Source organism: Spiribacter roseus (genome assembly GCF_002813635.1).
GTDB lineage: Bacteria > Pseudomonadota > Gammaproteobacteria > Nitrococcales > Nitrococcaceae > Spiribacter > Spiribacter roseus.
Genome location: NZ_CP016382.1, coordinates 1,811,637 through 1,866,325, shown reverse-complemented (window position 1 = coordinate 1,866,325; position 54,689 = coordinate 1,811,637). Strand labels below are relative to the sequence as shown.

The following is a 54,689-nucleotide window of genomic DNA, read 5'->3' as shown; positions in this document are numbered from 1 at the left end:
GAACCGGGACTGCCTTGTTAGCACTCCCAATCGTTGAGTGCTAATGATAGTGACGAAACTCGGCTCGTCAAGATCCATTGGAGATTTGGAGGCAGCGGTGCTAAGATTCAAGGCATACCGCCGATCGGCTCGCACAGGATCTGCATGAGTAATACCCGGACCCGACAACTCGCCCTGGCCATGGGCCTGTGGCTGCTCGCGGCTATGACGCCCGCCACGGCCCAGTCGAGCCTTGGCGATCTGTTTGGTGATGGCGGATCATCCGGGTCGACCCTGCCGGTGCAGGAGGCGTTCGCGATCGATGTGCAGGCCGACGGGGACGGCCCGGCATCGATCCGCATCGACATCGCCGATGGCTATTACCTGTACCGCGACAGCGTCAGCGCGACGCACCTCGGCGCCGATGGCGACGGCGGCGCCGCCAGGGACAACGGCGAGTCCCTGGCCCTGGCCTTTCCCGACGGACCGATCCACGAGGACGAGTTCTTCGGCCGTCAGCCGATCTACCGCCAGCCCGTAGAGATCCCGCTGACCGGTGACGCGCCGGTCAGTGCTGGCACATCCATCGCGATCACCTTCCAGGGCTGTTCCGACGCCGGCGTCTGCTATCCGCCCTATCGCGCAACCGGTCAGGTCGGCGATGCGGCGCTGGACTACACCATCAATCCTCAGGCCGTGCGTCTGGAAGCCGGGTCATCGAGCACCGCATCGGGCGAGACACCCACGGCCAGCTCCCGCGAGGCGCCGGCCGGTGCCGGCGGCGGCGAGGCGGGCCGACTCGAGGGGCTGCTCAACACCGCCAGCCTGCCCGCCATCCTTGCCGGCTTTTTCGCCGCCGGGCTGCTGCTCGCCTTTACCGCCTGCCTGTACCCGATGATCCCGATCCTCTCGGGACTGATCGCCGGCGACCCCCATCGCAGCGGCAGCCTGCGCGCGCTGACACTGTCCCTGGTGTATGTCGAGTCCACCGCGATCACCTACGCCCTGGCGGGAATGGCCGCCGGCATGACCGGCGCCGCGGTCCAGGCCGACCTGCAGTCGCCCTGGGTGCTGGGCAGCTTTGCCGCCGTGTTTGTCGTGCTGGCGCTGGGCATGTTCGGGGCCTTCGAGCTGCGCCTGCCCACGGCCCTGCAGACCCGCCTGACGGCACTGTCCAATCGCCAGCGTGGCGGCACCGTTCTGGGCGTCGCGCTCATGGGCGTGCTCTCGACCCTGATCGTCGGCGCCTGCTCGGGCCCGGCGCTGATCGCGGCGCTGGTGTTCATCGGCAGCACCGGCGACGCCTGGCTGGGTGGGCTGGCCCTGTTCACCCTGGCCAACGGCATGGGACTGCCGCTGCTGCTGATCGGCACGGCGGCCGGCCGCTGGCTGCCCAGGAGCGGGCCGTGGATGAACGTCGTCCGCGCGATCTTTGGGGTGGGCTTTCTGGCCGTGGCGCTGTGGACACTCGAGCGCTTCCTGCCCGGCACCGTCACCCTGGCGCTGTGGGGGCTGCTGCTGATTGGCTGCGGTGTCTGGCTGGGCGGACTCGAGCGCAGCGATGGCACCGCGGGCAACCGCCAGCGTGCGGCCCGCACGCTGGGACTGGCGGCATTGATCTGGGGGACGGTCAGCCTGATCGGTGCCGCCTCGGGCGGCGACAATGTCATGCGTCCACTGGCGGGCCTTGCCCTGTCCGGCGGCGCCAGCGAACAGTCGCAGGCCATGACGTTCCGCGACATCGACAGCGTCGATGATCTGGAATCGGCGCTGGCGGAGGCGCGCGCCGCCGACCGACCGGTCATGATCGACATCTACGCCGACTGGTGCGTCTACTGCGTCCAGCTCGAGGAGCGCACATTCACCGACCCCGCGGTCCAGGACGCGGTGGCCGACGCCGTGCGGCTGCGCGCCGATGTCACCGACATGGCGCCGCGCCATCGCCGGCTGATGGACCGCCTGGATGTCTATCTGCCGCCGGCGATCATCTTCTACGGCCCCGAGGGCAATGAACGCCGCGACGCACGGGTGGTGGGCTTTCTGCGCCCGCAACCGTTCATCGAGCGGGCGCGCAGCGGTCTTGCCGGGCTGAGCGGATGAGCGCCGGCGTGCGCACGGCATTGACGGTGCTGATGGCGGCACTGATCGGCGCCGGCGGCGGTATTCTGGCGGTGCTGTGGCTACAGGGCTCGGGCGAGTCCGAGACCACCCGCCCGGCCTTCAGCCTGGAAATGCTCGACGACGGACCGCGTAGCATCGAGGAATGGGACGGCGAGGTGATCGTCCTCAACTTCTGGGCGACCTGGTGCGCGCCCTGCCGCGAGGAAATCCCCCTGTTCTCGCGCCTCGACCAGGCCTTCTCGGCCCGGGGCGTGCAGTTTCTGGGCGTGGCCATCGACGACCCCGAAGCCATCCGCGGGTTTCTTGCCAACGTCGAAATGGGCTATCCCAGCTTCTACGGCATGGAGTCGGCGATCGACGTGGCGGCCGACTACGGCAACCCGCGCGGCACGCTGCCCTACACCGTGGTCATCGATCGTGACGGCACCATCGTCGAGCGCTTCAGCGGCCAGATTCACGAGCCGGATCTGCGCCCGGTCCTGAACGATCTCACGGACACACAGGGGTGATCTGCGCCGATCCCGACGCCATCGGCGCCGACGATGGACAAAAAACGGCGGCTGGGCGAAAATTGCGGTATATGGTCAATGGTGAGTCTCGGTCATGACGCGGTTACTGGTGCTCCACGGCCCCAACCTGAACATGCTGGGGGTGCGTGAACCGGGGCTTTATGGCTCATCCAGCCTCGAGGCCATCAACACCCGGCTGGAGGCCGTCGCCCACGCCGCGGGGGCCACCGTCGAGTGCCGCCAGAGCAATGCCGAGCATGACCTTGTCGACGCGATCCAACAGGCCCCAGCCCACGGCGTCGACGGCATCATCATCAACCCGGCCGCCTTCACGCATACCAGCGTGGCGCTGCGCGATGCGCTGCTGGCGGTGGGACTGCCTTTCATCGAGGTGCACCTGTCCAACATCCACGCCCGTGAGGCGTTCCGCCAGCACTCGTATCTGTCGGACATCGCCACCGGCGTGATCGCCGGGCTGGGCCCCATGGGTTATGAGCTCGCCCTCACCGCCCTGCTTGAAACCATCGAACGGAACTGACCCACCATGGACATTCGCAAGATTAAACGCCTGATCGAGCTGCTGGACGAGTCCGGCGTCAACGAGATCGAGATCCACGAGGGCGAGGAAAGCGTGCGCATCAACCGTGGTGTCACCCAGGTGGCGGCGCCGGCGGCCGCGGCCCCACCGCCCGCGCCGGCGGCACCCACCGCGCCGGAACCGGCCGCGGCCGAACCCGCCGCCCCCGAACCCAGCGGGCATGCCGTGCGCTCGCCGATGGTGGGCACCTTCTACCGGGCCTCCTCCCCCGACGCCAGTGCGTTTGTCGAGGAAGGCCAGGCGGTGGGCGCCGGCGACACGCTCTGCATCATCGAGGCCATGAAGATGCTCAATCAGATCGAATCCGACCGCGCCGGCGTTGTCCGGAGCATTCTGGTCGAGAATGGGCAGCCGGTGGAGTTTGACCAGCCGCTGTTCATCATCGAGTAGGGGCGCGGCATGATCGACAAGGTCCTCATCGCCAACCGCGGGGAAATCGCCCTGCGCATCCTGCGCGCCTGCCGGGCACTCGGCATTGGCACAGTCGCGGTCCACTCCACCGCCGACCGCGATCTCAAGCACGTGCGCCTGGCCGACGAGTCGGTGTGCATCGGCGCGGCCAGCTCGGCGGAGAGCTATCTGAACATCCCCGCCATCATCAGCGCCGCAGAGCTCACCGACGCGGTGGCCATCCACCCCGGCTACGGCTTTCTGTCGGAGAACGCCGACTTTGCCGAGCGTGTCGAGCAGTCCGGGTTCCGGTTCATCGGCCCGCGCCCCGAGACCATTCGCCTGATGGGCGACAAGGTCTCGGCCATTGAATCCATGAAGGCCGCGGGCGTGCCCTGCGTGCCCGGCTCGGATGGCGAACTGGGCGACGACGACGCCGAGAACCTGCGCCTGGCCCACGACATCGGCTTTCCGGTAATCATCAAGGCCGCGGCCGGCGGTGGCGGTCGGGGCATGCGCGTGGTCCACAGTGAAGGCGGGCTGCTGCATGCCATCGCCATGACCCGTACCGAGGCCAGCAACGCCTTTGGCAGCAGCACGGTGTACATGGAGAAATACCTGGACAATCCCCGCCATATCGAAATCCAGGTCATGGCGGATGAGTCCGGTCATGCGGTGCACCTGGGCGAGCGCGACTGCTCGATGCAGCGCCGCCATCAGAAGGTCATCGAGGAAAGCCCCGCGCCGGGCATCAGTGACGACGAGCGGGCCGCCATTGGCGAGCGCTGCGCCCGCGCCTGCGAGCGTCTGGGCTATCGCGGCGCGGGGACGTTCGAGTTCCTCTACCAGGACGGCGAGTTCTACTTCATCGAGATGAACACCCGCATCCAGGTCGAGCACCCCGTGACGGAAATGGTGACCGGCCGCGACCTGGTGGCCGAGCAGATCCTGATCGCCGGAGGCGCGCCGCTGTCCTTCGCCCAGTCCGACATCGAGTTCCGCGGCCACGCCATCGAGTGCCGGATCAATGCCGAGGACCCGGTGCGGTTCGTCCCCTCACCGGGTCAGATCACCGTCTACCACGCCCCCGGCGGCCCCGGCGTGCGGGTGGACTCGCATGTCTACAGTGGCTATCACGTGCCCCCCCACTACGACTCCATGATCGGCAAGGTCATCACCTGGGGGGCCGATCGACCGAGCGCCATCGCCCGCATGCGCACGGCGCTGAGCGAGCTGGTGATTGAGGGCATCACCGATAACACCGCCCTGCACGAGGACCTGCTCACCGACCGCGGCTTCGAGGAAGGGGGCACCAACATCCACTACCTCGAGCACAAGCTCGGGCTGTCATAAGGGCTCAGCCCGACAGCAGCAGCCGCAGCCCGACGATCACCAGAAAGCCGGCAAAGATCCGCCGCAGCCAGACCGCCGGGATGCGGCTCGCGACCCGCGCGCCCACGGGGGCGAGGAACACGCTGGCCACGGTGATCCCGCCCACCGCCGGCCAGTAGATATAACCGGTGCTCAGCGCTGGCAGGCGATCCTCGCCGGTGCCGGCGACAATGAAGCCGATGCTGCCGGCCAGCGCGATGCTCACCCCCGCCGCCGCCGATGTGCCCACCGCCTGACGCATGGCCACCCCCGACCAGACCAGAAACGGCACCACCAGTGTCCCACCGCCGATCCCCACCAGGCTCGACAGGGTGCCGATCACGCCCCCCACCGCCGCCACCGCGGCCGGCCGTGGCATGATCCGGCCCGGCGGAGGTTCCAGCGCAAACGCCATGCGCGCCGCCAGGGCGAGCACGAACAGCGCAAAGATGATCCGCAGGATATCGCCGGACAGGGCCGCCGCCAGCTGGGCGCCGATCAATGCCCCGGTGACCAGGCCCGCCACCAGCCACGGCAGCGCCGAGACCACCAGGTTGCCCAGCCGCCAGTGGGCGCGGGCCGAGGACAGGCCGGTGATGACGATGGTCGCCAGCGAGCTGCCCACCGCCATGTGCATGGCCACATCCATGCTCAGCCCCTGGGCCTGGAAGATCGGCAGGAGCATGGGCACCACAATCACGCCGCCGCCGATGCCGAACAGGCCCGAGACAAACCCGACCACCGCACCAGCGGCGACGTAGATGAGCAGCGACAGCACCATGACCTCATTCCAGCGCGTGCAAACCGACAGTATGTCATTTGCTCTACAATGGGTGCATCGACAAGCCAATCAGGGAGAGCGCGGCAATCATGCGCATCCAGACTGTCTGCATCCTCGGCGGCACCGGATTCGTCGGTCGCCAGATCGCCAACCGCCTCGCCAACACCCCCATTCACATCAAGGTGCTGACGCGCCGCCGCGAGCGCAATCGCCACCTGCTGCCCATCCCCAATCTCGAGCTGGTGGAGACCGATATCCACGACGCGCAGCAGCTCGCCGCACAGCTCGAGGGGGTGGATGCCGTCATCAACCTGGTGGCGATCCTCAACGAGTCGAAAAAGCCCGGTCGCGATTTCGAGACCGTGCACGTCCGGCTGGTCGAAAAGCTGCTCGAGGCCTGCCACACGGCCGGCGTCAAGCGCCTGCTGCACATGAGCGCGCTGGGCGCCGACATCGATGGGCCCAGCCGCTATCAGCAGACCAAGGGCGAGGGCGAGCGCCTGGCGCTGGCCGCCAATGGCGATGAACTGGCGGTGACGGTGTTCAAGCCCTCGGTGGTCTTCGGCCCCGCCGACAGCTTTCTCAACACCTTCGCCGGTCTGCTCAGGATGGCGCCGGTGATGCCGCTGCCCACGCCCGAGGCCAAATTCCAGCCGGTCTACGTTGATGATGTGGCGGCGGCTTTTGAGACCGCCCTCAGCGACCGCCGGACCTTTGGCAGGACCTACGAGCTGGGCGGCCCGACGGTGTACTCGCTGAAAACGCTGGTCCGTTATGTGGCCGAGCTGCTGGGCGTCCGGCGCGCCATCGTCGGGCTGCCCGACGGGCTGTCACGGCTGCAGGGCCGGATCATGCAGCGGGTGCCCGGCCAGCCCTACACCTACGACAACTACCTGTCCGCCCAGGTGGACAACGTCTGCAGTCACAACGCCCTGCCCGATCTGGGCATCCACCCGACCGCCCTCGAGGCGGTGGCGCCGGGCTATCTGGGCGGTCAGAAATCCCGGGACCGCTACGACGAGTGGCGCCGCGATGCGGGGCGTCACTCCGAGTGACCACGGCCGGCCTCGAAGTCTACGAAGTGGGCGGGGCCGTTCGCGACCGCCTGCTCGGCCTGCCGGTGCACGAACATGACTGGGTGGTGGTCGGGGCCAGCCCCGAGGCCATGACCGAACGCGGCTTCGAGCCGGTGGGCCGCGAGTTTCCGGTGTTCCTGCACCCGCACACCCACGAGGAATACGCCCTGGCGCGCACCGAGCGCAAGACCGGCCCCGGCTATCACGGGTTCACCTTTCATGCCGATCCCGACGTCAGTCTGGCCGCGGATCTGGGGCGCCGCGACCTGACCATCAACGCCATGGCCCGGGCGCCGGACGGCAGCCTGATCGATCCCTTCCATGGCTACGACGACCTCAAGGCCCGACGGATGCGGCATGTCTCGCCGGCGTTTCGCGAGGACCCGGTGCGGATCCTGCGGCTGGCCCGGTTTGCCGCCCGCCTGGCGCCGCTGGGTTTCGAGGTGGCCGACGAAACGCTGAGCCTGTGCCGCGGGATGGTCGCCAATGGCGAAGTCGAGGCGCTGGTCCCCGAGCGGGTCTGGCAGGAAACCGCCAAGGCGCTGATGGCCCCGGCACCGGATGAGTACATCCGCCTTCTGCGCGACTGCGGGGCGCTGGCGGTGCTGATGCCCGAGGTGGACTGCCTGTTCGGCATCCCCCAACCGGCCCGGCATCACCCGGAAATCGACACCGGCGACCATATCCTGCGGGTGCTGGCCCAGGCGGTGCGGCTGGATGCCGACCTGGCCACGCGCTTCTCGGCGCTGGTCCACGATCTGGGTAAGGGCGTGACCCCGGCCGAACAGCTGCCCGGGCACCGTGGTCACGAGGCGCGCGGCGTCCCACTGGTCAAGACACTCTGCGAACGACTCCGGGTGCCGTCGGCGTGCCGTGATCTCGCCCTCGGCGTCACCCGCCATCACCTGGACTGCCACCGGGTACAGGCGCTGGCGGCCGATGACGTGCTGGCGCTGATGGAGGGGCTGGACCTGTTCCGACGGCCCGAGCGGCTGGATCCGTTCCTGCTCGCCTGCGAGGCGGACTACCGCGGCCGCAAGGGGCTTGAGGACCGGCCCTATCCGCAGGCCGAGTGGCTGCGCACCGCATTCGCCCGCTGCCGCGAGGTGGATGCCTCGACGTTCGTGGAGGCGGGACTCAGCGGACCGGCCATCGGCCGCGCCATCCGCGGCGCCCGCATCGAGGTCATTACCCGGCTGCAGGCCCAGCGCCGCTGAACATCACCAGCAGCACCCCACCCAGCACCAGCCGGTAGATGACGAATGGCGTCATGCCAAGCCGCGCGACCAGCGCCAGAAACACCCGAATGCACAGATAGGCCGAGACCCCCGAAACCAGGGCGCCAAAACCGAACACCCCCCAGTTCACCGGCCCGTCGGCGGCGCCCAGCTGCAGCGCCTTCCACGCGCCCGCCAGGGCGATGGCCGGCATCGACAGCAGGAATGAGAAGCGCGCCGCCGCCGTCGCCTCCAGCCCCAGCCACAGTCCCGCGGTCATGGTGATGCCGGAGCGTGACGTCCCCGGAATGATCGCGAGGACCTGGGCGGCGCCGATGAACAGTGCGGCCCCCGGACCGATGCTGTGCTCATCGCGCGGACCGGCACGACGCGCGGCGACCCACAGCAGGACGCCGAAGCCGATGGTCGCGGTGGCGATCACCCGCGGGTCGCGGAATACGCCCTCGGCGGCGTCCGCCAGGATCAGCGCACCGGCCACCAGCGGCAGCGTGCCGATGATCAGCGCCCAGCCCAGACGGCTTTCCCCCACCGGCTGGCGGCGCCAGACCGAGACCAGCGTATCCCCCACCAGCGGTCCCACCTGGCGGCGGAAATGCAGCATCACCGCCAGCAGCGTGCCGACATGGACGGCCACATCAAACGCCAGCCCCTGGTCGGGCCAGCCCAGGAGTCGCGGCACGAGAATCAGATGCGCCGAACTGGAAATGGGCAGAAATTCGGTCAGGCCCTGGATCAGGCCCAGCCAGAGTGCCTGGACAAGGTCCATTCAGGCGCGCCTCGATCGATAGACCGGCGCCACCGGATCCATGTCCCGCCGCAGCCGACTGACCGGCACCGGCGCGAAATGCCGGGCGATGTCGGCGCTGACCCCTTCTCGGATGCGATTGCTGATCATCAGCTCCCTTCCCCACGCAAATCCCGCCAGCCGCGCCGCGCGGTTGACCGTATCGCCAATCGACGTATAGGTGCGCCGCGTCTCCGCCCCCAGAGTACCCATGGCCACATGCCCCCGGTGCAGACCGGCACCGATGGGCATGACCGTCGCCTCGGGGCAGCGTAGAACCGGCAGGGCCCGTGCCACCACCTCGAGGGCGCAGCGGCAGGCGTTTTCCTCCATCCCGCTGCCGTCGAAAACCGCCATCAGTCCGTCGCCGGTAAAGTTATCGACATAGCCGTTGTAGTATTCGATCAATCGGATCTGGCGGCCGATACAGGCATCAACGGTGCGAAACAGGGCATCCAGATCGATGGTCGGCGAGAGATCGGTAAACCCCCGGATATCGGTGAAAAGGATACACACATCGGCACTGTGGGGGGACTGGAGGCGGCGCTGGGCGGCAGGACCGGCATCAAGCAGTTCGCGGACCGGGCGCGAGAGATACGACGAGAACCAGGCATTGCCCCGGGGGCCCGGGAGATCTACAAGTCGGTATCGATAGGGGCCGGGGGAGTCCATTCCGTTCTCCGGTATCTAATTGTGATTGACCGCCGTTTATTTAGTACTAAATTAATTTCCTTTTGGTGACAAGCGCGCCCGATGGTCGGCAAAGGAAAAGCCCGGCAGTGGCGCCGCCATGCCACGCCCCAGGCCCAGCACCTTGAAGCGCTCGCCGAGCTCGTCGGGAAAGATCAGCGGCTTGGCGCTCTGCGCCAGCTCGGCCGCCCGGTCAGAGTCTTCGCCGGCCTGCGCCTGAAGCACCTCGGTCAATCCGGCCCCGGTCAGGAAGTTGCCCTGGGTGGCGAAGCCCAGCAGGTCCAGCCCCGCATCGAGGCCGGCGTCCGCCACGGCGGTGAAATCCACCGAGGCGGTGATGTCCTGCAGCCCCGGCCAGAAAAACGGATCGTCGTGGGCGCGATGGCGGTAGTGACATAGCAGCGTGCCGGTGGCGCGCTGGGGGTGATAGTACTCGGCCCGGGGGTAGCCATAGTCGATGAGGAACGCCGCGCCGGCCGCCAGCAGCTCGCCCAGTTCGGCCACCCAGGGGGCCAGCGACGGGCACCATTCCGAGCAGTAGCCCGCCGGCAGCCGCTCGCCAATGGCCGCCTCAATGCCGGCGACGGCGGCCTGCAGCTCGTCGTCGGCGGGACGGGTCTGCCACGCCAGCGCGCCGTCCCCGTCATGCCCCACCGCCAGGCAGTCCACCCCCGTGGCGGTGCGCTGGAAGCGCCGCACCGGCAGGGCATCCATCACTTCGTTGGCCAGCACCACACCCCGGATCGGCGTCGCCGGCAGTCGCTCGAGCCAGGTCACCCGATCACGCAGATCCGGATCAAGGGCCTCCAGCGTGCGGGCCTGTTCGGCACGGAGGTCGGCGCTGACCTCGATGATCAGATACCGCGCCGGCCGTGCGTCGGCCGCCGCCAGCGCCTCGAGCAGATCCGCCGCCATGCGGCCGGTTCCGGCGCCGAACTCGAGCACGGTATCGCCGTCGACCGCCTCGAGGGTGCGCTGGACCTCGCGCGCCAGCGTCCAGGCGAACAGCGGCGACATGAGCGGTGCGGTGGTGAAGTCGCCCCCCGGCCCGAAACGGGTCTGCCCGGCGCTGTAATAGCCCAGACCCGGCGCGTACAGGGCCAGCGCCATATACTCGGCAAAGTCCATCCGCCCGCCGGCCATGGCAATCGCGGCATCGATCCGCTCGCGCAGTTCGGCGCTGTGCCGCGCCGCGGCCGCATCCGGCGCCGGCGGTGCCTCGGGGCCATCACGCCGGGCCATGATCAGCCGCCGTTTTCGGTGGAAAGGTCGAGCGCGATCGGCTTCAACCCATCGTCATCCTCGAACGACGCCCAGATATCGGCGTAGCGCCGGCCATCCAGCGGGTGGCGTTCATCCGGTGCGATATCCACCAGGGGCTTGAGCACGAACGCATATTTGAGGATTTCGTCACGCGGCAGGATCGGGACATCGTCGCGGATGATGTTGCCCAGCGTAAGCAGGTCGATGTCCAGCGTCCGGGCACTGAAGCGCCGGTCGGTCCGCTGCCGGCCTTGCTCGGTCTCGATCTCGCGGCAGGCCGCGGCCAGCTGATCGACGGCGGTATCGGTGTCGAGCCCCACCACCAGGTTGTAGAAGTCGTCGCCGTCAAAGCCGACGGCACGGGTCTGGTAGACCGGCGAGAGCGTCAGCGGCCCGAAGCGCTCGTTCAGTGCGGCGACCGCGGCGCGGACATGGCGCTCGGGTTCGATGTTGCTGCCGATGCTCAGATAGGCACGATTCATGGGACCTCTGATTGGCTTCGGGTGATACGGACACCCACGTTCCGAGCCGCCGGGACCGCCCCGGGCTTGCGCAGGGTCAGCTCAACCCGGGCGATCCGGCCGTCTTCGAGCACCACACCGGCCAGCCGATCCGCCAGGGTCTCGATGAGCTGGCAGTCGGAGGCCGCCGCGGACTGGGTCAGCCGGTCGCTGAGGGCGGCGTAATCCACCGCCGCATCGATGGCATCGGTGGCAGCGGCCTGCGTGGTGTCCACCGCCAGGTCCAGATCCAGCTCAAGGCGCTGGGCGAAGGCCCGCTCCCAGGCATGGACGCCGATCACGGCGCGCAGCGAGAGTGCCTCGAGGAACACAGTATCCATAACGGCCGGAGCATTTCATGTCGCCGCGGCCAGCACAAGGCCCGCTTGACCCGGCCCCCGGCAGCCGATGGAATACCGCCATGATCGACGCTGCCCTTGTCATCCTCGGCTATCTGGCCGGCTCCGTGTCCACCGGCGTGCTGGTGGCCCGACTGCTTGGCCTGGGCGATCCACGCCACGACGGCAGCGGCAATCCGGGGGCCACCAACGTGCTGCGTCTGGGCGGCCGCCCCGCGGCGCTGGCCACGCTGCTTGGCGATGCGTTGAAGGGCGTGGTGCCGGTGCTCATCGCACAGGCGCTGGAACTGCCCGGCATCACCGTGGCGAGCGTCGGCGGCGCGGCCTTCCTGGGGCATCTGTACCCGGTGTTCTTCGGGTTTCAGGGCGGCAAGGGCATTGCCACGGGCCTGGGCATTTTCATCGCCGCCGCGTGGCCGGCGGGCCTGGCAGTGGCACTGACCTGGGCGGTCGTGGCGGGGCTTGCCCGGATGTCGTCACTGGCGGCGCTGGTCAGCTTTGCACTGGCGCCGGCCTATTTCCTGCTCATCACCCCGGCACCCGCGCTGGCCGTAATGGCCGCGGGGATGGCGCTGCTCACCGCCTGGCGGCATCGGGGCAATATCCGGCGCATCGCCAACGGCACCGAACCGCGCATCGGCCAGCGCTAGTCGGCGGCCGCCGGCGGGCGCAGCTCGTCAAGCGGCCACCGCGGGCGCACATCGGCCCCGTCACCGCTGCGCTCGCCGGCGGCGAGCCGGCAGTGCCCGGCGTAGGCGATCATCGCGCCGTTGTCGGTGCAGAACGCCAGCCGCGGGAAGGCCACCGCCGCGCCCTCGGCGGCGGCCACCGAACGCAGCCGCCCGCGCAGCGCCTGGTTGGCACCCACACCGCCGGCCACCACCAGATGGCCGGCACCGGTCGCCTGAAGCGCCCGCCGCACCTTGATGGCGAACGTCTCCACCACGGCATCCTGGAAGGCCCGGGCGACGGTCTCGCGCGGGATCGGCGGATCGGCGTCGCGCACGGCATTGAGCACGGCGGTCTTCAGTCCGCTGAAGCTGAAGTCGAACCCCGGCCGGTCGGTCATGGGCCGCGGAAAGCGCAGCGATCCCGCCTCACCCCCGCCGGCCAGTGCCTCGAGCTGTGGCCCGCCCGGATAGGGCAGCCCCAGCAGCTTGGCGGTCTTGTCAAAGGCCTCGCCCGCCGCATCATCCAGCGACTCGCCCAGAATCCGGTAGCGACCCAGGCCGGTCACCTCGACCAGCAGGGTATGACCGCCCGAGACCAGCAGCGCGACAAACGGGAAACCCGGGGGATCGGCCTCGAGCATGGGCGCCAGCAGGTGCGCCTCCATGTGATGGACCCCCAGCACCGGACGCTCGAGCGCCCAGCCGAGACTCTCCGCCACCGCCGCGCCCACCAGCAGCGCCCCGGCCAGCCCCGGCCCGCGGGTGTAGGCCACGCCATCGATGTCAGCGGGCCGCAGCCCCGCCTCGGCCAGGCAGTCCTCGACCAGCGGCAGCACGCGACGGATGTGATCGCGCGAGGCAAGCTCGGGCACCACGCCGCCATAGCGGGCATGGGTGGCTGCCTGGCTGTGCAGTCGATGGGCCACCAACCCGGCTTTGTCCGAATAAAGGGCAATGCCGGTCTCGTCGCAGGAGGTCTCGATGCCCAGGGTGATCATCGCTCGCCCCGGGCGCTGGGTTTTTGCAATCGCTGGTCTCTCCGCTTAGACTGTAGGGCTGAATCCAAGTCCCTTGATTCTACGTCGTTTACAGCAACACGGTAAGGTTAGAGCACTATGCCGAACGTCAAGGTTCGCGAGAATGAGCCCTTCGAGGTGGCACTGCGCCGCTTCAAGCGCTCCTGCGAGAAGGCCGGTGTACTCTCGGAAGTACGTCGCCGCGAGCATTATGAAAAGCCCACCCAGGAGCGCAAGCGCAAGCAGGCAGCGGCGGTCAAGCGGCATGCCAAGCGCGTACAGCGCGAGAACCAGCGCGGTCAGCGCCTCTACTGAGGGGCATCCGCACAGTGAGTGAACTCGGCACGCAGCTGTCCGATGCCGTCAAGGCGGCGATGCGCGCGGGCGACAAGCCGCGCCTCGGCACGCTGCGCATGATCAGCGCCGCGATCAAGCAAAAGGAAGTCGACGAGCGTCGCACTCTCGACGATGCCGACGTGCTCGCGATCCTCGATAAAATGGTCAAGCAGCGGCGCGAATCCATCGAGCAGTACGAGGCGGCCGGGCGCGCCGAGCTGGCCGCCGCCGAAAAGGCCGAAATCGAGGTCATCGGCGAGTTTCTGCCCAAGGCCCTCGACGAGGCCGAGATCGATGCCCGGGTGGCCGCCGCCATCGAACAGACCGCGGCCGAGTCCGTGCGTGACATGGGCCGGGTCATGGCGGTACTCAAACCGCAGATGCAGGGGCGGGCCGACATGAGCGCGGTCAGCGCCCGCGTCAAGCAGCACCTGGCCTGAGCACCCCGCCCCCGACGGCGGGCGCTTTGCCGTAGACTGGCAGCCATGGCCGGCCGAATCCCCGATTCCTTCATCGACGAGCTGCTCGCCCGCATCGACATCGCCGATGTGGTGGGCGAGCGTGTCCAGCTCAAGCGCTCGGGCAGCAACCAGATGGGCCTGTGCCCGTTCCATGGCGAGAAGACCCCGTCGTTCACCGTCAGCACCGACAAGCAGTTCTATCACTGCTTCGGCTGCGGCGCCCACGGCAGTGCGATCCGCTTTCTCATGGAATACGACCGCCTGGATTTTCGAGAGGCGGTCGCCCAGCTCGCCCAGATGGCCGGCATGGAAATGCCCGAGAACACCGCCGATGCGGGCGTCCAGAATAATCATGCCCCGCTGTTCGCCGTGCTCGAGCGTGCCGATCGGTCGTACCAGCAGTGGCTGCGCCAACACCCGCAGCGCCAGCGCGCCATCGACTATCTGCAGAAACGCGGGCTGAGCGGCGAGATCGCCCGGCGCTTTGGGATCGGCTTCGCGCCACCGGGCTGGGACAACCTGCTCGGGCGGCTCGGCGCGGCCGACGAGCTCAAGCAGGCCGGGCTGGTGATCGAGCGTGACGGCGGACGGGTCTATGACCGGTTCCGCGACCGGATCATGTTCCCGATCCGCGATCGCCGCGGCCGCACGGTGGGCTTCGGCGGCCGGGTGCTCGACGACGGCGAGCCGAAATACCTCAACTCGCCCGAAACGCCGGTGTTCCACAAGGGCGAGTCGCTCTATGGGCTCTACGAGGTGCTGCAGGCCGACCGCCAGCCCGCCGACATCGTCGTGGTCGAGGGCTACATGGACGTGGTCGCGCTGGCCCAGCACGGCCTGCCGCGGGCGGTCGCCACCCTGGGCACCGCCACCTCGACACGCCAGGTGGAACGGCTGCTGAAGACCACGGGCGACATCATCTTCTGCTTTGACGGCGACAGTGCCGGGCGGCAGGCCGCCTGGCGGGCGCTGGAAAACGCCCTGCCCACCATGCGCCAGGGCCGACAGATCCGTTTTCTGTTCCTGCCGGACGGCGAAGACCCCGACAGCCTGGTGCGCAGCCATGGCCGCGAGGGTTTCGAGGCCCAGCTGCAGCACGCGACCCCGCTGTCGGATTACCTGATCGAGCGGCTAGAGGCGGATACCGACATGCAGAGCATGGATGGCCGGGCGCGGTTTGTTGAAAAGGCCCTGCCGCTGCTCCAGCGCCTGCCCCCGGATGTCTACCGGCATATGCTCTGTGAGCGGGTGGCCGGGCTGGCACGCCTCGAAACCGATTACCTCGAGGGGGTGGTGGATGGCCGCGAAACACTCACCCGGGACCAGCGCGCCCGGCGACGCGAGCCGGTGGCCGTGGACAACGCCGGCGTCCGACGCACCCCGGTGCGCCTCGCCATAGCGCTGCTGCTGGAATCCCCGGCGCTGGCGCAGGGCGTCGACGACCTGGATGCACTCAGGCGGCTGAATGACCTGCCGGGGCTGCCGCTGCTGGTGGATATGCTTGAACTCGCCCGGCAGGACCCCCATCTCAACTCCAGTGCGATACTTGAGCGGTTTCGGGACAGCGAGCACGAGGGCGCCCTCTGGAAGCTCGCCACCTGGAATCACCTGGTACCGGCCGAAGGCCTGGAGGCGGAATTCGGCGACGCCATGGCGCAGATCCGCCGCATTGCGGTGGAGCGACGCCTGACGCAGCTCAACGAACGCCTCCAGGCAGGCACCCTCACGACCGATGAATGGTCGGAGTGGATACGACTCAAACAATAGGGACGCAATCGCCGACGGGATTGTAGATTAGCCAGTCAATGCTAATATACGCTGTTATGCATTAATTGCGTCCCTCCGACACAACTCCAGCATCGGTAGTCTATGGCAAGCCAGGATCAGCAATCCCAGATTCGCGAACTCATTGCCCGCGGCAAAGAGCAGGGATACCTCACCTATGCGGAGGTCAACGATCATCTGCCCGACGATATCGTCGAGCCCGAGCAGATCGAAGACATCATCAGCATGATCAACGACATGGGGATCCCGGTCCACGAGACCGCGCCCGATGCCGACACCCTGATGCTCAGCGACAGCGCCGTGTCCACCGACGAGGACGAGGCCGAAGAGGCCGCGGCGGCACTCGCGGCGGTGGATGCGGAGTTCGGTCGCACCACGGACCCGGTCCGCATGTACATGCGTGAGATGGGAACCGTGGAGCTGCTCACCCGCGAGGGCGAGATCGAGCTGGCCAAGCGCATCGAAGACGGGCTCGATCAGGTCCTGCGTGCGCTGTCGGGCTACCCCGAGTCATCGCGCACCATGGTGGCCCTGCACAAGGGGATCCAGAACGGCGAACTGCGCCTGGCCGAAGTGGTGGCCGGGTTCCGCAACGTCAGCGAGCTGGTCGATAACGTCCCCGAGGTTGTCGCCCGCCATCAGGCGCAGGCCGACGAGGCCGCCCGCGAGGCGGAGGCCCGCGAAGCGGAAGCCGAGGATGACGAAGAGGTGGCGGCGCCGGAGACCGGCCCCGATCCCGAGCGCGCGGCTGAGATCTTCGACCGCATCGAGGTGCTGCACGCCGAGCTGGTGGAAACCCTCGAGCGCGACGGCTCGGACAGCCCCCGGGTCGGCGAGATCCGCGAGGAAATGACCGGCCTGTTCCTGGCCATCAAGTTCGTGCCCAAGGTCATCGATGGGCTGGCAGCCAACCTGCGCAAGGCGGTCGAAGGCGTGCGCGCCGGCGAGCGCGAGGTCATGCGCGTGGCCACCAAGCAGGGCGGGATGCCGCGCAAGGACTTCATCGCCAGCTTTCCGGGGCACGAGACCGACACCGGCTGGGTCGATCAGGTCGTCGCCGAGGGCAAGAAGTACAGCAAGCAGATGGCCGAGTGCCGCGAGGCACTGATCGAACAGCAGTCGGAGCTGATCCGCATCCGCGAGCTCACCGGCCTGCCGCCGGCGGAGATCAAGGAAATCAACCGCCGCATGTCCATCGGCGAGGCCCGCGCCCGCCGGGCCAAAAAGGAGATGGTCGAGGCCAACCTGCGGCTGGTGATCTCCATCGCCAAGAAGTACACCAACCGGGGGCTGCAGTTCCTGGACCTGATCCAGGAAGGCAACATCGGACTCATGAAGGCGGTGGACAAGTTCGAATACCGCCGTGGCTACAAGTTCTCCACCTATGCCACCTGGTGGATCCGTCAGGCCATCACCCGCTCGATCGCGGACCAGGCCCGCACCATCCGCATCCCGGTCCACATGATCGAGACCATCAACAAGCTCAACCGGGTGTCCCGGCAGATGCTCCAGGAAATGGGCCGTGAGCCCTACCCCGAGGAGCTCGCCGAGCGCATGGAAATGCCCGAGGACAAGGTGCGCAAAGTGCTCAAGATCGCCAAGGAGCCGATCTCGATGGAGACGCCCATCGGCGACGACGAGGACTCGCACCTGGGCGACTTCATCGAGGACACCTCGGTCATGTCCCCGGTGGACTCGGCAACCCGCGAGGGGCTGCGCGAGTCGGTGCGCGAGATACTTGGCGGACTGACGCCGCGCGAGGCCAAGGTGCTGCGCATGCGGTTCGGCATCGACATGAACACCGACCACACCCTTGAGGAAGTCGGCAAGCAGTTCGACGTCACCCGCGAGCGTATCCGCCAGATCGAGGCCAAGGCCCTGCGCAAGCTGCGCCATCCGACCCGTTCGGACAACCTGCGCGGTTTCCTCGACGAGCAGTAGCCTCCCGCCGGTTGCGGGCCCATAGCTCAATGGTCAGAGCAGAGGACTCATAATCCTTTGGTTCCAGGTTCGAATCCTGGTGGGCCCACCATTTGATAGCGCACATGCGTATATCCGTATATACTGGCCCCTCATTGATGAGGGAGCTCCACCATGGCGCATTACAACGTACTGTTCCTGTGCACCGGCAACTCGGCCCGCAGCATCATCGCCGAGGCACTGCTGAACAGAATGGGCAATGGCCGCTTTACCGCCTACAGCGCGGGCAGCATGGCCACCGGCACCGTCAACCCACTGGCCCTGCAGGTGCTCGAGCGCATGGACCTGCCCACCGAAGGCCTTTACAGCAAGAACTGGGATGTTTTTGCCGGCGACGATGCCCCGACCATGGACTTCATTTTCACCGTCTGTGACCAGGCTGCGGCTGAACCCTGCCCGGTCTGGCCCGGTCAACCCATGACCGCGCACTGGGGGCTGCCGGATCCGGCCGCGGTCGAGGGCACCGAGGAAGAGCGGCTGCGGGCGTTCCGCGACACGGCGGCGGCCCTGCGGCGGCGGCTCGGCCTGCTCATGAATCTTCCCATGGAGTCGCTGGATCGGCTTAAACTGGCCCATGCCCTCGAAGACATCGGCCACAGCCAGGAGACCGACCATGATGGAAGCGATCGCGCCGTCGACTGATACCGGCATCGACCCGGTCCGGGTGTTTCGCCTGCTGGGCGACGAGACCCGGCTGCGGGCCGCCCTGCTGATGCACCAGCACGGTGAGCTGTGCGTCTGCGAACTGACCGATGCCATCGACGTCAGTCAGCCCAAGATGTCCCGGCACCTGGGGCATCTGCGCGACGTGGGCCTGGTGGCCACCCGCCGCAGCGGCCAGTGGGTGCATTATGCCCTGCGACCGGACCTGCCGGCGTGGCTGCGGAGCACATTCACCGCCCTGGCGGGCGAGCCGCCGTTTGCGGACGATCTGACCCGGCTGCGCCGTGCCATGGCCCAACACCGCGATCACTGCGAGCAATAGACGAAGAGACGCTGCGGATGAGTGAGGACACCCTCCCCAACCTGGACGAAGGGGCATTTGCGCCCATCGACGGGCAACAGCTGTTTGCGACGGCTGATGAGCGGCCACCCCGGATACTGCTGCTCTATGGCTCGCTGCGCGAGCGCTCGTTCAGCCGCCTGTGTGCCGAGGAAGGCGCCCGGGTGCTGCGCCGACTTGGCGCTGAAACCCGCATTTTCAATCCCTCGGGCCTGCCGTTGCCGGACGATGCTGACGCCGATCACCCCAAGGTCCAGGAACTGCGCGATCTGGCGACCGAATGCGACGGCTTTGTCTGGAGCTCGCCCGAGCGCCATGGCGCGATGACCGGCATCATGAAAGCCCAGATCGACTGGATCCCGCTGAACATGGGCGGCGTCCGCCCCACCCAGGGCAAGACCCTGGCGGTGATGCAGGTCTGCGGCGGGTCGCAGAGCTTCAACGCCGTCAATCAGCTGCGCCTGCTGGGGCGCTGGATGCGCCTGATCACCATCCCCAACCAGTCGTCGGTGCCCAAGGCGTTCATGGAGTTCGACGACGACGACCGCATGAAGCCCTCGCCTTACTACAACCGCATCGTCGATGTGATGGAAGAGCTGGTGAAGTTCACGCGGCTGACCCGGGACCGTCGGGACTATCTTGTCGACCGGTACTCCGAGCGGGTCGAGAGCGCCGAGGCCGTCTCAGCCCGGGTCAACCAGCGGTCGCTGTAAAAAAACGGGGGCCGAAGCCCCCGCAAAGTCAGTGGGTGGCGATCATCCCCACTTACTGACCGCTGAACTGATCCTCTTCGGTGGAACCGGTCATCGCCGTCACCGAGGAGACACCGCCCTGGATGGTCTGGGTGACCTGATCGAAGTAACCGGCCCCCACCTCGCGCTGATGGCGGGTGGCGGTGTAGCCATTGGGCTCGGCCGCGAACTCGGCCTCCTGCAGCTCGGAGTAGGCCGCCATCTGACGGCTCTTGTAGCCGCGCGCCAGCTCGAACATCGAGTAGTTCAGGCTGTGGAAGCCGGCCAGCGTGATGAACTGGAACTTGTACCCCATGGCCGCCAGCTCGTTCTGGAAACTCGCGATGGTCTTCTCGTCGAGCTTGCCGCGCCAGTTGAATGACGGCGAGCAGTTGTACGCCAGCATGGTGTTGGGGTGCTCTTTCTTGATCGCCTCGGCAAACCGCCTGGCAAAGGCCAGATCCGGGGTGCCGGTCTCGCACCAGATCAGGTCGGCGTACGGCGCATAGGCCAGCCCGCGGCTGATGGCCTGATCCTCGCCCGCATGGGTGCGGAAAAAGCCCTCGACGGTCCGCTCGCCGGTGATATGCGGGGCGTCGTAGGGGTCGACGTCCGAGGTGATCAGATCAGCGGCGAGGGCATCGGTCCGGGCCACCAGCAGGGTCGGCGCATCCATGGTGTCCGCCGCCAGACGCGCGGCCACCAGCTTCTGGACCGCTTCCTGGGTGGGCACGAGCACCTTGCCGCCCATGTGGCCGCACTTTTTCACCGATGCCAGCTGATCCTCGAAGTGCACGCCCGAGGCGCCCGCCCGGATCATGCCCTTCATCAGCTCGAAGGCATTCAGCACGCCGCCGAAGCCGGCCTCGGCATCGGCCACGATGGGCTGCATCCAGTCGATGCTGTCATCACCCTCGGCATGATGGATTTCGTCGGCCCGCAGCAGGGTGTTGTTGATGCGGTCGACCACCGACGGCACCGAGTCCGCCGGGTACAGCGACTGGTCGGGATACATGGTGCTGCCCAGGTTGGCGTCGGCGGCCACCTGCCAGCCGGACAGATAGATCGCCTTGAGCCCGGCCTTGACCTGCTGCATGGCCTGGTTGCCGGTGAGCGCACCCAGTGCGTTCACATAGTCCATCTCGCCGTCATGCAGGTAGCGCCAGAGCTTTTCCGCGCCCATGGTCGCCAGGCTGTACTCCACCGGAACGGTGCCACGCAGGCGCACCACTTCGGAGGCCGGGTAGGGCCGCTTGACGTCCGCCCAGCGGGGGTTTTCCTGCCAGTCTTTCTCGATCTCTGCCGCTGTTTTCAATGTTTTCATCGCTCTCGCTTCCTCCTGACCGAAACGGTTCCCCAAGGGTATGCGGCGTTGCACCATTGCACAAGGTAATGTAGATAATACAAACCATCGGAATAACTAATGATGAGGGGCTCCATGCCGCGCTCGACCGACGTGCCCGCGCATTTCCGTCAGGACCGCCTCCGCCAGCTGCGCGCCTTCTGCCTGACCGCCGAGGCGGGTAGCATCTCGCGGGCGGCGGAGCGGCTCGCGGTCACCCAGCCCTCGGTCTCCGTGCAGATCCAGGCCCTCGAGCGCGAGCTGGGCATCACCCTGCTTGAGCGTCGTGGTCCGCGCATCCGCCTGACCCCCGACGGCGAAGCCCTCCATGCCGAGGCCCATCAGCTGGTCGAGGCCATCGATGGGCTGGCCGGCCGATTCAGCGAGGGCAATCGCCCCCTCGACAGCGGTCGACTGGATATCGGTGCCGGCGAGTCATCCACGCTCTATCTGCTGCCCCCCATCCTCGAGCCTTTCATGGCCGAGTACCCCCACGTCGAGGTGCGTCTGCATCACCTGTCGGTGGGTGAGCTCATGGAGGCGCTGCGCCAGGATCGTGTCGACTTCGCCGTGGGCGCCATCCTGGATATGCCCGACGAGCTCCGCTACCGGGCCATCTATGCCTACGGGCTGTCGCTGATCACCCCGCCGGATCATCCGCTGGCGCGGCGTGACGTGATCACCATGCGCGACTTGGCCGGTCAGGACTACATCACCCCGCCCCGGGAGATGACCACCTGGCGGCTGATCGATCTGGTCTTCCAGCAGCATGCGGTGCGCTATCGGGTGCGACTTGAGGTGGGCAGCTGGGAGGCGGTGAAACGCTACGTGGGCCTCGGCTTTGGCATTGCCATCGTGAGCAATGTCTGCCTGACCGAGGCCACTTCGGATGTCGCGGTGCGCCCGCTACCGGCGGTCTTCCCCAAGCGCACCTACGGGGCGATGTCGCGGCGCGGGCGGTTTCTGTCGCCCCAGGCGAGGCGTTTTCTGGAGATGATGCGCCCGGACTTTTTCGACGCCGAGGATCTGCCCACGGGACTGCGCGGCTAGCGGTTGCTCAGGCGCAGCTCGATGCGCCGGTTGCGGGCCAGATCCTCAGGGTCGTCCCCCTCGACCAGGGGCTGATACTCGCCGTACCCCACCGCGGCCAGCCGCTCGGGCGGGATCCCCTGATCGATCAGAAAGTAGAGGATGGACTGGGCCCGGGCGGTGGACAGCTCCCAGTTGGAGGGGAACTCCGGCGTGCTGATGGGCCGCCGGTCGGTGTGGCCCTCCACCTGCAGCACCCAGTCGATTTCGGGCGGGATGCGCTCGGCGATGCGATTCAGCGTCCGGGCCACCTGCTCGAGGCGCGCCTCGCCCCGTGGGCCGATCTCCGCCGAGGCGGTATCGAAGAACAACTCCGACTGGAAGCGGAATCGGTCACCGACGATCTCGATTTCCTCGACATCGCCCAGCACCTCGCGCAGCCGACCGAGGAACTCGGAGCGGTAGTCGGAAAGCTCCTCGACCTCGCGGGCCAGCTCGACATTGAGCCGCTCCACCAGGGTGTCGATGCGGGCCTGCTGCTCGGCCACCGTGTCCTGCTCGATCTCCAGCGACTCGGCCAGACTGCTGATCTGCTCACGCAGGGCCCGGACCTGGCGTCGCAGCGACTCGACCCGCGCCTCGGCATCGGCGGTCAGCTCCTGCTGGTCATCAAGGGCGTTCTGCCGGTCCTCGATCTCGGCGACCAGGTCACGGATACGCAGGTCGCGTGTCTCGATTTTCTCCTGGGCAAGGCGGGTGCGCTCCTGCTCGTCCGCCAGCCGGGCCCGGAGTTCGCGATTGCGGTCGCGCAGGGCGCCCACCTCGCTGCGGGTGTCCTCGAGGCTCGACTCGGTCTGCTCGAGGCTGGCGGCCAGTTCGCTCACCCGCGATTCGAGGTCGTCGCGCACCGACCTGAGCGCCGAGATGTCCTGCTGCAGCGAGGCGATCTCCATCAGGCTGGCTTCAAGATCGGCCTCCCCGACACGGACCTGCTCTCGGGCCGCTTCCAGCTCCTCGCGGGTCAACTGGAGGGCGTCGCGGGCCTCGTCACGCTGGGCGAGCGTGGCATGCAGCTCCTCGTACAGACCCGAGACCTGCTCTTCAAGCCGGTCGCGCTCACGGCGCTCCATGGACAGCGTCTCGGCCATCTCAGAGAGCTCGGCACGCAGCGATTCGAGGGCCTGGTTGCGGTCCGAGAGTTGGGTGCTCAGATACAGCTGTGAGACCACAAAAAGCAGCAGAACGAATACGAAGGCCAACAGCACCGCCGCCAGCGCATCGACGAACCCCGGCCAGATATTGACCGACGAGCGATTGCCGCGATTGCCCCCGCGCATCCGGCGATCAGCCCCGATCGTTGCCGTTGAGGTGCGAGACGGTGCGCGTCAGCAGCCGGATCTCGTCGCGCAGTTCGGTCATCAGACGCTCGCGATCGGTGACCATTTCCTGGCGCATGTCCTGCAGCCCCTGGGCCATGGCGCGCAGCTGCTCGGTCTGTTCGCTGTCCTGGATGCCCCGGGACTCGCTGACATCGGCCAGTCGACCGAGCACGCCCTGCAGCTCGGACTGGGTGCGCGTGAGGCCGATCAACCCACGCTGCTCGCTGTGTGACTGCTCCGCCAGCCGCGAGACCTCTTCGGTCAGCTCGATGATGCGCGCATCGACATTGCGACGCTCCTCGTCGCCCCGCGCCATGATCCGCTGGAGCTTATCGAGGCTGTCGGCGGTGTTCTCGAGCAGGGCCTGGATGTAGGCGGGCACCGAGCCCTCGCCGTCACCCCCCATCGCCCCGCTGGACAACCGGGTCTGACCCGACAGCCACTCCTCGAGGTCGTTATAGAAGCGGTTCTGGGCGTGGGACGCCTGCAGGTCGACGAACCCCAGCACCAGCGAGCTGGCCAGACCGAACAGCGACGAGCTGAACGCCGTGCCCATGCCCGTGAGCGGTGCCTGCAGGCCGTCACGCAGCTCGGTGAAGATCTGCCCGGCGTTGGCGCCGTCGATGCGCAGGTTGGTGATCACGCCCCCCACGGCGCGCAGCGTATCGAGCAGCCCCCAGAACGTGCCGAGCAGGCCGAGGAAGACCAGCAGGCCGATCAGATAGCGCGATATATCGCGGGATTCATCGAGCCGTGTACGGATGCCGTCGAGCACGGTGCGCATGGAGGTGGCGGACAGGCTGAACCGGTCGCCGCGGCGGCCGGTGAGCATACGCGCCATGGAGCCCAGCAGACGGCTGTTGGGCAGCGCCGGTGCATCGCCCTCCTCGGACTGGCGAAAGCGCCCGACCCAGTCGACCTCGGGCTTGAGCACCAGTACCTGGCGGCAGTCGATCACCAGCCCGACGAACAGCACGCTGAGGATCATGCCGTTGAAGACCGGGTTGGCCATGAAGGCATCGGTCAGTGGCTCGAGCAGCAGACCGCAGACGGCCGCGACGGCCGCCAGAAAAATAACGATCCAGATCAGGACGCGATTGGGATTGCGCACACCATTCCCCCCTGGTTGGGTCTTCGCCTGTGGGGCACACCTTACCGTGATTTCGTCCCCGATGGACCCCCGTGGCTGCGTTGACCGCCGCGGTTCGCTATCCTCGGCCCATGAACGATGCGATGCGCATTTACCGGAGCGGCCTCGGCCTGGCGCTGCTGGTACTCACCGGGTTGATGGTGTACTGGCTGCAGCCGATCCTGACGCCGTTTCTGGCCGGGGCGCTGCTGGCCTACCTGGGCAACCCGCTGGCCTCGCGCCTGCAGCGGCTGGGTCTCAACCGCACGCTGTCGGTCAGCCTGGTGTTTCTGGCGCTGGCGGCGGTCGCCGTGGCAGTGGTGCTGATGCTCATCCCGCTGGTGGGCAGCCAGCTGGGGATGCTGCGCAGCCAGATGCCGGCCATGATCGAATGGGCCCAGACCCAGGCGCTGCCCGCGATCGAGCAGGCCCTGGGGGTCGACGCCTCGGTCATCGACCTGAACGTCGTCCGCGATGCCCTGTCCAGCCACTGGCAGTCCACCAGTAGCATCGCCGCCGGTATCGTCCAGCGCATCACCCAGTCCGGATTCGCCCTGGCCGGCGCGCTGGCGAGTCTGGCCCTGGTACCGGTGGTGGCTTTCTATCTGCTCCGCGACTGGGACCGTGTCCTTGCCGCCAGCCTGGCGCTGATCCCCGCCCGCTGGCGCGACACGGTGGCGGGCCTGGGGCGCGAGTGCGACGAGGTGGTGGGGGCCTTTCTGCGCGGCCAGCTGCTGGTCATGATCTGCCTGGGCATCTTCTACGCCGCCGGCCTGTGGCTGGTGGGCGTGCAGCTGGGCCTGCTGATCGGGCTGCTCTCAGGTCTGGCGGCGGTGGTCCCCTATCTGGGATTCATCGTGGGGATCGCGGCGGCGACACTGGCCACGCTGTTCCAGTTCAACGACTGGCTGATACCGCTGCTACTGGTGTGGGTGGTCTATGGCGCCGGCCAGGTCCTCGAATCGGCGGTGTTCACGCCACTGTTCGTGGGTGACCGGATCGGTCTGCATCCGGTCATCGTGATTTTCGCGGTGCTGGCCGGCGGCCAGCTGTTCGGGTTTGCCGGCGTGCTCCTCGCCCTGCCCATCGCTGCCGTGGTCGCCGTGCTGCTCCGCCATGCGCATGCCTTTGTGACGGGATAGACCGACGATGTCCGAGCGCCAACCCCTGCCACCGCCGCCCCGCGAGCCGGATCTGGACGAGTGCTGCGGTAGCGGCTGCGACCCCTGTGTGTTCGACCTCTATGATCAGCGTGTCGAGCGCTGGCGCGATCGCTGCGCGGCCATTGAAGCCGCCAACCGCGAGGCCGGCTTCGGGCCGCGGGAGGACGCCGAGCGATGATGCGTCTGGTAAGCCTGGCGCTGATCATTGCCGCGCTGGCGTTCCTGCTCTCGCCACGCCTGCGGCGCAGGGCCCGGGCACGGGCGCCGATGTTCATCCTGGGGGCGGTTGCACTGACCGCCATCGGGCTGGCCATCACCGGGCGGCTGAACTGGATATTCGCGGCGATCAGCGCCGCCCTGCCGGCCATCTGGCGGTTCGCGCCGCTGCTCCGGTTTCTGCCGGTGATCGCCCGGCTCACCGGCCGCGGTCGCGACGCCGGTGCCAGCCCCCGCGGCGATGACCCGGCGGCGGGCAATGCGCCGCCGCCGCGGCGCGATGGCCGCATGAGCCGGCAGGAGGCCGCGGACATGCTGGGAGTCGAAACGGATGCCGACCGCGACAGCGTCATGGCCGCCCACCGGCGGCTGATCCAGCGCTTGCATCCGGATCGCGGCGGTACCGACTATCTGGCCTCGCGTCTCAATGAAGCGCGCGACGTGCTGCTGGAGGTGCAACGCTGATGGCGGGCATGATCGCGCTGATTCTGGCGCTGCAGCTCATCGGCGAGGCACTGGTGCGCCTGACCGGCGCGCCGGTTCCCGGTCCGGTGGTGGGGATGCTGCTGCTGGTGGCCCTGCTGGTGGTGCGCGGCGGCCCGCCGCCGGCGCTGTCACGCCTGGCCGAGACCCTGCTGGGCCATCTCTCACTGCTGTTCATTCCCGCGGGCGTGGGGGTGATCAGCTACCTGGGGCTGCTGGCCGATCGGTGGCTGGCGGTGACCGTGACCGTCATTGCCAGCACGCTGATCAGTCTGCTGGCGACGGCACTGACCCTGCGTTTTCTGCTCAACCGCGGCCCCGAGGATCCTTCCTGATGGCGGGGCTGTTCGAGATCTGGGTCTATCTGGCCGAACAGCCGCTGCTGTGGCTGACCATCACGGTCGGCACCTACGCGCTGGCCCAGTGGCTGTTCATGCGGGCGCGGCGTTTTCCCCTGCTCAATCCCGTACTGGTGGCGGTGACCCTGACCGTCCTGCTGCTGCTGGCCACCGGTACGGGCTATGACACCTACTTTGAGGGCGCCCAGTTCGTCCACTTTCTGCTGGGACCGGCCACGGTGCTGCTCGCCCTACCGCTCTACCAGCAGCTGCAGCGCCTGCAGCGCCAGTGGCTGCCGCTGGGCATCGCGCTGCTGGTGGGATCGATCACCGCCATTGCCAGTGCGGTCGGCATCGGCCATGCCCTGGGGCTGACCCCCTCAACGCTGCTCTCGCTGATGCCCAAGTCGGCCACCACGCCGATCGCCATCGGCGTTGCCGAAAAGCTGGGCGGCGAGGCCTCTCTGACTGCGGTGTTCGTGATCATGGCGGGCATCGCGGGGGCGGTCATCGGCATCCCGCTGATGCGCCTGCTGGGCGAGCGTGATGCCGCGGTCAAGGGCTTTGCCATGGGCGTTGCCGGGCATGGCATCGCCACCGCCCGGGCGTTTCAGCACAGCGATCAGGCCGGTGCCTACGCCGGGCTGGGGATGGGCGTCAATGCCACGCTGACGGCGCTGCTCGCGCCACTGGTGGCCTGGCTAATCGGCCTTTGACAGGGTCAGGTCGACCACCACGCGGACATCGTGGCCGGCCACTGAAGGATCGCTCCAGTCGCCCTGTCCCACGCCGTAGCGCGTGCGATCAATGACCACCGCGCCGTCCATCATGGCGCGGTCCCCGTCCACCTGCCAGGTGAACGGCAGGGTGACCGGGTGGCTGTTGCCGCGGATGGTCAGCGTGCCCTCGGCGGCGTAGCCGTCCTCCGTGGCGCGGATGGTGTCGGCCACGTAGGTCGCTTCGCCAAAGGCATCGACATTGAACCAGTCGTCGTTCGGAAGGGCCGAGTCGCGCTGCGAACTGCCGGTCTCGACGCTGGCGGTATCGATGCGCACATCGAAGCCGCTTGCCGCGAGATCATCCGCTGAAAAGCGCATGTCGGCGCTGAACGACTCGAAGCGTCCCTCGAACTCGCCCCCCTGCTGGGTGGCCTCGAATCCGAGCCGGCTGTCGTCGTGGATGATCGACCACTCGGTGGCGGCCGTCGCCGGGCCACTGGCAAGGCCGGCGGCACCCAGGGCCAACAGCAGTCCACGGCGCAGGCGATCCGCGCGGGCATTCATCATGATCGGCTCCTGTCGTCTGAGGCATGCCGCACCGGCAGCATGCGTCGGAGAATGTTGTCGCGCAGCACGAAGTGGTGGCGCAGGGCACCGCCAATGTGCGCGGTGAGCACCGCGACGAATCCCCAGAAAAAGGCCAGATGCAGGTTACTGGCCAGATCACCCAGCGACTCACTGGCCGGGGTCAGGTTGGGGATCTGGACGAGCCCGAACACATTCAGCGGGAAATTCGCGGCGGAGTTGATGACATAGCCCGATAGCGGCATCAGCAGCATCAGCGCATAGAGCGCGCGGTGCCCGGCCTTGGCCAGCCAGCGTTCATGCCGCGGCAGGCTGTCCGGCAGCGGCGGGGTCACGTTGATCCAGCGCCACACCAGCCGCAGCGCGACCAGCGCCAGCAGAGTGATGCCCAGGCTTTTATGGAGGGCGTATAACCGGAACTGCGCCGAGCCGGCGGGCATGTTGACCATCACCCAGCCAAGCACCATCGAGGTGGCGATGCCGGCGGCCATCAGCCAGTGCAGCAGCTGCGCGCCCGCGCCCCAGAACCGGGTCGTGTTGCGTATCGCGATCATGCCTTACAGACCACGGCCACCGCGCTCGGGTTCAGCGCATGCCCCGAGCGGTCTTGATGGTGTCATAGGCCTTCTGGATATCCTGGGCCCGTTCCTTGGCGATGCGCATCATCTCCTCGGGCAGCCCCTTGGCGACCAGCTTGTCGGGATGGTGCTCGCTCATGAGCTTGCGCCAGGCCTTCTTGACCTCGGCATCGCTGGCGTCGGCGGAAACCCCCAGAGTGTCATAGGCCGCCTCCAGCTCGGACTCGCTGCCGGTCTGATTGCTGGCGTGCCCGCCCATCATGGTCTCGAGGCGGGCGAAGTCTTCCTCCGACAGGCCCAGGCCCAGGGCAATGCGCCGCAGCATGTCGCGCTCGGCGTCATCGAAGCTGCCGTCCGCCAGGGCCGCCTGGATCTGGATTTCAAGGAATACCCGGACCAGCTGGACGTGGCCCCGGCAGTAGCGGCGGAACTCCTCGAGCGTCTGATCCAGATCGGCTTCGCCGTCGCGGCCGGCACTGAAGTAGCTGATGGCCTCTTCGCGCTGGGTGGGGTTGAGGTCCATCCGCGTCATCACCTGCTCGGCGATGCGGATCTCGGCCTGACTGACCCGGCCATCGGCCTTGCAGACATGGCCCATGACCACGAAGACGCTGCGGAAAAACGCCGCATGCACCATCTGCCGATGGCCGGCGCCGCCAGCGGCCTTGCGGGCCAGTCCCCGGTCAAAGAAATTGCCGATGACCAGACCGATCAGAGCGCCGACCCAGCCACCGGCCAATCCCCCGAAGATGGCGCCGAGGATCTTCCCGATCCAGATATTGGGTGTACTGATGACCGCCGCCCTAGTTCGCCTTGTGGATCGCGCGCTTATCCACCGCGAGGGCCGCCTCGTGGACCGCCTCGGACAGCGTCGGATGCGCATGAATGGTGCGGGCGAGGTCCTCGGCGCTGGCCTCGTACTCCATGGCCAGGGTGGCCTCCGCGATCAGCTCGCTGGTCTGCGGGCCCACCATGTGCACGCCCAGGATCCGGTCGGTTTCGGCATGGGCGATGATCTTGACCATGCCGTCGGACTGATCCATGGCCCGGGCGCGGCCCGTGGCACCAAAGCCGAAGGTGCCGCTGCGATGGGGGATGCCCGCGGCCTTGAGCTGCGCCTCGGTGCGGCCCACCCAGGCGATCTCGGGGTCGGTGTAGATCACCCACGGGATGGTGTCGTAGTTGACATGTCCGGCATGGCCGGCCATGCGCTCGGCCACCATCACACCCTCTTCCGAGCCCTTGTGCGCCAGCATGGGCCCGCGCACCACATCGCCCACGGCGTAGACGCCGGGGATGTTGGTCTCGCAGTAGTCGTTGACGTGCACGAAGCCCCGCTCGTCGGTCAGCAGGTCGGCATCCTCCGAGGCGAGGCCGTCGGTATTCGGCCGGCGGCCCACCGAGACCACCAGGCGATCGACCTGCATGTGCTGTTTGCCGTCCTTATCCTCGTAGTGGACGCTGATGTTCTTGCCATCGCGCGTCTCGGTCACGCGGCAGCCCTGCCGGATCTCGAGCCCCTGCTTGGCGAACAGCTTCTTCGCCTCACGGGCCACCTGCTGATCCACCGGGGTGAGGAACGAGTCCTGTGCCTCGAGCAGCACCACCTTGGAGCCGAGCCGATTCCAGACGCTGCCCATCTCCAGGCCGATCACGCCGGCGCCGATCACGCCGAGGCGCTTGGGCACCTCCTGGAACTCCTGGGCACCGGTGGAGCTGACGATGCGATCGCCGGTGAGCGGCGCCGCCCCGATCTCAATGGGCCGCGACCCGGTGGCAAGGATGATGTTGTCGGCGGACAGGGTCTTTTCCTGGCCCTTGTGGGGCTTGAACGCCACCTGGCGGTCGGCCAGCAGCTTGCCATGGCCCTGCAGCCACTCGATGTCGTTGGCCTTGAACAGCTGCTTGATGCCGCCGGTCAGGTCGGCCACCACCTTGTCCTTGCGCTTGATCATCTGCGGCACGTCAAGGCTGACTCCGTCGACCTTGATGCCGTGCTGTCCCAGCTGCGACTGGACGCGATGATAGTGCTCGGACGAGTCGAGCAGCGCCTTGGAGGGGATGCAGCCGACATTCAGGCAGGTTCCGCCAAGGGACGGCTCGCCGTCCTTGCGCCGATACTCGTCGATCACGGCAACGCGCATGCCGAGCTGGGCGCAGCGGATGGCGCCCACATAGCCGGCGGGGCCGGCCCCGATGACGATGACGTCGTATGAATTCGTCATGATGACTCCCGAATTCGCTGGTATCAGACCTCGAGCAGCAGCCGTGCCGGGTCCTCAAGCATGTCCTTGATGGTGACGAGGAACTGGACCGCCTCCTTGCCATCGATGATGCGATGGTCGTAGGAGTGGGCCAGGTACATCATCGGCCGGACCACCACCTGACCATTCTCGGCCATGGGCCGTTCCTGGATCTTGTGCATGCCCATGATGCCGCTCTGCGGCGGATTGAGAATGGGCGTCGAGACCAGTGACCCGAAGATCCCGCCGTTGGTGATCGTGAACGTCCCGCCGGTCAGCTCCTCGATCTCGATCTTGCCCGCCTGCGCGCGCTGACCGAAGTCGGCGATGGTGGCCTCGATTTCGGCGAACGAGAGCTGATCGGCGTCACGCAGCACCGGCACCATCAGACCGCGCTCGGTGGACACGGCGATGCCGATGTCATAGTAGCCGTGGTAGAGGATGTCGGTGCCGTCGATGGAGGCGTTGACACTCGGGAAGCGCTTGAGCGCCTCGACCGCCGCCTTCACAAAGAACGACATGAAACCGAGCTTGGTGTCATGGGTCTTGACGAAGGCATCCTTGTGGCGGGCGCGCAGATCCATGACCGGCTGCATGTTGACCTCGTTGAAGGTGGTCAGCATGGCCGCGGTCTGCTGGGCCTGCACCAGGCGCTCGGCAATCCGCTGCCGCAGCCGGGTCATGGGCACCCGGCGCTCTTCGCGGTCACCGGTGGGCAGGCTGGCGGCGGGCGCCGGCGTCGATGCAGCCGGTGCGGCGGCTGGCGCGGCGGGCGCCGGTTCGCTGGAGGGGGCGGGCGCCGCTGCCGGCGCCGGGGCGGCCGCGCCGGAATCCCCTTCCCGAAGGGCCCGCAGGACATCCTCTTTGAGGATCCGGCCGTTGCGCCCGGTGGGCGTGATCGTCCGCGGATCCAGGTCGTTTTCCTCGACCAGGCTGCGCACCGCCGGGCTCAGCGCTGGGGCCTCGCCCGCCGCGGCGGCAGGGGCCGAGGCGGCGGGGGCCTCGTCGGCAGGCTCGGGCGCTGCGGCGGGCTTTTCCTCCGCCGGCGCTCCAGCAGCGGCGCCTCCGGTGCCCTCGCCCAGCACCGCCACCACTTCACCGGCGGTGACGGTCTCGCCCTCGGGCTTGAGGATTTCGCCCAGCACGCCGTCCTCGGGGGCCGGCACCTCGAGGACCACCTTATCGGTCTCAAGGTCGACAAGGTTCTCGTCGCGCTCCACCGCCTCGCCGGGTTGCTTGTGCCAGGTGACAACGGTGGCTTCGCTCACCGATTCCGGCAGCGCCGGTACTTTGACTTCGGTGCTCATCTACTCCTCGCTCTTGTTTTATCCGTGAACCTTGCCGAGCGCATCCGCCACCAGACGGCGCTGCTGTTCGAAATGCACCTTGGCGTAGCCGACCGCCGGCGAGGCCAGCGGATCGCGGCCCGCGTAGGTCAGCTTCTGATCGCGGGCGATGCACTGGGTCAGATGGTGATAGACCTGGTACCAGGCGCCCTGGTTCTTGGGCTCTTCCTGACACCAGACCACCGACTTCACCGTCTTGTAGCGCCGCTTCAGCAGCGCCGAGAGCTGCGCCTCGGGGAACGGGTAGAGCTGTTCGACGCGGATCAGCGCGACATCGCTGCGGCCCTGCTGGCGACGCTCCTCGAGCAGGTCGTAGTAGACCTTGCCGCTGCACAGCACCACCCGCTGGACGTTGCTCGGCCGCACCCCTTCGGTGTCGTCGATGACCACCTGGAAGTGGCCCCCTGAGAGGTCATCCAGCACCGACGTCGAGAGCTTGTGCCGGAGCAGGCTCTTGGGCGTCATCACCACCAGCGGCTTGCGCCAGTGGCGCAGCATCTGCCGGCGGATCATGTGGAAGAACTGGGCCGGCGTGGAAGGCACGCAGACCTGGATGTTCTGCTCGGCGCAGAGCTGGAGAAAACGCTCGATGCGGGCCGAGGAATGCTCCGGGCCCTGACCCTCGTAGCCATGCGGCAGGTAGAGCGTGAGCCCGCAGAGCCGCCCCCACTTGGTCTCGCCCGAGGCGATGAACTGATCGATCAGCACCTGCGCCCCGTTGCTGAAGTCGCCGAACTGCGCCTCCCAGATCACCATCGTGCGCGGATCGGCCGTGGCGTAACCGTACTCGAAGCCGAGCACCGCTTCCTCGGAGAGCAGCGAATCGATCACCACGAAGTCTTTGCGGTCGGCCGGGATGGTCTTGAGCGGCGTGTGGGTGGAGCCATCGGCGGCGTTATGCAGCACCGAGTTGCGATGGAAAAACGTCCCGCGCCCCGAGTCCTGGCCGGTCAGGCGCACGCAGTGCCCTTCCTCGAGCAGCCCGGCGTAGGCCATGGTCTCGGCGAATCCCCAGTCCATGGCCAGCGCGCCGGCGGCCATCTTGCGCCGGCTTTCCATGACCGTCGCCACCCGCGGGTTGAGCTCGAAGCCCTCGGGCAGCCACTGCAGCTTCTCTTGGAGTGCGCGGATCCGGTCCACCGACAGGGTGGTGTCCACCGGCTCATCCCAGCGGGCGTCAAAGTAGGGCGACCAGTCGACGGTGAACTCGTTGCCCTGCTCCTCGAGTGCGCCGGGCGCCACCACCTGCGCGGCATCCAGCGCATCGCGGTATTCCCGCTCCATGGCCTTGGCCCCATCGCGGTCGATGACGCCCTCGTCGGTGAGCTGATCGGCGTAGAGACTGCGCACCGACGGCCGCGCCTTGATCTTCTGGTACATCATCGGCTGGGTCGCCGATGGCTCGTCGGCCTCGTTATGGCCGTGGCGGCGGTAGCAGATCAGGTCGATGACCACATCCGAATGGAATTCCCGCCGGTAGTCCATCGCCAGCTGGGTCACGAACAGCACCGCCTCGGGATCGTCACCGTTGACGTGAAAGATCGGCGCCTGAACCATCTTGGCCACTTCGGTGCAGTAGAACGTCGAGCGCGTATCAAGCGGGTTCGATGTGGTGAAGCCGATCTGGTTGTTGATCACCAGATGCACGGTGCCCCCGGTGTAAAAGCCCCGGGCCTGCGACAGCTGCAGGGTTTCCATCACCACACCCTGACCGGCCATGGCCGCATCACCGTGGATGAGCACCGGCAGCACCGAGCGGCCATCCTCGTCATCGTGGCGATGCATGCGGGCGCGGGCCGACCCCTCGACCACCGGGTTGACGATCTCGAGATGCGAGGGGTTGAAGGCAAGGGCCAGATGCAGCGGTCCGCCGGGCGTGTCGATGTCCGAGGAATAGCCCATGTGGTATTTCACGTCGCCGGCGCTGGCATGCTCCGGGGCGTGCTCGCCCTCGAACTCGGCGAACAGCTCGGCCGGCGATTTGCCCATCAGGTTGATGAGCACGTTCAGGCGGCCGCGATGGGCCATGCCCAGAACCATTTCCTCGACCCCGTCACGGCCGCCGCGCTGGACGATTTCATCGAGGATCGGCAGCGTCGCTTCGCCGCCCTCCAGCGAGAAGCGCTTCTGGCCCACATACTTGCTGTTGAGATACTTCTCGATGCCCTCGGCGGCGGTCAGGCGATTGAGCAGGGCCTTTTTCTCGTCGGCGCTGAGGTGGGGCCGCGCCTGCGGCTTCTCGAGCCGCTCCTGGATCCAGCGCTTCTGCGCGGTATCCGTGATGTGCATGTACTCCGAGCCGATCTTGCCCGAGTAGACCCGCTTCACCAGATCGACGATCTCGCGCAGGGTCAGGCGATCGGGTGCGGCCAGCGAGCCGGTGTTGAAGGCGGTATCGAGATCGTCATCGGTCAGGCCGTGAAACCCCGGATCGAGGTCCGGCACCTGCGGGCGCTCGCGCAGGTGCAGGGGATCGGTGTCGGCGTGCTGATGGCCACGCACCCGGTAGGCATTGATCAGGCGCAGCACCGCGGCCTGCTTCTGCGCGGCCACGGCATCCATGCCCTCGCTGGCGATGCGCGCGCGGCCCCGGCGGCTGCTGCGGCCGATCTCTTCGAAGGCTTCGCGGATCGGGGTATGGGGCACGTCGCGGCGGCCGTCGGGATCCAGCGCCTCGAGGTCGCGGAAGTAGTCCCGCCAGCGCGGTTCGACCGCGTCGGGATCCTCGAGGTACTTCTCGTACAGTGCTTCGATGAAGTTGGCGTTGGCACCGTTGAGATAGGAGTGACTGAGCGACTGTTCGAAAGGACCACTCATGGCAGTTTACCTGGCATCTGCGGTGGGAAAGCCTGTTTCCGGCGTATGTGCAAGTTAACCCGCAGCCCCCTTAAACGCAACGCCAATGGGCATTTACGGGCGCCTGAAGGGAGCCGGAAAACCATCACTCCCTGCGGGCGTGGGCAAAACTGACCCCGAGGTCAGGTAATTACGCGGCGGGACACCGGGCATCATGCCCCGTCGTCTTCCCCGGCCGGGCGATCCGTTGCCGGTGCCTCGAACCAGCGCGAGAAAAAGATCCCCAGCTCGAACAGCAGCCAGACCGGGACCGCCAGCAGCACCTGCGAGATGATGTCCGGCGGCGTCAGCAGCATGCCCACGGTGAACGCCGCCACGATCACGAACGGGCGCTTGGCCGCCAGCGCCTGGCGCGTCGTGGCGCCGCTGCGGACCAGCAGGATGGTGGCGACGGGCACCTCGAAGGACGCCCCGAAGGCGAAGAACAGGGTCATGATGAACGACAGATACTCGCCGATATCGGTCATCATCGACACGCCATCCGGCGTCGCCGAGGCAAAGAACTGGAACACCAGCGGGAAGACCACGAAGTAGGCGAAGGCCATGCCCAGATAGAACAGCAGCACGCTGGAGATCACCAGCGGCCAGATCAGGCGCTTTTCGTGGCGGTAGAGCCCCGGCGCCACAAACGCCCAGAGCTGGTAGAGCAGGAACGGAACACTCAGGAAGAACGCGCCGGCAAGTGCGACCTTGAGCGGGATCAGGAACGGGGTGGCCACCTGGGTGGCGATCATTGAGGTGCCCGGCGGCAGCACCGCCATCAGCGGCTCGGCGAGCGCGCTGTAGAGTGGCTCGCGGAACGGGTAGACCGCCAGAAACAGCACCAGCACGCAGCCACCGGCGTACAGCAGCCGGGTGCGCAGCTCGAGCAGGTGGGTCAGCAGCGGGCGGTCGGGATCACCGGTGTTGGAGTCACTGGCCGGATCGCTCACCGGGATTCATCTCCCTTGTCTTTCTCGGCCGCGGACTCGTCTGACTCGCGGGTGGGGTCGACCTGACCCACCGTCTCGGTGACCTTGCGCTTGGCCTCGCTGGCTTCGCGATCCACGGCGCGACGTGTCTGCTGGACACCGTCGATGTTCACCTCGCGCTCGACCTCATCGCGGATCGACTGGAACGACGCCCGCGCACGCCCCGCCCACAACCCCAGTGTGCGCATGAGACGGGGCAGACGCTCGGGGCCGACAACCACCAGGGCGATCGCCCCGATGATCAGCAACTCCCAGAAGCTGACATCCAGCATGAACGCGTTCCTCCGGCGGTCAGGCGTTGCCGCCGGACGAGTCCTTTTCCTTGACCTGCTCGCGTCGGGCCGTCGAGGACGTGGCGTCGCTCTCGGCGTCGTTCTCCTCGAGGCTTTCCGGGTCTTCCTGACTGTCCTGGCCGTCCTTTGCCGCTTTTTCGCCATCACTCATGGCGCTCTTGAACCCCTTGAGCGCACCACCCAGATCGGTGCCGACGTTGCGCAGCTTCTTGGTGCCGAACAGCAACAGCACGATGACCAGTATCAATAAAAGAGACCAAGGACTGATTCCACCAGGACCCATAACGGATTACCTCCAGCGCGTGCCAACGGGCATTACTGCCCCTGTTTGTTCCGGGCCGCCTTCTCGGCGACGCCGGAGAGCCCGAAACGGCGCTCAAGCTCAGCAAGCACCGACCCGGAATCAAGCCCATGATGCGAGAGCATGACAAGGCTATGGAACCACAGATCGGCGGTTTCATAAACGATATCGTCACGCTCGCCGTTCTTTGACGCAACCACCGTCTCGGTGCATTCCTCGCCGAGCTTGCGAAGGATGCGATCAATGCCCCCCGCATGCAGCCCCGCCACGTAGGAACTCTCGGGATCGGCCTCGCGCCGCGCCGCCAGCACCGCGTCCAGGCGGCGCAGAATCTCGTCACTCATCGCTGCCCTCTCCATACATGTCAGCGGGATCACGCCGCACCGTATCGGTGATCCGCCAGCCGTCCGCCGCGAGCCGGCGGTAAAAGCAGCTCCGCCGCCCGGTGTGGCAGGCGACGCCACCGCGCTGCTCGACCTGCAGCAGCAGGGTGTCGCCATCGCAGTCAAGCTCAATCGCCCGCACCCGCTGGACGTTGCCCGAGGACTCGCCCTTGTGCCACGGCCGCTGCCGCGAGCGTGACCAGTACACCGCCTCGCCGGTGCGACGGGTGGTCTCGAGGGTCTGCGGGCTCATCCAGGCCATCATCAGCACACGGCCGTCATCGGCGTCCTGGGCAATCACCGGCACCAGGCCGTCGGCGTTCCAGGCGATCGCATCCAGCCAGTCCATCAGCGCACCTCGATCCCGGCCTCGGCCATGCAGGCCTTCGCCTCGGCAATGGTGTATTCCCCGAAATGGAAAATGCTGGCGGCCAGCACCGCATCGGCGTGCCCCTCGATGACCCCGTCCACCAGGTGCTGGAGGTTGCCGACCCCGCCGGAGGCGATCAGCGGCACGCCGGCCTGCTCGGAGATGGCGCGGTTGAGCGCATTGTCAAAGCCGATCCGGGTGCCATCCCGGTCCATGCTGGTGACCAGCAGCTCGCCGGCGCCGGCCGCGGCCATGCGCCGGGCCCAGTCGACGGCATCGAGCTCGGTCGGCTGGCGCCCGCCGTGGGTGAACACGCCCCAGCGCGGATCCCCGTCGGTGCCGCCCCGGCGCTTCGCATCGACGGCCACGACGATGCACTGCGAGCCGAACCGTGCCGCGGCCTCGCCCACCAGATCGGGGTCGCGGATCGCCGCGGTGTTGATCGAGACCTTGTCCGCCCCGGCATTGAGCATGCGGCGCACATCCGCCACCGAGCGGATCCCGCCCCCCACGGTCAGCGGGATGAACACCTCCGAGGCGACCGCCTCGACGGTATGGACCAGGGTGTCGCGCTGCTCGTGGCTGGCGGTGATGTCCAGAAAGGTCAGCTCATCGGCACCTGCGCGGTCATAGCGCCGGGCGATTTCCACCGGATCGCCGGCGTCGCGGATGTCCACGAACTGCACGCCCTTGACCACGCGGCCGGCGTTGATATCAAGGCAGGGAATGATGCGGCGCGCGACGCCCATGCTCAGCGCCCGCCCACCGTCTCGTCAGCCAGGCGCTGGGCCTCGGCCAGATCGATGCTGCCTTCATAGAGCGCCCGCCCCACGATGGCGCCACTGATCCCCGAGTCGGCCACCCGGCAGAGCTCGCGCACATCATCCAGCCCGGTGACACCGCCCGAGGCGATCACCGGGATGTCGATGGCGCGGGCCAGCTCGGCGGTGGCCTCGACATTGCTGCCGCGCATCATGCCGTCGCGGCCGATGTCGGTGAATACGATGGAATCGACACCGGCGTCTTCAAAACGCCGCGCCAGATCGCTGGCGGTGAGGGTCGAGACGCTCTCCCAGCCGTCGGTGGCGACGCGGCCCTCGCGGGCGTCAAGGCCCACCATGATGCGGCCGGGAAACTCCAGGCAGGCATCGTCGACAAAACTTGGCGTGCGCACCGCCTGGGTGCCGATGATCACGTAGTCCACACCGACATCCAGATAGGTCTGAATGACCTCGAAGCTGCGCAGACCGCCGCCGACCTGCACCTCGATACCGGGATGGGCCTCGGCGATGCGGCCGATCAGGTCGGCATTAACGGGGAAACCGGCGAGCGCTCCGTCCAGATCCACCAGATGCAGGCGCCGGGCGCCGGCCTCGACCCAGCGGTCGGCCACCGCCAGCGGGTCGTCCGAGAAGACCGTCTCATCCACCATGCGCCCCTGGCGCAGGCGCACACACTTGCCATCCTTGAGATCAATGGCGGGTATCAGCTGCATGGTTCTCCATCCCAGGCAAGAAAGTTCTCGAGCAGCCGCAGGCCGGGGGCCTGGCTTTTCTCCGGGTGAAACTGGGTCGCGAAGACATTGTCGGCGCCGATCGCCGCGGCGAACGGCCCACCATAGTCGCTGCGCCCCTGGACGATGGATGCGTCCGCGGGCTCCACGTAGTAGCTGTGCACAAAATAAAAGCGCGTCCCCGAGTCGATGCCGGCGAACAGCGGATGCGGCCGGATCTGCTCCAGTCGGTTCCAGCCCATGTGCGGAATCTTGAGCTGCGGATCAGCGCCGGTCAGGTGCCGGAAATGCCGCACCGTGCCCGCGAAATGGCCCAGCGCCTCGACGCCGTCGTTTTCCTCGCTGCGGCTCATCAGTGCCTGCATGCCCATGCAGATCCCCAGAAAAGGGCGATCGCGCATGACCCGTTCCAGCACGTCCACCAGCTCGTAGCGATGCAGCGCGCTCATGCAGTCACGCACCGCGCCCTGACCGGGAAACACCACCCGATCCGCCGCCTCGATGACGGCGGGGTCGTCACTGACCCGCACCTCGGCGGCGCCGACGTGGGTCAGCGCGCGCTCCACCGAGCGCAGGTTGCCCATGCCATAGTCGATGATCGCGATCACAGCGCGCCCTTCGTCGATGGCAGCTCGTTGCCGCTGCGCGGATCGCTGCTGCAGGCCATGCGCAGGGCCCGGCCGCCGGCCTTGAACAGTGTCTCGGCGACGTGGTGGGCGTTGTCCCCCTGCAGGCTGTCCATGTGCAGCGTCACCGCCGCCTGATTGGCGAAGCCCTGCCAGAATTCGCGCACCAGCTCGGTGTCAAAATCACCGACCCGGGCGGCGGGGAACGTCACCCGATAATACAGCCCCGGCCGGCCGGACAAATCCACGACCACGCGGGAGAGTGCCTCGTCGAGGGGGCAGAAGGCATGGCCATAACGGACGATGCCGCGCTTTTCCCCGACGGCGGCGGCAAATGCCTGGCCCAGGGCGATGCCGACATCCTCGACGGTGTGATGGGCATCGATGTGCAGATCGCCGGCCGCGTTCACCTCCAGATCGAACAGCCCGTGGCGGGCCAGCTGGTCGAGCATGTGGTCGAAAAAGCCCACGCCGGTCCGGCGTGTGCCCGCTCCGGAGCCGTCCAGATCAAGACTGACCCGGATGCGCGTCTCGAGCGTGTCGCGCTCGATGGTTGCCCTGCGTTCGCTCATGGGTGTGGCGCCTTGCAATGAATGCGGCGAAGGATAGCACGCCGCCGCGGTCACTTTGAGTCGGGCGGCACGCTCAGCCAGAAGGTCACCGGCCCGTCATTGCACAGGCTGACCTGCATGTCGGCACCGAACACGCCGGCCTCCACCCGGGGATGCCGTCGACGGGCTTCGTCCACCAGCTGATCAAAGCGCTGCGCGGCGGTCGCCGGCGGTGCCGCTGCGGAAAACCCCGGCCGCGTGCCCTGACGGGTATCCGCCACCAGGGTGAACTGCGGGACCAGCAGCAGGCCGCCACCGGTGTCGGTCAGGCTGCGGTTCATGCGCTCGCTGGCATCCGCGAACACCCGATAGGCCAGCAGCCGCTCGATGAGGCGCGCGCCACCCGCCGGCGTATCGCCCTGCTCCACGCCCACCAGCACCAGCAGCCCCGCGTCGATGGCCGCCACCGTCGCGTCGTCGACCCGGACCTCGGCCCGGACGACGCGCTGGAGCAGGCCGATCACTGCCCGTCCAGGCGTTTGAGGCGGACCTCGAGCTCCTTGACGATCTGCATGTCGCCCCGTCGGCGCGCCGCCTCCAGACCGCTGCGGAAGGTCTCGGCGGCGGCCTCACGCTCGCCGGCCTTCAACTGCAGCCGCCCCAGCGCCCGCCAGGCGGCCGAGTAATCGGGATCGAATTCGATGGCGCGCCGCAGATGGGCCTGGGCCGCCTGCGTGTCACCCTCGCGGGCCAGCGCCTCGCCCAGGGTCAGGCGCGGCATGGCCCCGTCGCGCCCGCCGTCGATCATCTTTTTCAGTGCCTCGATATCCATACCGGGCAGGCTACCAAGCCGGGCGTCAACGCCGCCAGAATGCCGGCGTAAAAAGCACCAGCAGGGTGAAGATCTCGAGCCGGCCCATGATCATCGCCACACACATGACCAGCTTGGGCCCCGCCCCCACGCCAGCGAAATTGGCGGCGACGTCTCCCAGCGCCGGGCCCAGGTTGGCAAGCCCCGAGGCCACCGCCGAGAAGGCCGTGATCTGATCAAGCCCCATGGCCAGCATGAGCAGCATCAGCAGGACGAACAGCAGGACATAGGCGGCAAAGAACCCCCATACCGCGTCGATGACCCGCTCGCTGACCGGCCGGTCGCCGATCTTGACCGGGATCTGCGCCTGGGGGTGGATCAGGCGCAGGATCTCGCGCCCGCCCTGGCGCCAGAGCAGCAGGATGCGCATTACCTTGAGACCGCCCGAGGTGGAGTTGGCACAGCCGCCGACCACCGCCACGAACAGCAGCAGCACCGGCAGGAAGGCCGGCCAGACATAATACGAGGCCGTGGTATACCCGGTGGTGGTGGCGAACGAGACCACCTGAAAGATGGCGTGATGCCAGGTCTCGTCCAGCAGCAGGCTGTGCGCGGCCTGATAGATCAGCAGTCCGCCCAGCACCAGCACCGTCACCAGGGCCAGCACGGTCAGAAAGGTCACCAGCTCGGGGTCGCTGCGCCAGGGCTCGGTGCTGCGGCGCCGCCAGGCCATGAAATGCAGGGAGTAGTTGAGCGCCGAGATGATCATGAACACCACCGCGATCATCTCGATCAGGGCACTGTCGAAATATCCCATGCTGGCGTCGTGGGTCGAGAAGCCGCCGGTGGCGATGGTGGTGAAGGCATGCATCACCGCATCAAACGGCCCCATGCCGGCCGCCCAGTAGGCCAGGGCGCAGGCCACCGTCAGCCCCAGATAGATGTACCACAGCGCCTTGGCGGTCTCGGCGATGCGCGGGGTCAGCTTGGCATCCTTGACCGGCCCCGGCAGCTCGGCGCGGTAGAGCTGCATGCCACCGATGCCCAGCATGGGCAGGATGGCCACGGCCAGCACGATGATCCCCATGCCGCCCAGCCACTGCAGCTGCTGGCGATAGTAGAGGATGGACACCGGCAGGGCGTCGAGCCCGGTCAGCGCCGTGGCGCCGGTGGTGGTGAGCCCCGAGACGCTCTCGAACAGGGCGTCGACGAAGGCCAGCGGGACCACGGTCTGGAGCGCCAGTGGCAGCGAACCGGCGGCGCCCAGCACCACCCAGAACATCGCCACCACAAAGAACCCGTCGCGGATGCGCAGCTCGCGGCGCGACTGGCGGACCGGCAGCCAGAGCAGCCCGCCCACGGCCAGCAGCAGGCCGGAGGTCAGGAAAAACGCCTCGGCCACCCCGTCGGCCGCGATCACGCTCACCAGGGCGGGCGGCAGCATCGTCACGCTGAACACCATCAGCAGGACACCCAGCACGCGTTGGACGGCATCGGGATGCATGAGCTCTCGGGTCCCTAAAGAAAGGTCACGCCCACCGAGAAGAGCTTTTCGACGTCTCGCAGCCGGCTCTTGTCGACGAGGAACAGGATGACGTGGTCTTCGGGTTCGATCACCGTATCGTGATGCGCCATGACCACCTCTTCGCCGCGCACGATGGCGCCAATGGTGGTGCCCCGCGGCAGGCGGATCTGATCGATGCGGCGGCCCACCACTTCGGAGCTGCCGGCATCGCCGTGGGCGATCGCCTCGATCGCCTCGGCGGCCCCGCGGCGCAGGCTGTGCACCGTGGCCACGTCACCGCGGCGGATATGCGCTAGCAGACTGCCAATGGTCGCCTGCTGCGGCGAGATCGCCACATCGATGTCGTCGCTGGACTGGATCAAATCAACGTAGGCGGCGCGGTTGATCAGCGCCATGACCGTGCGCGCGCCGCGCCGCTTGGCCAGCATGGCCGCCAGGATATTGGCCTCGTCATCGTTGGTCAGGGCGCAGAACACGTCGGTGTTCTCGATGTTCTCCTCGAGCAGCAGGTCCTCGTCGGCGGCATCCCCACGCAGCACGATGGTCTTTTTGAGGGTATCGGCGATCGCCCGGCAGCGTTGCGGATTATGCTCGATGATCTTGACCCGGTAGTGGGGCTCGAGGGACTGGGCAAGGCGCATGCCGATATTGCCGCCACCGGCCAGGGTGATGCGCTTGACCGGCTTGTCGAGCCGGCGCAGCTCGCTCATCACCGCGCGGATGTTCTTGCGGGCCGCCACGAAGAACACCTCGTCACCGGCTTCGATCACCGTCTCCCCCTCGGGGATAATGGCGCTGCCGCGGCGATAGATGGCCGCCACCCGGGTCTGCACGCCGGGGACGTGTTCACGCAGGGTGCGCAGTTCCTGGCCCACCAGCGGGCCCCCGTAGTAGGCGCGCACACCCACCAGGCGGACCCTGCCATCGGCAAAATCCATCACCTGCAGCGCGCCGGGATGCTCGATCAGCCGGCGCACGTACTGGGTGACCAGCTGCTCGGGGCTGATGAGCACATCGATGGGCAGGGCGTCGGGGGCAAAGATCTGCGGGTGCGAGAGATACTCCACGGCTCGCACCCGGGCGATCTTGCTGGGCGTGCGGAACAGCGTAGCGCAGATCTGGCAGGCCACCATGTTGGCCTCGTCCGAGTTGGTGACCGCGATCACCATGTCGGCGTCATCGACCCCGGCGCGCTCGAGTACCGCCGGGTAGGTGGCGTTGCCCGCGACCGTGCGCAGGTCGAGTCGATCCTGGAGTGCCTGCAGGATCTGGCCGTCGCGGTCGACCACGGTGATGTCGTTGTCTTCGCTGGTCAGGTTGGCGGCCACGGTACCGCCGACCTGGCCGGCTCCCAGAATGATGATCTTCATGCACGGCCTCCGCCGGATTCGCCGCCCTCGCGCGGGTCGATGCCCAGCGCGCGCAGCTTGCGATACAGATGCGTGCGCTCCATGCCCGCCAGACGCGCGAGCTGCGCGACACTGCCGTCGGCGCGCTGCAGCTGTCGCTGCAGGTAATCGCGCTCGAAGCGCTCACGGGCTTCGCGCAGCGGCAGCGCCAGCGCCTGCGGCCAGTCGCTGTCGCCACCGGCCGCGGCCGGACGCTCACTGAGGGCGGCCTCGACCTCGCCGACCTCAATGTCGATGCCGTCACCCAGCACCAGCAGCCGCTGTACCAGGTTATGCAACTCCTGGACATTGCCGGGCCAGTGATGATTTCGCAGCCGGTTCTGGGCCGCCACCGTGAAGCGACGGTAACCGAGCTGTTCCCGCTCGACCAGCCGGTCGACCTGAAAGACCACCAGCTCGGGGATGTCCTCGGCATGCTCGCGCAGCGGCGGGACGGTCAGCGGAATCACACTCAGCGCATAGGCCAGATCCGGCCGGAAGCGCCCGGCGTGGGCCTCGGCGGTCAGGTCGCGACGGCTGATGGCGATCATGCGCACATCCAGCGAAAGACGCTCCGAGCCGCCCACCCGCTGGAAACTGCCGGCATCAATGGCCGAGGCCAGCCGGGTCTGCGCCTCGGCGTCCAGGTCGGCGGCCCCGTCAAGGATCAACGTGCCCCCCGCCGCCGCTTCGAGGCGACCGGGGATGACCTGGTCGCCACGCACCTGGCCGAACAGCTCGTGGGCCGCCGACTGCCCGGCGATGGTGCCGGCGGCCACCTCCACCAGCGGCCCCGCACGGCGCTCGCTGAGGCTGTGGATATAGCGCCCCAGGCATTTCCGGCCGCTGCCGGGCTCGCCACTGATCAGCACCCAGCTGTCGGTGCCGGCAAGCCGCTCGGCCTGCTCGCGCAGATCGCGCATGGCACTGCTGCGTCCCACCGGCTCAACCACCGCGGCGGGCGCCCCGGCGGGGGCGGCGACGGCATCAGGGGCGTTCAGCGCCTGCTCCACCGTCGCCAGCAGCTTGCCCATGGACAGCGGCTTTTCGACAAAGTCCATGGCCCCGTGGCGGGTGGCCTCAACGGCGGTTTCCACCGTGCCATGCCCCGAGATCATCACCACGGGGAACGGGCAGACACCGCCCTGCGCCCACTCCCTGAGCAGCGAAATCCCATCATCGCCGGGCATCCAGATGTCCAGCAGCACCAGCTGCGGCGTCCGCTCCCGCAGGAGCGAGCGCGCCTGGTCGGCGCTTTCCGCCGTCGCCACCGCGTAGCCCTCGTCCTCGAGGATCTCGCGGACCAGCTCACGGATGTCCGGCTCGTCGTCGACGACCAGCACATAAGCCTTGCTCATTCTCCTTTCTCCCCGGTCGGCAGGCGCACTGACAAGCGTGCGCCGCCCTCGACATTGCGGGCACTGATGCTGCCATTGTGCTCCTCGACGATCTTTTTCACGATCGCCAGGCCCAGTCCCGAGCCCCGCGGCTTGGTGCTGACATAGGGCTCGAAGAGCTGATCGAGCATGGCGTCGGCAAACCCGGGCCCGTTATCCTCGATGTCCAGTTCGACACAGCCGGCGTGACGGCCAGTGCCGCGACGGGTCGAGACCACGATCTCGCAGGCGCCGCCATCATCGGCCTCGAGGGCATTGCGGATGAGGTTGTTGAGCAGCTGACGCAGCCGGCCGGCATCGGCTTCCAGCCCGGGCAGATGCTCATCCAGATCTGTGCGAATCGAGGCCTGCGCCGCCTGTCCGCGATAGAGTTCGGCCACCTCCTGCACCAGGGCGTTGAGGTCGACCCGCTGGAGCTCGAGCACCGGCGGTCGCGCATACTCGGAAAACGCCTGGACCATGTCTTTCATGGCCTCAACCTGATGGATGATGGTGTCGGTGGAGCGCTGCAGCAGGGCCGCTTCCTCACCGCTCAGGCGGTTGCCCACCTTGTGCTGGAGGCGCTCGGCGGACAGCTGGATGGGCGTCAGCGGATTGCGGATCTCGTGGGCCAGCCGGCGGGCGACTTCACCCCAGGCCGCGTCGCGCTGGGCCTGGATGAGCGTGGTCACGTCATCAAAAACGATCACCTCGCCGCCGCCTTCGGCCCCGCCCGGCAGCATCGCCCCGCTGCAGATCAGCGATCGACGCCCCTCGCGGGTGTCCAGGCTGAGCTCGGCCCGCCATTCGCCCTCGGCCCCGTGCGGATGGGCCTCGATCTGCTCGACGAACGGACTGAAGTCGGGGAAGCGCTCGACAAGCGCCGAGAGCGGCTGCCCGGTGGCCTCGTGCAGCGGCACCGATAGGATGTCCTCCGCCGCCTGGTTATAGGTGCGCAGGGTGCCGTCCCGACCCAGCGCCAGCACCCCCGAGGACAGACGCCCCAGCACGGTCTCGAGGTAGGCGCGCTGGGACTCGACCAGCGCCTGGCTCTGCCGCGCGGCATCGCGGACATCGGCCACCCGCCGGCTCATGTCATTGAACGAGCGCACCAGAAAGCCCAGCTCGTCGTTGCCCGCTGGAGGCAGCTGGGTCCCGTACTCGCCGGCGGCCATCGCCCGGGTGCCTTCGGCCAGACGACTGACCGGCGCGACCAGTCGCCGGGCCAGATAGAAGGCCGACCAGACGGCGAACAGCAGCGAAACCAGCAGCACCAGCGATAGCGTCAGAATGAAACTGTCCTTGAGCGGTCCGCGCAGATAGGCGAGCTCGCGATACTCGCTGAAAGCGGTTTCCACCTCGTCGGCCAGGTCGTTGATGCGCGGCGAGACCTGGAAAAGCCCCTGCAGGATGCGCGTATTGCCCGGTCCGTCCGGGCCCGGCGCACGCACCAGTGCGCGGATGTGCAGCCCGGCGTTCTCGATGGGATCAAGCCCCACATAGGGCCGGCCCTGGCGCAGCTGCAGGAGAATGCTCTCCTCGGGACGGTGGGGCAGGATGCTGTCGGTATCCATGCTGCTGGCGGCGATGATGCGCCCGTTCTCGCCGATCAGTGTCAGCTCCGAGGCGCCGGTGCGGGCGCGCAGGTCGCCCAGGGTGATGGGCGCCATGTCCGAGCTGACATCGGCCAGATCCCGGGCGGCCTCTTCAAGGCGCTGCTGCATGTCACGCATGCGCTGATCCAGCGACGCCTGGGAAAGCGCCAGTGCGTCCTCGAGGGCGTTTTCGACGCGCACGTCAAACCAGCTGTCCACACCGCGCTGCAGGAACTGCATCGAAAACCCGTAGACCACCAGCCCGGGCAGCACCGCCAGGACCACGAACAGCGCCATCAGCCGCAGGGTCAGGCGACTGCCGGTTTCCCGCGCCCGGAATGAGCGCACCAGCCGCTGCAGGTTGTTGATGATCAGCCCCGAGAGGACCACCAGCACCACGCCGTTGATCAGCAGCAGCCACAGGTACAGGCGCCCGAAGCGCGAGGAGTTCTCGGTCGCGGCGCTGAGCAGGTACAGCGACAGGATCAGCAGCACGCTGAGCAGGATGCGGACAATGGCCTGCCGCGGCAGCCCGCTCATGGCCGCACCTCAAGCGTCGCCGGCTCACTGCGCAGCTGCCAGTCATCGCTGGCCCAGGCCACCGTGCGCAGCAGCCGCGGCAGCGCCTCCACATCGAGCTCGGTCTCGAAGCGCAGTCGATAGGTCTGCTGGTCATCGAGGCGGTCGCGACCGATCACCGGCCAGGCCTCGATGGTGCCGAGCCGCGTCAGCAGCGCGTCGAGGCTGCGATAGCTGCGGCTCTCACCGCTGGCAAGGCGGTTGAGCACATAGCGACGGCTCATGGCGTGGTAGGCAAGCCGGTAGCGGCGCTGCTGGCTGACTACCTCCACGTCGCGCCACCACCAGCGCGGCCGCTCCAGGCTGAGCCGCTGGCTGATCACCAGATCGACGCCATTCTCCAGCGCCTCGGTCGCCGTCGCCGTCAGGGAATAGTCAATGCGCCCGTCCACCACCAGCAGCCCGTTGTCGAAGCGCTGCTCGAGGGCGGCGACACTGAAGCCCGCCGCCGGGGGGCTGTTGCCGGCCACGACCAGACACAGCAGCGCCGCCAGCGCGGCGATGCGGGGGTTAGCGCTTGTCCAGACAGGCATAGTAGAAGCCATCGACGCCGGCCTCGCCAGTCAGGATCTGATGTCCGTGGCCCACCGGTCGACCCACCGGCAGTACCGGTGGGACCACAGTGACATCATCCTGATCCGCGACGAAGGCCTCGACCACCGCTTCATTCTCGGCGCGCAGCACCGAGCAGGTGCAGTAGACCAGGCGGCCACCCGGCGCCACGCGCGGCCAGAGGGTGTCCAGCAGCGCGCGCTGACGCACGGCCAGATGCGCGATGTCGGCCTCGCGCCGCAGCCATTTGATGTCGGGATGCCGGCGGATGACGCCGGTGCCCGAACAGGGCGCATCAATGAGGATGCGATCGAAGCGCTCAGCCGCCGGCCACTGGCCGGGGTCCGAGGCATCCGCCACCCGCACCTCGGCACTCAGGCCAAGGCGGTCGAGGGTTTCGGTGACCCGCTGCAGGCGCTCGCCATCACTGTCCACCGCCAGCAGTGATGCCGCCGCGCGCTCGAGCACGTGGGCCGCCTTGCCGCCGGGTGCGGCGCAGGCATCGAGCACCCGATCGCCATCCGCGGCCCCCAGCAACGGCGCGGCCCACTGGGCCACGGCGTCCTGCACCGAGCAGTCGCCCTCGGCAAAGCCCGGCAGCGCGCTGACCGCCACCGCGTGATCGAGCACCAGGGCATCCTCGAAGCCGTCCAGGGGACGGGCGCCGATGCCCTCGGCGGCAAGCCGTCCGCGATAGGCCTCGCGGCTGCTGCGGCGCTGATTGACCCGCAGCGTCATGGGCGCCCGGGTATTCTGCGCCGCCAGCAGCGCCGGCCAGTCGTCGGGCCAGTCCCGGCGCAGGCGGGCCAGCAGCCAGTCCGGCACTGAAGCGCTGCGGCCGGGATCGGCGTCCACCGCCTGCAGGCAGGCCGCGCTGTCGCGCTGGAAACGTCGCAGGACGGCGTTGATCAGCTTCGCGGCCCAGGGCTTGCCGCGCCGCCGGGCCTCCGCGACGGTTTCCGAGACCGCCGCGTGGGCCGGCATGTCCATTTCGGTGAGCTGGAAAAAGCCGACCTCAAGGAGCAGCGCCATGTCCTGATCCCGCGACTTGAGCCGGCTGCGCAGAAAGTGATCCCGAATGGCACCCAGTCGGCGGTGATGCCGCAGCACCCCGTAGGCGATCGCCCGGCACAACGCAACATCCCGGGGATCATCGCCGCCCGGGCCGTGCTCGCTCAGGGCGCGATCCAGCGACCGCCCCCGGCCGAGCACCGCCAGCAGGACCTCGACGGCGGCCCCGCGCGGATCAGTGGAGGGTTTCGCCGACATGCACTGGGTGCCCCCGAAGGAATTCCGCCACTGGCTGAGCCCGGCCACCGGCCGCCTGCACCCGCTGCAGCCGCAGCAGGCCCTCGCCGGTCTGCACATCGATCCCGTCGGCGCCGACGGCGACAATGGTGCCGGGCGCGGCTGTCGCCCCATCGCCCGGCAGCGCCACTGACTGCCAGACCCGCAGCCGGGCATCGCCCCAGGCGCAGCGGGCCACCGGCCAGGCATTGAACGCCCGCACCCGGCGGGCCGTCTCGAGCGCCGGGCGCTGCCAGTCGATCCAGGCCTCGTCAGCGCTGATCCGGGCGGCGTATGTCACGCCATCTTCCGGCTGCGGATGGGCGGGTCGACGACCATCCAGCCAGTCATCCAGGCACTCCAGAAGCAGCTGCGCCCCCAGATCGGCCAGCCGGTCATGCAACTGCGCGGCGTTGTCGTCCGCGGTGATGGGCGTCGACCGCGCCGCGATCACCGGCCCGGTATCCAGGCCCGCCGCCATCTCCATCAGGCAGACGCCGGTTTCCGGGTCGCCGGCCTCGATGGCCCGCTGGATGGGCGCCGCCCCCCGCCAGCGCGGCAGCAGCGAGGCATGGATGTTCACACAGCCATTGGTCGGGATGTTCAGCACGGAAGTCGGCAGGATCAGGCCATAGGCCGCCACGATCATGACATCGGGCTGGTGGTGGGCGAGCCGGGCCCGGGCGTCGGCATTGTCCAGGCGTTCCGGCTGCTCAACGCTCAGACCGTGCTCGAGGGCGGCCGTCTTGACGGCTGAGGGTCGCGGCCGGCGCCCGCGGCCGGCCGGCCGGTCGGGCTGGGTGTACACCGCGGCGATGGGATAGCCCGCCGCCACCAGCGCCTCGAGGGCGGGCACCGCAAAGTCGGGCGTCCCCGCATAGACAATGCGGGGCGGCGTCCTTTCGCCGGCGCCGATCAGACCGATCCCGTCCGGGCCGACGCATCACCGCGCTGCCGGGCGGCCTTTTCAAACCGCCGGCGCAGGCGCTTGCGCTTGAGCTCGGAGAGGTGATCGATGAAAAGCCGGCCGTCGATGTGGTCGATCTCATGCTGCAGACAGCGCGCCATCATGCCCTCGGCCTGACACTCGAAGGCCTCGCCGTCCAGCCCCAGGGCGCGCACGGTCACCGCCTCGACCCGTTCGACGTTGTCGGTATAGCCGGCGATGGACAGACAGCCCTCTTCGACGCTGTCGCGGGTCTCGCCGCGCGCGGTGATCTCGGGGTTGATGAACACCTGCGGTGCGTCGCCGCTTTCACTGACATCGACCACGACAACGCGCTGGTGGACGTTGACCTGCGTGGCCGCCAGACCAATCCCGGCGGCGTCGTACATGGTCTCGATCATATCGCGCACCAGGGCATGCACCTCGGCGTCGATCCGCTCGACCGGCGCGGCCCGGCGGCGCAGCCTTTCATCGGGGTACTGGAGGATTTCGCGTATGGCCATGAGACTATCCGTTTGAAGCACTACCGTTCAGTGTAGCGAACCGCCGCCGCCTGCGACCAGTCAGACACGGGGCGACAAGGAGACATCATGCCTGCGTGGAGTCCGCGCGTCCTGCTTGCCACCACTGCCCTGCTCACCGCGCTGCCGGTGCCGGCCTCGCCGCCGGCCCTGTTCCCATCCAGCGAAGCGCTGCCGCGGGTGGTGCTGGGCGAGGAGGGACGACGCCTGAACGCCGCCGGTGACCGGGTCTATGCCGAAGGGCTGAGCGGTCGGGCAGCCCGAAATTATTATCTGCTCCGGCCGGGGCCGGCCATCACCGGCCACAGCGGCGAGCGCCTCGGCCGCAGCACCATCGCCCTGGGCAAAGCGACGCTGATCAGCCGTGGGCAGCCGGCGCTGCTGCGCATCCTGCAGGCCCGCCGCGAAATCCGCCCCGGCGACTATCTGCTTGCCATCAATCCCGAGCGGAGCGATGCCGATGGCTGACCGCGCGCTCGAGGCCTGGCTGTGGCTGGCGCGTCTGCCGGGCGTCGGCCCGCGGACCAGCACCCTGATCATCGAGGCTTATGGCCATCCCGAGGCCTTTCGGGCCGCCTCCGAGGCGGATCGCGCCGCGCATGGACTGCCGCGCGCCGCCGTGCGCGCGCCCCATGACTTAGCCAGCCTGCAGCCGGGCATCGATGCCGACCTGCGCTGGGCCGAGGCCGGGGACCGGCATCTGATCGCCCGCGATGATGCGCGCTACCCGACGCTGCTGACCCGCATCGGCGATCCACCACCGATGCTCTACCTGCGTGGCGATCCCGACGCCCTGAACGAGCCGCAGGTCGCCATGGTCGGCGCACGCAATGCCTCGGAAAACGCCATTCACATCGCCGAGGAGTTCGCCGCCTATCTGGCCGCCACCGGCCTGACCGTCACCAGCGGCCTGGCACTGGGGATCGACAGCGCGGCCCATGAGGGGGCGCTGGCGGTGGAGGGGCGCACCGTGGCGGTCATGGCCACCGGCCCGGACCGGCTCTATCCGCGTGATAATGAGGCACTGGCCGATCAGATCGCCGACAACGGCGCGCTGGTCACCGAAATGCCCACCGGCACGCCGGTCAGCCGCGGCCTGTTCCCGCGCCGCAACCGCCTGATCGCCGGGCTGTCGGTAGGCACGCTGGTGGTCGAGGCGGGTCGTCACAGCGGCTCGCTGGAAACCGCCTACCGGGCGATCGAGGCCGGCCGCGAGGCCATGGCCATCCCCGGCTCCATCCACAATCCGCGGGTCAAGGGCTGCCACGCGCTGATCCGCAACGGGGCGCGGCTGGTGGAATCGGCGCGGCAGGTCATCGAGGAGGTCGGCCACGCCATCGACGGGCCGGCACCCAGCGCGCCGCCGGCCGATCCGACGGCTGACACGACCGACTGGACGGCCCTGGACGCCCGCGAAATCGCGGTGCTCGAAGCCATGGATCATGACCCCATCGCCTTCGACACCCTGCTCCAGCGGGCTTCATTGACGCCCGATATCCTTTCATCCATTCTCCTTAAGCTCGAACTCTCGGGCGACGTTGCGCCCTGCAGTAGCGGTTATTACATGCGAACCAGCAATCGAGCGGGCGGATGAAAGAAAACGTCTTCGAGATCCTGATGTACCTGTTTGAGCATTATTTTCAGGACGCCGTCGACCTCGACCCCAATCGGACCCAGATCGAGTCGGACCTGCAGGAAGCGGGCTTTTCCGATCCGCAGATTTTCAAGGCACTGGCATGGATCGACGCGCTGGCCGAAACCCGTGATCTGCCGGTTTCCGCGCACGGACCGGCGGCGATGCGGATCTACACGCCGGCCGAGGCGGCCCGACTCGATGTCGAGTGCCGCGGCTTTCTGCTGTTCCTCGAACAGGCCGGGATTCTCACGGCGGGCAGCCGCGAGCTGGTCATCGATCGCCTCATGGATCTCGACGACGACCCCATCGGACTTGATGAGCTCAAGTGGGTGGTCCTCATGGTCCTGTTCAGCCAACCGGGTCAGGAAGAGGCCTGCGCCTCCATGGAGAGCCTGCTTTTTGAACCTCCCTACCCCACGAAACACTAAGCATTCATGTCGCATTCACTGGTAATCGTCGAATCGCCGGCCAAGGCGGGCACCATCAAGAAGTACCTGGGCAAGGACTTCGAGGTGATGGCGTCGTACGGTCACGTCCGTGACCTGATCGCCAAGGAGGGTGCCGTCGATCCGGCGCAGGACTTCGCGATGCACTACAGCGTGGTGGAGCGCAACGCCAAGCAGGTCGATGCCATCGCCAAGGCCACCCGCAAGGCCGATGCGGTCTATCTGGCCACTGACCCCGACCGCGAGGGCGAGGCCATTTCCTGGCACCTGCTCGAACTGCTGCGCGAGCGCGGCGTGGTCGATGACAAACCGGTCCACCGGGTTGTCTTCTACGAAATCACCCGCGATGCGATCCGCGAGGCCATCCAGCATCCCCGCGGGCTGTCCGATCACCTGGTGGATGCCCAGCAGGCACGCCGGGCGCTGGACTACCTGGTCGGGTTCAACCTCTCGCCGCTGCTCTGGCGCAAGATCACCAGCGGCCTGTCCGCCGGGCGCGTGCAGTCGCCGGCGCTGCGCATGATCGTCGAGCGCGAAAAAGAGATCGAGGCGTTCGTCCCCCAGGAGTACTGGAGCGTCGAGGCCGATCTGGTGCAGGCTGAAACGCCATTTGTCGGGCGTCTGCAGCAGCTCGATGGCGGCAAGGTCGAGCAGTTCACCATCAACAATGCCGAAACCGCCGAAGACGCCTCGCGGCGCATCCTCGCGGCCGCCGGCGCCGAGCACGGCAAAGGCGAGGGCGAGGGCGAGGGCGAGGGCGAGGGCGAGCTGAGCGTCACCCGGGTCGAGAAAAAGCAGCGCCGGCGCAACCCCGCCGCGCCGTTCATCACCTCCACCCTGCAGCAGGAGGCATCGCGCAAGCTGCGCTTTTCCGCGCAGCAGACCATGCGCATCGCCCAGCAGCTCTACGAGGGTGTGGATACCGGCAGCGGCACGGTGGGCCTGATCACCTACATGCGCACCGACTCGGTCAACCTCTCGCAGGAGGCCATCCACAGCCTGCGCGAGGTGATCGAAAAGCGCTTCGGCGCCGCCAAGCTGCCGGCCAAGCCCAACCAGTACCGCACCCGCGCCAAGAACGCCCAGGAAGCGCATGAAGGCATCCGGCCGACGGATGCCAGCCGGGTGCCGGAATCGCTCAAGGGATACCTCAGCGACGACCAGTACCGGCTTTATGACCTGATCTGGAAGCGCACCGTGGCCTGCCAGATGATCCACGCCACCATCGACACGGTGTCGGTGGATCTGGCCGCCGGCGACGTGGCGAGTTTCCGGGCGACGGGCTCGACGGTGCGCGACCCCGGCTTCATGGCGGTGTACCAGGAGGGCGCGGACGACCCGGGGGCCGATGCCAACGACCGCATCCTGCCGCCGCTTGCCGAAGGCGAGCGGATCCCGCTGACTGGCCTGCGGCCGGAACAGCACTTCACCGAGCCGCCGCCGCGCTACTCCGAGGCCACGCTGGTGCGCACCCTCGAGGAGTACGGCATCGGCCGGCCGTCGACGTATGCCGCGATCATTGCCACGCTGCAGGCGCGTAACTACGTGACCCTGGAGAACCGGCGTTTCAAGCCCACCGACACCGGTCGGGTGGTCACCAAGTTCCTGACCGAGCATTTCGATCGCTACGTCGATTACGAATTCACCGCCCGTCTCGAGGACCGGCTGGATGCGATCTCGCGGGGGGAGACCGACTGGGTGCCGGTGCTGCGCCAGTTCTGGGATCCATTCCACGAGCGCATCGAGGAAAAACAGCAGGTCTCGCGCAGCGAAGTAATGAAGGCCCGTGAGCTGGGCACCGACCCGCAGAGTGGCCGTCCGGTCTCGGCGCGGCTCGGCCGCTACGGACCCTTCGTCCAGATCGGCACCCGCGAGGACGAGGAAAAGCCGCGTTTCGCCAGCCTGCGCCCCGGGCAGAGCATCGACACCATCGGCCTCGATGAGGCGCTGGCCCTGTTCACGCTGCCCCGC

At 67.7% G+C, this 54,689-nt stretch carries 60 protein-coding genes and 1 tRNA gene (1 of these 61 only partly in view); 26 read left to right on the top strand and 35 right to left on the bottom strand.

The features are described from left to right. Positions 1-144 precede the first annotated feature (144 nt). The 5 genes from dsbD to accC all read left to right on the top strand — a co-directional run bounded on the left by dsbD (position 145) and on the right by accC (position 4,950). A complete protein-coding gene (dsbD, locus tag BBH56_RS09210; RefSeq protein ID WP_148122643.1) occupies positions 145-2,079 on the top strand; it encodes a protein-disulfide reductase DsbD in 1,935 nt (644 codons plus the stop codon). Then, positions 2,076-2,609, top strand: a complete 534-nt coding sequence (locus tag BBH56_RS09205; RefSeq protein WP_144346943.1) for a TlpA family protein disulfide reductase — start codon at positions 2,076-2,078, stop codon at positions 2,607-2,609. Before dsbD ends, BBH56_RS09205 begins: the two co-directional genes overlap by 4 nt. Positions 2,610-2,703: 94 nt before the next feature. Next, a complete protein-coding gene (gene aroQ, locus BBH56_RS09200) occupies positions 2,704-3,147 on the top strand; it encodes a type II 3-dehydroquinate dehydratase (RefSeq protein WP_148122642.1) in 444 nt (147 codons plus the stop codon). Between the two features lie 6 nt (positions 3,148-3,153). Beyond that, a complete protein-coding gene (accB, locus tag BBH56_RS09195) occupies positions 3,154-3,597 on the top strand; it encodes an acetyl-CoA carboxylase biotin carboxyl carrier protein (protein WP_148122641.1) in 444 nt (147 codons plus the stop codon). 9 nt (positions 3,598-3,606) lie between these two features. Beyond that, the gene (accC, locus tag BBH56_RS09190; protein WP_148122640.1) at positions 3,607-4,950 is read left to right on the top strand and encodes an acetyl-CoA carboxylase biotin carboxylase subunit; all 1,344 of its coding nucleotides are present in this window, start codon (positions 3,607-3,609) and stop codon (positions 4,948-4,950) included. Between the two features lie 4 nt (positions 4,951-4,954). Here the strand turns inward: accC and BBH56_RS09185 are convergent, their stop codons facing one another. Next, positions 4,955-5,749: a sulfite exporter TauE/SafE family protein gene (locus tag BBH56_RS09185; RefSeq protein WP_235012740.1), complete on the bottom strand. Its 795-nt coding sequence runs from the start codon at positions 5,747-5,749 to the stop codon at positions 4,955-4,957. Between the two features lie 89 nt (positions 5,750-5,838). Between BBH56_RS09185 and BBH56_RS09180 the strand changes: the two genes are divergently transcribed. Together BBH56_RS09180 and BBH56_RS09175 are read left to right on the top strand one after the other, a co-directional pair. Beyond that, positions 5,839-6,804, top strand: a complete 966-nt coding sequence (locus BBH56_RS09180; protein WP_148122639.1) for a complex I NDUFA9 subunit family protein — start codon at positions 5,839-5,841, stop codon at positions 6,802-6,804. Further along, on the top strand, positions 6,801-8,042 hold the full coding sequence (locus BBH56_RS09175) for a multifunctional CCA addition/repair protein (RefSeq protein WP_148122638.1): 1,242 nt from the start codon (positions 6,801-6,803) through the stop codon (positions 8,040-8,042). Before BBH56_RS09180 ends, BBH56_RS09175 begins: the two co-directional genes overlap by 4 nt. Here the strand turns inward: BBH56_RS09175 and BBH56_RS09170 are convergent. The 5 genes from BBH56_RS09170 to folB are packed head-to-tail and all read right to left on the bottom strand — an operon-like array spanning position 8,014 to position 11,641. Beyond that, positions 8,014-8,829, bottom strand: coding sequence for an undecaprenyl-diphosphate phosphatase (locus BBH56_RS09170; RefSeq protein ID WP_148122637.1), 816 nt, complete (start codon positions 8,827-8,829; stop codon positions 8,014-8,016). The two genes, BBH56_RS09175 and BBH56_RS09170, sit on opposite strands and share 29 nt — an antisense overlap. Then, positions 8,830-9,519 (bottom strand): adenylate/guanylate cyclase domain-containing protein, encoded by a 690-nt coding sequence (locus tag BBH56_RS09165; protein ID WP_148122636.1) that lies wholly within the window; start codon positions 9,517-9,519, stop codon positions 8,830-8,832. Positions 9,520-9,570: 51 nt separating this feature from the next. Continuing rightward, positions 9,571-10,779: a class I SAM-dependent methyltransferase gene (locus tag BBH56_RS09160; RefSeq protein WP_148122635.1), complete on the bottom strand. Its 1,209-nt coding sequence runs from the start codon at positions 10,777-10,779 to the stop codon at positions 9,571-9,573. Positions 10,780-10,781: 2 nt separating this feature from the next. Then, positions 10,782-11,282: a 2-amino-4-hydroxy-6-hydroxymethyldihydropteridine diphosphokinase gene (gene folK, locus BBH56_RS09155; protein ID WP_110882285.1), complete on the bottom strand. Its 501-nt coding sequence runs from the start codon at positions 11,280-11,282 to the stop codon at positions 10,782-10,784. Next, positions 11,279-11,641, bottom strand: a complete 363-nt coding sequence (gene folB / locus BBH56_RS09150; protein WP_110882284.1) for a dihydroneopterin aldolase — start codon at positions 11,639-11,641, stop codon at positions 11,279-11,281. The genes folK and folB overlap by 4 nt, the downstream gene beginning before the upstream one ends. A gap of 80 nt (positions 11,642-11,721) precedes the next feature. On the opposite strand from folB, the gene plsY reads away from it, so the two are divergent. Continuing rightward, a complete protein-coding gene (gene plsY, locus BBH56_RS09145; RefSeq protein ID WP_148122634.1) occupies positions 11,722-12,309 on the top strand; it encodes a glycerol-3-phosphate 1-O-acyltransferase PlsY in 588 nt (195 codons plus the stop codon). On the opposite strand, the gene tsaD is transcribed toward plsY, so the two are convergent. After that, positions 12,306-13,328, bottom strand: a complete 1,023-nt coding sequence (tsaD, locus tag BBH56_RS09140) for a tRNA (adenosine(37)-N6)-threonylcarbamoyltransferase complex transferase subunit TsaD (protein ID WP_148122633.1) — start codon at positions 13,326-13,328, stop codon at positions 12,306-12,308. The genes plsY and tsaD overlap by 4 nt on opposite strands. Before the next feature lie 117 nt (positions 13,329-13,445). Between tsaD and rpsU the strand changes: the two genes are divergently transcribed. From rpsU to arsH, 8 genes are all read left to right on the top strand, one after another. Next, entirely contained in the window at positions 13,446-13,661 is a 216-nt protein-coding gene (rpsU, locus tag BBH56_RS09135) for a 30S ribosomal protein S21 (protein WP_110882281.1), read from the top strand. Between the two features lie 5 nt (positions 13,662-13,666). Continuing rightward, complete coding sequence (locus tag BBH56_RS09130; protein WP_404828067.1) at positions 13,667-14,122, top strand: GatB/YqeY domain-containing protein; 456 nt, start codon at positions 13,667-13,669, stop codon at positions 14,120-14,122. 45 nt (positions 14,123-14,167) lie between these two features. Further along, on the top strand, positions 14,168-15,910 hold the full coding sequence (gene dnaG, locus BBH56_RS09125) for a DNA primase (protein ID WP_148122632.1): 1,743 nt from the start codon (positions 14,168-14,170) through the stop codon (positions 15,908-15,910). 102 nt (positions 15,911-16,012) lie between these two features. Then, entirely contained in the window at positions 16,013-17,869 is a 1,857-nt protein-coding gene (rpoD, locus tag BBH56_RS09120) for an RNA polymerase sigma factor RpoD (RefSeq protein WP_110882278.1), read from the top strand. Between the two features lie 15 nt (positions 17,870-17,884). Then, a tRNA-Ile gene (locus tag BBH56_RS09115) sits at positions 17,885-17,960 on the top strand. 62 nt (positions 17,961-18,022) lie between these two features. Then, on the top strand, positions 18,023-18,550 hold the full coding sequence (locus BBH56_RS09110; RefSeq protein WP_148122631.1) for an arsenate reductase ArsC: 528 nt from the start codon (positions 18,023-18,025) through the stop codon (positions 18,548-18,550). Next, positions 18,522-18,893 carry a metalloregulator ArsR/SmtB family transcription factor gene (locus BBH56_RS09105; RefSeq protein WP_318262545.1) on the top strand — a complete coding sequence of 124 codons (372 nt, stop codon included), beginning with the start codon at positions 18,522-18,524 and terminating at the stop codon, positions 18,891-18,893. The genes BBH56_RS09110 and BBH56_RS09105 overlap by 29 nt, the downstream gene beginning before the upstream one ends. A 17-nt stretch (positions 18,894-18,910) precedes the next feature. Further along, complete coding sequence (gene arsH, locus BBH56_RS09100; protein WP_148122629.1) at positions 18,911-19,624, top strand: arsenical resistance protein ArsH; 714 nt, start codon at positions 18,911-18,913, stop codon at positions 19,622-19,624. A gap of 52 nt (positions 19,625-19,676) precedes the next feature. Here arsH and aceA read toward each other — a convergent pair whose 3' ends face one another. After that, positions 19,677-20,966, bottom strand: coding sequence for an isocitrate lyase (gene aceA, locus BBH56_RS09095; RefSeq protein ID WP_148122628.1), 1,290 nt, complete (start codon positions 20,964-20,966; stop codon positions 19,677-19,679). Positions 20,967-21,080: 114 nt separating this feature from the next. Between aceA and BBH56_RS09090 the strand changes: the two genes are divergently transcribed. Then, positions 21,081-22,034, top strand: a complete 954-nt coding sequence (locus BBH56_RS09090; protein ID WP_110882273.1) for a LysR family transcriptional regulator — start codon at positions 21,081-21,083, stop codon at positions 22,032-22,034. Here the strand turns inward: BBH56_RS09090 and BBH56_RS09085 are convergent. Together BBH56_RS09085 and BBH56_RS09080 are read right to left on the bottom strand one after the other, a co-directional pair. After that, the gene (locus BBH56_RS09085; protein WP_148122627.1) at positions 22,031-23,350 is read right to left on the bottom strand and encodes an OmpA family protein; all 1,320 of its coding nucleotides are present in this window, start codon (positions 23,348-23,350) and stop codon (positions 22,031-22,033) included. The genes BBH56_RS09090 and BBH56_RS09085 overlap by 4 nt on opposite strands. A 7-nt stretch (positions 23,351-23,357) precedes the next feature. After that, positions 23,358-24,503, bottom strand: a complete 1,146-nt coding sequence (locus BBH56_RS09080) for a flagellar motor protein MotA (protein WP_148122626.1) — start codon at positions 24,501-24,503, stop codon at positions 23,358-23,360. A 122-nt stretch (positions 24,504-24,625) separates the two neighbouring features. Between BBH56_RS09080 and BBH56_RS09075 the strand changes: the two genes are divergently transcribed. From BBH56_RS09075 to BBH56_RS09055, 5 genes are read left to right on the top strand one after another with little or no spacing between them, the layout of a single operon-like run. Beyond that, a complete protein-coding gene (locus BBH56_RS09075) occupies positions 24,626-25,663 on the top strand; it encodes an AI-2E family transporter (RefSeq protein ID WP_318262543.1) in 1,038 nt (345 codons plus the stop codon). A gap of 7 nt (positions 25,664-25,670) precedes the next feature. After that, positions 25,671-25,862, top strand: coding sequence for an oxidoreductase-like domain-containing protein (locus tag BBH56_RS09070; RefSeq protein ID WP_110882269.1), 192 nt, complete (start codon positions 25,671-25,673; stop codon positions 25,860-25,862). Next, positions 25,859-26,365: a J domain-containing protein gene (locus BBH56_RS09065; RefSeq protein ID WP_144346926.1), complete on the top strand. Its 507-nt coding sequence runs from the start codon at positions 25,859-25,861 to the stop codon at positions 26,363-26,365. Before BBH56_RS09070 ends, BBH56_RS09065 begins: the two co-directional genes overlap by 4 nt. Then, the gene (locus tag BBH56_RS09060) at positions 26,365-26,718 is read left to right on the top strand and encodes a CidA/LrgA family protein (RefSeq protein ID WP_144346925.1); all 354 of its coding nucleotides are present in this window, start codon (positions 26,365-26,367) and stop codon (positions 26,716-26,718) included. Before BBH56_RS09065 ends, BBH56_RS09060 begins: the two co-directional genes overlap by 1 nt. Further along, on the top strand, positions 26,718-27,437 hold the full coding sequence (locus BBH56_RS09055; protein ID WP_148122625.1) for an LrgB family protein: 720 nt from the start codon (positions 26,718-26,720) through the stop codon (positions 27,435-27,437). Before BBH56_RS09060 ends, BBH56_RS09055 begins: the two co-directional genes overlap by 1 nt. On the opposite strand, the gene BBH56_RS09050 is transcribed toward BBH56_RS09055, so the two are convergent. The 25 genes from BBH56_RS09050 to def form a co-directional block, all read right to left on the bottom strand. After that, complete coding sequence (locus tag BBH56_RS09050; protein ID WP_110882265.1) at positions 27,423-28,007, bottom strand: YceI family protein; 585 nt, start codon at positions 28,005-28,007, stop codon at positions 27,423-27,425. The two genes, BBH56_RS09055 and BBH56_RS09050, sit on opposite strands and share 15 nt — an antisense overlap. After that, on the bottom strand, positions 28,004-28,579 hold the full coding sequence (locus BBH56_RS09045; RefSeq protein WP_110882264.1) for a cytochrome b: 576 nt from the start codon (positions 28,577-28,579) through the stop codon (positions 28,004-28,006). Before BBH56_RS09045 ends, BBH56_RS09050 begins: the two co-directional genes overlap by 4 nt. A gap of 31 nt (positions 28,580-28,610) precedes the next feature. Then, positions 28,611-29,366: a co-chaperone DjlA gene (djlA, locus tag BBH56_RS09040; RefSeq protein WP_255425110.1), complete on the bottom strand. Its 756-nt coding sequence runs from the start codon at positions 29,364-29,366 to the stop codon at positions 28,611-28,613. Positions 29,367-29,406: 40 nt separating this feature from the next. After that, positions 29,407-30,828, bottom strand: coding sequence for a dihydrolipoyl dehydrogenase (gene lpdA, locus BBH56_RS09035; RefSeq protein WP_148122624.1), 1,422 nt, complete (start codon positions 30,826-30,828; stop codon positions 29,407-29,409). 23 nt (positions 30,829-30,851) lie between these two features. Further along, entirely contained in the window at positions 30,852-32,153 is a 1,302-nt protein-coding gene (gene odhB / locus BBH56_RS09030; protein ID WP_110882262.1) for a 2-oxoglutarate dehydrogenase complex dihydrolipoyllysine-residue succinyltransferase, read from the bottom strand. 18 nt (positions 32,154-32,171) lie between these two features. Continuing rightward, positions 32,172-35,009 carry a 2-oxoglutarate dehydrogenase E1 component gene (locus BBH56_RS09025; protein WP_148122623.1) on the bottom strand — a complete coding sequence of 946 codons (2,838 nt, stop codon included), beginning with the start codon at positions 35,007-35,009 and terminating at the stop codon, positions 32,172-32,174. Between the two features lie 191 nt (positions 35,010-35,200). Then, complete coding sequence (tatC, locus tag BBH56_RS09020; protein WP_148122622.1) at positions 35,201-35,980, bottom strand: twin-arginine translocase subunit TatC; 780 nt, start codon at positions 35,978-35,980, stop codon at positions 35,201-35,203. After that, positions 35,977-36,291 carry a Sec-independent protein translocase protein TatB gene (tatB, locus tag BBH56_RS09015; RefSeq protein ID WP_148122621.1) on the bottom strand — a complete coding sequence of 105 codons (315 nt, stop codon included), beginning with the start codon at positions 36,289-36,291 and terminating at the stop codon, positions 35,977-35,979. The genes tatC and tatB overlap by 4 nt, the downstream gene beginning before the upstream one ends. Before the next feature lie 19 nt (positions 36,292-36,310). Continuing rightward, a complete protein-coding gene (gene tatA, locus BBH56_RS09010) occupies positions 36,311-36,595 on the bottom strand; it encodes a twin-arginine translocase TatA/TatE family subunit (RefSeq protein ID WP_110882258.1) in 285 nt (94 codons plus the stop codon). A 32-nt stretch (positions 36,596-36,627) separates the two neighbouring features. Further along, positions 36,628-36,957, bottom strand: coding sequence for a phosphoribosyl-ATP diphosphatase (locus tag BBH56_RS09005; RefSeq protein ID WP_110882257.1), 330 nt, complete (start codon positions 36,955-36,957; stop codon positions 36,628-36,630). After that, the gene (hisI, locus tag BBH56_RS09000; protein ID WP_144346920.1) at positions 36,950-37,345 is read right to left on the bottom strand and encodes a phosphoribosyl-AMP cyclohydrolase; all 396 of its coding nucleotides are present in this window, start codon (positions 37,343-37,345) and stop codon (positions 36,950-36,952) included. The genes BBH56_RS09005 and hisI overlap by 8 nt, the downstream gene beginning before the upstream one ends. Next, a complete protein-coding gene (gene hisF, locus BBH56_RS08995) occupies positions 37,345-38,115 on the bottom strand; it encodes an imidazole glycerol phosphate synthase subunit HisF (RefSeq protein WP_110882255.1) in 771 nt (256 codons plus the stop codon). The genes hisI and hisF overlap by 1 nt, the downstream gene beginning before the upstream one ends. Positions 38,116-38,117: 2 nt before the next feature. Next, positions 38,118-38,861: a 1-(5-phosphoribosyl)-5-[(5-phosphoribosylamino)methylideneamino]imidazole-4-carboxamide isomerase gene (gene hisA / locus BBH56_RS08990; RefSeq protein ID WP_144346919.1), complete on the bottom strand. Its 744-nt coding sequence runs from the start codon at positions 38,859-38,861 to the stop codon at positions 38,118-38,120. After that, positions 38,852-39,487 carry an imidazole glycerol phosphate synthase subunit HisH gene (hisH, locus tag BBH56_RS08985; RefSeq protein ID WP_370456318.1) on the bottom strand — a complete coding sequence of 212 codons (636 nt, stop codon included), beginning with the start codon at positions 39,485-39,487 and terminating at the stop codon, positions 38,852-38,854. Before hisH ends, hisA begins: the two co-directional genes overlap by 10 nt. Beyond that, positions 39,484-40,077: an imidazoleglycerol-phosphate dehydratase HisB gene (gene hisB / locus BBH56_RS08980; RefSeq protein ID WP_148122620.1), complete on the bottom strand. Its 594-nt coding sequence runs from the start codon at positions 40,075-40,077 to the stop codon at positions 39,484-39,486. The genes hisH and hisB overlap by 4 nt, the downstream gene beginning before the upstream one ends. Before the next feature lie 50 nt (positions 40,078-40,127). After that, positions 40,128-40,580 carry a D-aminoacyl-tRNA deacylase gene (gene dtd, locus BBH56_RS08975; RefSeq protein ID WP_148122619.1) on the bottom strand — a complete coding sequence of 151 codons (453 nt, stop codon included), beginning with the start codon at positions 40,578-40,580 and terminating at the stop codon, positions 40,128-40,130. Then, positions 40,577-40,888, bottom strand: a complete 312-nt coding sequence (locus BBH56_RS08970; protein WP_110882251.1) for a tetratricopeptide repeat protein — start codon at positions 40,886-40,888, stop codon at positions 40,577-40,579. The genes dtd and BBH56_RS08970 overlap by 4 nt, the downstream gene beginning before the upstream one ends. A gap of 25 nt (positions 40,889-40,913) precedes the next feature. Further along, positions 40,914-42,371 (bottom strand): TrkH family potassium uptake protein, encoded by a 1,458-nt coding sequence (locus tag BBH56_RS08965; RefSeq protein WP_144346916.1) that lies wholly within the window; start codon positions 42,369-42,371, stop codon positions 40,914-40,916. A gap of 14 nt (positions 42,372-42,385) precedes the next feature. Then, on the bottom strand, positions 42,386-43,762 hold the full coding sequence (gene trkA, locus BBH56_RS08960) for a Trk system potassium transporter TrkA (RefSeq protein ID WP_148122618.1): 1,377 nt from the start codon (positions 43,760-43,762) through the stop codon (positions 42,386-42,388). Continuing rightward, positions 43,759-45,138, bottom strand: a complete 1,380-nt coding sequence (locus BBH56_RS08955; protein WP_144346914.1) for a sigma-54-dependent transcriptional regulator — start codon at positions 45,136-45,138, stop codon at positions 43,759-43,761. Before BBH56_RS08955 ends, trkA begins: the two co-directional genes overlap by 4 nt. Further along, positions 45,135-47,291: a sensor histidine kinase NtrY-like gene (locus BBH56_RS08950; protein WP_148122617.1), complete on the bottom strand. Its 2,157-nt coding sequence runs from the start codon at positions 47,289-47,291 to the stop codon at positions 45,135-45,137. The genes BBH56_RS08955 and BBH56_RS08950 overlap by 4 nt, the downstream gene beginning before the upstream one ends. Beyond that, entirely contained in the window at positions 47,288-47,863 is a 576-nt protein-coding gene (locus tag BBH56_RS08945; RefSeq protein ID WP_157809145.1) for a DUF4390 domain-containing protein, read from the bottom strand. Before BBH56_RS08945 ends, BBH56_RS08950 begins: the two co-directional genes overlap by 4 nt. Next, the gene (rsmB, locus tag BBH56_RS08940; RefSeq protein ID WP_148122615.1) at positions 47,841-49,151 is read right to left on the bottom strand and encodes a 16S rRNA (cytosine(967)-C(5))-methyltransferase RsmB; all 1,311 of its coding nucleotides are present in this window, start codon (positions 49,149-49,151) and stop codon (positions 47,841-47,843) included. The genes BBH56_RS08945 and rsmB overlap by 23 nt, the downstream gene beginning before the upstream one ends. Continuing rightward, positions 49,129-50,085 (bottom strand): methionyl-tRNA formyltransferase, encoded by a 957-nt coding sequence (fmt, locus tag BBH56_RS08935; RefSeq protein WP_268815702.1) that lies wholly within the window; start codon positions 50,083-50,085, stop codon positions 49,129-49,131. Before fmt ends, rsmB begins: the two co-directional genes overlap by 23 nt. Then, positions 50,085-50,618: a peptide deformylase gene (gene def / locus BBH56_RS08930; RefSeq protein WP_148122613.1), complete on the bottom strand. Its 534-nt coding sequence runs from the start codon at positions 50,616-50,618 to the stop codon at positions 50,085-50,087. Before def ends, fmt begins: the two co-directional genes overlap by 1 nt. 87 nt (positions 50,619-50,705) lie before the next feature. On the opposite strand from def, the gene BBH56_RS08925 reads away from it, so the two are divergent. The 4 genes in view from BBH56_RS08925 to BBH56_RS08910 are tightly spaced (at most 6 nt apart) and all read left to right on the top strand, a layout consistent with a single transcriptional unit that may run on beyond the window. After that, positions 50,706-51,104: a hypothetical protein gene (locus BBH56_RS08925; RefSeq protein WP_148122612.1), complete on the top strand. Its 399-nt coding sequence runs from the start codon at positions 50,706-50,708 to the stop codon at positions 51,102-51,104. Beyond that, on the top strand, positions 51,097-52,230 hold the full coding sequence (gene dprA / locus BBH56_RS08920) for a DNA-processing protein DprA (protein ID WP_148122611.1): 1,134 nt from the start codon (positions 51,097-51,099) through the stop codon (positions 52,228-52,230). The genes BBH56_RS08925 and dprA overlap by 8 nt, the downstream gene beginning before the upstream one ends. Next, a complete protein-coding gene (locus tag BBH56_RS08915; RefSeq protein ID WP_148122610.1) occupies positions 52,227-52,700 on the top strand; it encodes a DUF494 family protein in 474 nt (157 codons plus the stop codon). Before dprA ends, BBH56_RS08915 begins: the two co-directional genes overlap by 4 nt. Before the next feature lie 6 nt (positions 52,701-52,706). Continuing rightward, a protein-coding gene (locus BBH56_RS08910; RefSeq protein ID WP_148122609.1) for a DNA topoisomerase I crosses the window boundary here: on the top strand, positions 52,707-54,689 show its 5' portion. The gene runs 426 nt beyond the window's last position; 1,983 of the gene's 2,409 nt are visible here — the first part of the coding sequence; its start codon is at positions 52,707-52,709; the stop codon falls past the right edge of the window.

Bases quoted from the DNA above. Each gene is read 5' to 3' on its own strand.
- dsbD (WP_148122643.1), top strand. From the start codon at position 145: ATGAGTAATACCCGGACCCGACAACTCGCCCTGGCCATGGGCCTGTGG.
- BBH56_RS09205 (WP_144346943.1), top strand. From the start codon at position 2,076: ATGAGCGCCGGCGTGCGCACGGCATTGACGGTGCTGATGGCGGCACTG.
- aroQ (WP_148122642.1), top strand. From the start codon at position 2,704: ATGACGCGGTTACTGGTGCTCCACGGCCCCAACCTGAACATGCTGGGG.
- accB (WP_148122641.1), top strand. From the start codon at position 3,154: ATGGACATTCGCAAGATTAAACGCCTGATCGAGCTGCTGGACGAGTCC.
- accC (WP_148122640.1), top strand. From the start codon at position 3,607: ATGATCGACAAGGTCCTCATCGCCAACCGCGGGGAAATCGCCCTGCGC.
- BBH56_RS09185 (WP_235012740.1), bottom strand. From the start codon at position 5,749: ATGGTGCTGTCGCTGCTCATCTACGTCGCCGCTGGTGCGGTGGTCGGG.
- BBH56_RS09180 (WP_148122639.1), top strand. From the start codon at position 5,839: ATGCGCATCCAGACTGTCTGCATCCTCGGCGGCACCGGATTCGTCGGT.
- BBH56_RS09170 (WP_148122637.1), bottom strand. From the start codon at position 8,829: ATGGACCTTGTCCAGGCACTCTGGCTGGGCCTGATCCAGGGCCTGACC.
- BBH56_RS09165 (WP_148122636.1), bottom strand. From the start codon at position 9,519: ATGGACTCCCCCGGCCCCTATCGATACCGACTTGTAGATCTCCCGGGC.
- BBH56_RS09160 (WP_148122635.1), bottom strand. From the start codon at position 10,779: ATGGCCCGGCGTGATGGCCCCGAGGCACCGCCGGCGCCGGATGCGGCC.
- folK (WP_110882285.1), bottom strand. From the start codon at position 11,282: ATGAATCGTGCCTATCTGAGCATCGGCAGCAACATCGAACCCGAGCGC.
- folB (WP_110882284.1), bottom strand. From the start codon at position 11,641: ATGGATACTGTGTTCCTCGAGGCACTCTCGCTGCGCGCCGTGATCGGC.
- plsY (WP_148122634.1), top strand. From the start codon at position 11,722: ATGATCGACGCTGCCCTTGTCATCCTCGGCTATCTGGCCGGCTCCGTG.
- tsaD (WP_148122633.1), bottom strand. From the start codon at position 13,328: ATGATCACCCTGGGCATCGAGACCTCCTGCGACGAGACCGGCATTGCC.
- rpsU (WP_110882281.1), top strand. From the start codon at position 13,446: ATGCCGAACGTCAAGGTTCGCGAGAATGAGCCCTTCGAGGTGGCACTG.
- dnaG (WP_148122632.1), top strand. From the start codon at position 14,168: ATGGCCGGCCGAATCCCCGATTCCTTCATCGACGAGCTGCTCGCCCGC.
- rpoD (WP_110882278.1), top strand. From the start codon at position 16,013: ATGGCAAGCCAGGATCAGCAATCCCAGATTCGCGAACTCATTGCCCGC.
- BBH56_RS09110 (WP_148122631.1), top strand. From the start codon at position 18,023: ATGGCGCATTACAACGTACTGTTCCTGTGCACCGGCAACTCGGCCCGC.
- BBH56_RS09105 (WP_318262545.1), top strand. From the start codon at position 18,522: ATGATGGAAGCGATCGCGCCGTCGACTGATACCGGCATCGACCCGGTC.
- arsH (WP_148122629.1), top strand. From the start codon at position 18,911: ATGAGTGAGGACACCCTCCCCAACCTGGACGAAGGGGCATTTGCGCCC.
- aceA (WP_148122628.1), bottom strand. From the start codon at position 20,966: ATGAAAACATTGAAAACAGCGGCAGAGATCGAGAAAGACTGGCAGGAA.
- BBH56_RS09090 (WP_110882273.1), top strand. From the start codon at position 21,081: ATGCCGCGCTCGACCGACGTGCCCGCGCATTTCCGTCAGGACCGCCTC.
- BBH56_RS09085 (WP_148122627.1), bottom strand. From the start codon at position 23,350: ATGCGCGGGGGCAATCGCGGCAATCGCTCGTCGGTCAATATCTGGCCG.
- BBH56_RS09075 (WP_318262543.1), top strand. From the start codon at position 24,626: ATGCGCATTTACCGGAGCGGCCTCGGCCTGGCGCTGCTGGTACTCACC.
- BBH56_RS09070 (WP_110882269.1), top strand. From the start codon at position 25,671: ATGTCCGAGCGCCAACCCCTGCCACCGCCGCCCCGCGAGCCGGATCTG.
- BBH56_RS09065 (WP_144346926.1), top strand. From the start codon at position 25,859: ATGATGCGTCTGGTAAGCCTGGCGCTGATCATTGCCGCGCTGGCGTTC.
- BBH56_RS09060 (WP_144346925.1), top strand. From the start codon at position 26,365: ATGGCGGGCATGATCGCGCTGATTCTGGCGCTGCAGCTCATCGGCGAG.
- BBH56_RS09055 (WP_148122625.1), top strand. From the start codon at position 26,718: ATGGCGGGGCTGTTCGAGATCTGGGTCTATCTGGCCGAACAGCCGCTG.
- BBH56_RS09050 (WP_110882265.1), bottom strand. From the start codon at position 28,007: ATGATGAATGCCCGCGCGGATCGCCTGCGCCGTGGACTGCTGTTGGCC.
- BBH56_RS09045 (WP_110882264.1), bottom strand. From the start codon at position 28,579: ATGATCGCGATACGCAACACGACCCGGTTCTGGGGCGCGGGCGCGCAG.
- lpdA (WP_148122624.1), bottom strand. From the start codon at position 30,828: ATGACGAATTCATACGACGTCATCGTCATCGGGGCCGGCCCCGCCGGC.
- odhB (WP_110882262.1), bottom strand. From the start codon at position 32,153: ATGAGCACCGAAGTCAAAGTACCGGCGCTGCCGGAATCGGTGAGCGAA.
- BBH56_RS09025 (WP_148122623.1), bottom strand. From the start codon at position 35,009: ATGAGTGGTCCTTTCGAACAGTCGCTCAGTCACTCCTATCTCAACGGT.
- tatB (WP_148122621.1), bottom strand. From the start codon at position 36,291: ATGCTGGATGTCAGCTTCTGGGAGTTGCTGATCATCGGGGCGATCGCC.
- tatA (WP_110882258.1), bottom strand. From the start codon at position 36,595: ATGGGTCCTGGTGGAATCAGTCCTTGGTCTCTTTTATTGATACTGGTC.
- BBH56_RS09005 (WP_110882257.1), bottom strand. From the start codon at position 36,957: ATGAGTGACGAGATTCTGCGCCGCCTGGACGCGGTGCTGGCGGCGCGG.
- hisI (WP_144346920.1), bottom strand. From the start codon at position 37,345: ATGGACTGGCTGGATGCGATCGCCTGGAACGCCGACGGCCTGGTGCCG.
- hisF (WP_110882255.1), bottom strand. From the start codon at position 38,115: ATGGGCGTCGCGCGCCGCATCATTCCCTGCCTTGATATCAACGCCGGC.
- hisA (WP_144346919.1), bottom strand. From the start codon at position 38,861: ATGCAGCTGATACCCGCCATTGATCTCAAGGATGGCAAGTGTGTGCGC.
- hisB (WP_148122620.1), bottom strand. From the start codon at position 40,077: ATGAGCGAACGCAGGGCAACCATCGAGCGCGACACGCTCGAGACGCGC.
- BBH56_RS08970 (WP_110882251.1), bottom strand. From the start codon at position 40,888: ATGGATATCGAGGCACTGAAAAAGATGATCGACGGCGGGCGCGACGGG.
- BBH56_RS08965 (WP_144346916.1), bottom strand. From the start codon at position 42,371: ATGCATCCCGATGCCGTCCAACGCGTGCTGGGTGTCCTGCTGATGGTG.
- trkA (WP_148122618.1), bottom strand. From the start codon at position 43,762: ATGAAGATCATCATTCTGGGAGCCGGCCAGGTCGGCGGTACCGTGGCC.
- BBH56_RS08955 (WP_144346914.1), bottom strand. From the start codon at position 45,138: ATGAGCAAGGCTTATGTGCTGGTCGTCGACGACGAGCCGGACATCCGT.
- BBH56_RS08950 (WP_148122617.1), bottom strand. From the start codon at position 47,291: ATGAGCGGGCTGCCGCGGCAGGCCATTGTCCGCATCCTGCTCAGCGTG.
- BBH56_RS08945 (WP_157809145.1), bottom strand. From the start codon at position 47,863: ATGCCTGTCTGGACAAGCGCTAACCCCCGCATCGCCGCGCTGGCGGCG.
- rsmB (WP_148122615.1), bottom strand. From the start codon at position 49,151: ATGTCGGCGAAACCCTCCACTGATCCGCGCGGGGCCGCCGTCGAGGTC.
- def (WP_148122613.1), bottom strand. From the start codon at position 50,618: ATGGCCATACGCGAAATCCTCCAGTACCCCGATGAAAGGCTGCGCCGC.
- BBH56_RS08925 (WP_148122612.1), top strand. From the start codon at position 50,706: ATGCCTGCGTGGAGTCCGCGCGTCCTGCTTGCCACCACTGCCCTGCTC.
- dprA (WP_148122611.1), top strand. From the start codon at position 51,097: ATGGCTGACCGCGCGCTCGAGGCCTGGCTGTGGCTGGCGCGTCTGCCG.
- BBH56_RS08915 (WP_148122610.1), top strand. From the start codon at position 52,227: ATGAAAGAAAACGTCTTCGAGATCCTGATGTACCTGTTTGAGCATTAT.